The following is a 47,376-nucleotide window of genomic DNA, read 5'->3' on the forward strand; positions in this document are numbered from 1 at the left end:
GTGCGGGGACGGCGGATCAGACTGGGGGGAGTCCGACCGGACGCCGGTGCGCACGGCCTCATTGATTTTGGACAGAATCTCGTCCAAATTGCCGGGCTTCATCAGGTAGTCCAGCGCACCGAGGAGTTGGGCGGTTTGGGCGGACTCCAAAGAGGCGTGCCCGGTGAGAACGATGACCTGGGTGGCGGGGTGGCGCTGCTTGAGCATCTGGAGCGCGCGCAAGCCGTCCATGTCCGGCATGCCCAGGTCCAGAAGCACCACGTCCGCGGGGTCCTCGGCCATCATTTTCAGGGCCGTTCGGCCCCCTTGGGCCCCGCGGACGGTGAAATTGCGCTTGTGCAGCCGTTTGACCAGAGGATCTCGGAAATCGTCCTGGTCGTCCACCACCAGCACGCTGGTCCGCTTCACGCGGCTTGCGCCCCTGAAAGGGGTGCCAGGGCGCCGATCTTGTTCAGCAGTTCGTCCAGGTCACATGGCTTCATCAGATAATCCGCCGCTCCCAGGGCCAGACCTTCCCTGGCGGCCTGTTCCGAACCGTGTCCGGTCAGAATGATCACCGGCATGGCCGGGTCCAGGATCTTGAAGATCTTCAACACCTCGATGCCGTCCAAGTCCTCCATTTTCAGGTCCAGCACGGCGACGTCGAAGGATCGTCCGCGTAGGGCGCGAACGCCTTCCTTGCCGGAGAGGACGGAGGTCACGGCGACGTCGCGTCGGCGCAGACGCTTGGCCAGCACGTCGACAAAGCCCTGTTCGTCGTCCACCAGCAGGACGTGAAGGGCCGCCAGGGAGGAGGTCCGGGGCGCGGCGGGCATGGATTCAATAATCAGGCTCGTCGATGCATGACTTCCCTGGCTTCGGCCTCACGGATCCTTTCTTCCCGCTCGCGCTTGATCCGTTCGGCTTTTTTGACCTTTTCCACCAGGTCGTCGATTTCAGCCGGCTTCATCAGGTAGTCGAACGCGCCCAGCTTCATGCCGTCGATGGCCGACTCCACGGTGCCGTGACCGGTGAGCATGATCACCTCGACCAGGGGAAAGCGGCTCTTGATTTCCCTGAGCGTGGCGATCCCGTCCATGCCGGGCATTTTCACGTCCAGGACCGCGATGTCGATGTCGTGGTGCTTGTCCAGTTGATCCAGGGCCTCTTGTCCGCTGTAAGCGGTGAAGATTTCGAAATCCCGCTTGGACAACCGTTTGACCATGGTGTCCACGAATGGAACTTCATCGTCCACGAGAAGAATCTTGGCCAGTGACATGTGCAGCCTCCGGGGTTGGGTGTTCAAAGGGTGAGACGAGGGTCTCCATTTCGGATATCGGCGAGGGATTGACGCACGGTAAATTTTTCACAAATAGGTGCGGGGGTGATTACGAAGCGGCCGCGTTTTTCTGTCCGTGATCATGTCCTCGCGATTTCTGTAACTTTCTGCTTTTTTTGGTCCTTGGTCAAGGGGAGACGGATGGTGATGGTCGTGCCGACGTTGATCTGGCTGGCCACGGTGATATCGCCGCCCATGTTCTTGATGATGGTGTAGCAGATGGAAAGTCCCAGGCCGGTACCCTTGCCCACCGGTTTCGTGGTGAAGAAGGGATCGAAAATCCGGGAAAGGTTGGCTTTGGGAATACCCATGCCCGTGTCCGCCACGGCGATTTCGGCTGCGTCCCCGACCTTGCGGGTTGTGACGGTGATCGCCCCCCCCTTGCCTTCCAGGGCGTCCAGGGCGTTGTTGAACAGGTTCAGAAGAACCTGCTGTATTTCCGAGGCTGAAGCCGTGATGGACGGCAGGTCCTCAGCCAAGTTCAGTTCGATTCGGGCGTTGGCGTATCGGGCGTGATTTTCGGACAAGGCGCCGACGTCCCGGATCATGGCGGCGAGATGCACCTCCTGCATCCGCGGGTCCGACTTGCGGGCGAAGCTGAGCATCTTGTGGGTGATGTCCTTGCAGCGGGCGCCCTGGGTTCGGATCTGACCCAACGCCCGGCGCAACTCGTCGAAGTTCCGGGAGTCGGCCATTTCGGCGTCTTCCTGCAGCAGGTCCTCCATCCATCCGGCCTCTTCGACCATGATCGCCACGGGGTTGTTGATTTCGTGGGCGATGCCCGCGGCCAGTTCGCCGATGGAGGCCATTTTCCCGGCTTCGATGAACTGCTCGCTCATGGTTTCCATGGCCAAGGACTCTCGTATCGCCTCGCAAGCCAGGCAACGGCGTAGCAGACCTATCGCCGCGCCGATGCCGAACAGGCCGATGCCGAGGAGTCCGGCCAGAATGACGCGCAGGGTGTAGCTTTCAGGGGCCAGAATGGCGGGCGGTGAGGATGCTAGGCTGAGCCAGAACACCGTCATGGCGGCCAGGTAGGGCAGGGTCGCGAAGCCGATGGCCATGAGCACCGTTTTGGAGCGAAGTCGGGAAGCGTGTTCGGGCATGGGCCATTCCTTGGGATTCATCCTTGCAAGTCAGCTATGGTTGCCTTTATCCTTGGCTGATGATTTGTTCAAGTGGCTGGACGTCTTGTGATAATGGAGTCTTGAATTGTCTGAAATACATGGATTGTTTTCCCGGGCGGTTTCGTTTCAGGGATTGTTGGATGAAATCCCGCTGGGCGCGATGATTCTGGATCGGGAGCGACGGATCGTGGCCGTGAACCGGGCCATGGAAGCGTTGACCGGCTTTGATCGACGGGATGCCCGCGGAATCCGTTGCGCGCATGTTTTGCGTAACGTCGTGTGCATTGAGAACTGTCCGGTGGAGCGGGAGCGGTTTGACCAGGAGACGGCGCCCTGTTGTCTGGAAGGAAACATCATCAACCGGGATCGCAAGAAAATTCCGGTTCGAATCACCGTGACTCCGTTGACAGACGTGGGTGGCGGGTGCTGCGGGTACCTGGAAACCGTTGAGAACATGCGACATTCCGGTGAATGGTCCTGGAAAGCCGAGCATGCCGCCCGCTTCGGACACCTGATCGGCAACAGTCCCCAGATGGAGCGCATCTTTCATATCATGCCCATGGTCGGGCAGACGGATTCCTCCGTGCTGATCACCGGTGAAACCGGGACTGGTAAGGACATCATCGCCGAAGCCATACATCTGGCCTCGGACCGGGCCAAGGGCGCGTTCATCAAGATCAACTGCGGGGCACTGCCGGAAACGCTTCTGGAGTCCGAACTCTTCGGGCATCAAAAAGGAGCTTTTACCGGGGCCACGGAAAGCAAGCCCGGACGGTTCAAGCTGGCTCACAACGGAACCTTGTTTCTTACGGAAATCGGGGACCTGCCCCTGGGGCTGCAGACCAAGCTCCTGACCTTTCTGGACGACAAAACCGTTTTTCCCTTGGGCAGTGGTCAGGGAACCAAGGTCAACGTTCGAATCATCGCCGCGACCCTGCGGGATCTGGAAGCCATGGTCCGGTCCGGACAATTCCGCAGCGACCTCCTTTTTCGACTGAACGTGATCCGGATCCATCTGCCGCCGCTGCGCGAACGCGAGGGCGACGTGCGGCGGCTTCTGGACCAATTCCTGCGCACTTTGGCCATGCAGGCCAACAAGACCATCTCTGGCTTCTCCCCGGAAGCCCTGGACGTCCTGCTGGACTACGACTATCCCGGTAATGTACGGGAATTGAAGAATATCGTGGAATATGCCGCGACCTTCTGTTTCACGGAGATGGTCCAGCTCTCCCATCTGCCGGACTACCTGCTTCGGGAAGGACGTCCCGAGGCCGAATCCTCCTCCAGCCTGGTCGCCGCTAGCAAGAACCGAAGGGGTTTCCCCGACGAGGCTCGACCCGGCCCGAACGATCATTTATGGGGTGAAACGGCGCAAGGGCGAGGAAACCCCTCCGACCCGACCGATCCACCAAGCGTTCCCCTGGGCGTCCCAATGAGCGCGACCTGGAAGGACATGGAAAAGCAGATGATCCTGGAAGCGTTGCGGCTGGCCAAAGGCAAGCGCGGTCAAGCCGCGGACGCCCTGGGCTGGGGGCGGAGCACCTTGTGGCGGAAAATGAAGCTGTTGGGGTTGGATACCTGAAGCGCCGTAGCGGCCATTCTCAAGGAGAACAAGGGCATGGAAGACGTCAGAATGCTGCTGGTGGACGACGAGGCGGATTTTTTATCCACCATCATCAAGCGTTTGAAACACCGCGGTTACGACGTACACGGAGCCGCCGGCGGAGACGAGGCCCTGGAACTGCTCCAACGCCTCGAAATGGACGTGGTGGTCATGGACGTGAAGATGCCCGGCCGGGACGGCCTGAACCTGCTCCAGGAAATCAAGGATCGCTGGCCCCTGGTGGAGGTGATCATGCTCACCGGACACGCCTCCGTGGAATCCGGAATCCGAGGCATGGAACTCGGAGCCTTCGACTACCTGATGAAACCCGCCAAACTGGACGAACTGCTCCAAAAGGTCCGGCAGGCGGTGGAGCGGAAGCGGTTGCGGGAAGGGTAGGGTGCGTCGTAATGATGGCGAATCAAAGCTTGACGGCGAGTGCACTCTCGCATCCGACAAAAATCCGGGAAGCATTTTTCACATTTCCTCAAGTCAAGTCGGTGCCCGTGAAAAGCCGTGAAAACGTCAAGACATGAAAAAGAAAGGGCGCACCATCGTGCGCCCTTTTGTGTTTCGTTTTGAAACCAAAGATTCTCAGCTGTTCAAAATCTTCATGGCCTCGTCCAGGTACGCATCCATGACATAGGGGATGCCGGTGAGTTTTGCGCATTCCTCGGTCAGGGACATCAGTTCGTTGCGGGTGATGGACGGGAGGTTGAAGCAGCGGGCTCCGGCCATGAGTTGTTGCAGGCCGACCTTGATCCGGTCGCAGTAGCTGTAGATACCCACCGCGCCCAGGGGGATGTTGGGCATTTCGTCCGCACCCACCAGATCCTTGACCTTGGAATAGTCGGTGAAGATTTCCTCCGGGGTAGTCCCGTAGGCCGAAACGGTCTTGGGCAGATCCTTTTCGATCATCCATTTGGCAATGTTCTTGCCCACCATGCCCGGGATCATCAGGGCCCGGCCCATGCAGACCGCCTTGGTGTACGGCGCGCCCATGGCCAGGGCTTTGAAGATTCCGTCCTCGCTGGAAAAGGCTCCGGCAAAGGCCAGGTCGGGCACGCGCAGGCCACGTCCATCCAGATGCTTGGCGAATTTGTATGCCGCCGTGTGCAGGTACAGGCTTGGCACGCCCCATTCGGCCATCATCCGCCAGGGGCTCATGCCCGTGCCGCCGGGTGCGCCGTCGATGGTCAGCAGATCGATCTCCGCCTTGCTGCTCCAGCGCATGGCTAGAGCCAGTTCGCGCATGCCGTAGGCCCCGGTCTTCAGGGTGATCCGCTTGTAGCCCAGCTTGCGCAGCCGCTGGACCTCGGTCATGAAGGATTCCTCGGAAATGAAGCCCAACCGGCTGTGCCGTTCGAATTCCTTGATGCCGCCGGAGTTGAAGGCCGCCTGGTTGACCGGATCGGACGGATCCGGGGTGACGATGTAGCCCCGGCGTTGCAGTTCCAGGGCCCGTTCCAGGCTGTGGACCATGATTTCGCCGCCGATGGACTTGGCGCCCTGGCCCCATTTCAGTTCGATGGACTCCTGGCCGTGCTTGTCGATCAGGTATTCGGCCACGCCGAGTCGGCCGTCCTCCACGTTCATCTGGACCAGCATCTCGCCGAATCCGCGGTGATAACGGCGATAAACCGCAATGCGCCGGTCCATTTCCGGGGACTTGACGACCATGTTCCGGCTGTTCAACTCCAGGCCGGGGTCGATGCCGCAGACGTTCTCGCCGCAGACCAGGCTGATGCCGCTGATGGCCGCACCCATGGCGAAATGCTCCCAGTTGGCCCGGGCGATTTCCGTGGAACCCAGCGCTCCGGTGAAAATCGGTACCTCCATGGAGGTCTTGGAGTTCCAGCCGTATTCGGTGCGGGTGTCCACCTTGGGAAACAGGGCCGTATCGGGTCCGGGCTCCACGCCTTCGGGCATGCCCTTGGCGCCCATGGCGTAGCCCTGGATGTTCAGGTGGGAGTAGTCCAGGGGATAGTCCTTGTCCCCGCCGGCCGTGACCTTGCCGAACGGTCCGGGATAGATCACTTCGCGTCCGCGAAACGTGGACTTGAAGATTTCACAATTGCCCCGGCAACCGTCCACGCAGCGGGTACAGATCCCGCTCATGGCCACGACGCTCTTGGAGCGGTTGAAGCTCTGGGTGGCTTCGTTGGCATTGGGTTTGTTAAGATTCATGTTTTCCTCCAAAAAGAGACATTAGTGCGGACAAACCCGGATTTCCTACATTAATGTAGGGAGGAAAGGCAAGAGGGAGACGAAATCTCCTTCGGCTTGCCTTTTCAAGAAATATGGGCTTGATGACCTTTGCCGTGTACAACAACCATTCTGATCAACGAGAGGAAATCGTGCGGAACAAACCAAATATCATCGTGACGTCAGTGGATGCCAAGCGACTGGAAACGTTGCTGGACTCGCTTTCACCGAACTCGTTTCCCGGCATGAGCGAACTGGAGGCCGAACTGGAGCGGGCCAAGGTCGTCGCCCCGGAGGAGCTCCCCGGGACCGTGGTGACCATGAACTCCACCGTGAAGTTTCGGGTGGAACCCTCCGGGGAGGAGTTCGTCATGACCTTGGTCTATCCGGGTAGCGAGGATTCCCAGGGGCAAAAGATATCCATTCTAGCCCCGGTGGGTAGTGCACTGTTGGGGCTGACCCAGGGAGATGAAATCGAATGGCCGCGACCCGGCGGAGGAACGATGCGGGTTGCGATCATGGACGTGATTTATCAGCCCGAGCGTTCGGGAGACTTTTGTTCATAGCCGGAGGAAAGGGGTCGGGCTTACGCTACAGGGGCTTCGGGGATGCGTTTCAGTTCCGCGAGAAGCGCGCGCAAGGCGTCTTCCGTTTTCCGGCTATTGTCGCTCTTGGCCGCTTTTTCCACGGCCAAGGCTGCTTTTCGGGCCGGGTCGGCGCAGAGCGTGCCCAGGGCTCCCTTGATTTTGTGGGCCAGTCGGGCCGTCTCCTGGAGATCCGAGACTTGAAGAAGATTCTGGATTTGATCCAGGTATTCCGGCAATTCCTCCTTGGAAAAACGCAGGACAATTGTTCGCCATAACTTGTCGTTGCCCAGAAATCGGGTTTTGACGTCCTGAAGGTTGAAGACCGGCGGCGAGACGGGCGGGCGGGCGGTGGAGACGCGGACTGGCAGTAAACGCAGGATTTCGGTTTGCAACGTATCCCCCTGGATCGGCTTGGGCACGAATCCATCCATGCCGCTGTTCAGGAACGTCTCCTGTTCTTCGGGCATGGCATAGGCCGTGAGTGCGATGATCGGCGTACACGGTAGCCCCTGCTCCCGCTCCAAGGCCCGGATTTTCGCGGTGGCTTCCAGACCGTCCATTATCGGCATCTGGATGTCCATCAGGATGATATCGTAGGTCTGGCGTTGGAAGGCCTGGACGGCCTCCAGGCCGCTGGAAACCATGTCATGGAGGTATCCCTGCTGGTTCAGAAGAAAGGCCAGGTATTGCCGGTTCAGGTCCACGTCCTCGGCGACCAGGACGCGAACCGTTTTTTTTTCGACGGCATCCGCCGTCGTCAAGGGGCTGGGCAAGGGCGTTCCTTGTTGGTTTGGTCGGGACTGGGGCGCATTCAGCGATGCCTTCGGCAGGCATGACGCGGGTAGATAGCCGTCCGGCGCGGTGGGCTGAGAGCCAGGCTGGCCCGTCGGGCCATGAAGAGTTCCACCATCCGGTTACACAAGGCCAGACCCAGGCCAGTTCCGCCATAGGTTTTGGCGTAGGAGCTGTCAGTCTGGGAAAAGGGCTGAAACAGATGTTTCATTGTCATGGCGGCAATGCCGATTCCGGTGTCTTGGACCTGGAAGCGCAGGGCCGGGCCGAGATCGGGATCGTCGATCCGTTCCTGAAGGATGGAGCGCTTTCGGCCATGGCGTCCAGGCATTCCTGGCCGTTCTTGGCCTCGATGATCTCGTAGCAGAGTCCCTTGACCGCCTTGGTCAGGGCAAATCGCTGGAACATGGAGTCGTCGGCGATAAGCACTTTTGGCATAAAAAATCTTAAATATTTAGGGTATTGTGGTGCAACGGTTTACGGGTGCGCGGGGCGTGGCAATGATGCCGCAAGTGCCCTTCTCTTGCAGGGATTACGGCCAAGGTCAAGGATGGCCGGAATGACGGGCCAATGGGACGAGAGGGGGGAAGAGGGGCCCGGCGTGGGAGGGCGCCGGGCCATATTTTGCGGGAGGTGTTAGAAGCGGTAGCTCAGGCTCGTTCCGATCAGGTGGGTGCGTCCATCCTTGAACGTGCTGTCCAGTACGCCGTCGGCCGGTCGTGCCTTGATGGTGCGCTCGCCGAACCAGAGATAGGAATAGGAGAAGTCCAGGCTGAGGTTGTCCCAGGCCAGGCCGAGGCCGGTGGTGATGATGTTCCGGTCGTTGGTGGGGGTCATGTAGTCGGCGTATTCGTCGTCATCCGGAATCTGATCATAGACGTAGCCGAGCCGGAGTTTGATCAGGTCGGTCAGGTCGTATTCCGCGCCGAACTGAAAGCGCCAGACATCGTTCCAATTTTTTTGAGACGAGGAAACCTTGTTGTCGCCCAGGGGCGATCCCGGAGTCAGGGCGTCGCCGTAGGTGATTTCCAGTTTGTCGTAGGTGCTCCAGAGGGTGTAGATGGCGTTGGCTTCCAAACTCAGCTTTTCAAACGGCCGGAACATGATGCCGAGTCCGAAGGAGTCGGGCAGGGTGATGTCGCCCTCCGCGGAGGTGTTGTTGAAGTAGCCCAGGGCCATGGCCGTGGGGTTGCGTTTGAACGTGGCGTCGCCCTTGATGGTCTGCTTGACCCGGCTTTTGTAGGTTAGGCCCAGGGCCCACGTGTCGCTGGGTTTGTAATGTAGAGCGATGTTTCCGCCGACGCCCCAGGAGTCACCCTCGAGTTCGGCGCGCATCCCCCCCAGGGCCTGGCCGACCATACGTTTCTGGTAAAAATCGAACCACATCACCTCCGCGCCCACGGCCACGGAGACGGAATCGGTCAGCTTATAGGCCAGGTTCGGATTGAAGGAGAGTGATTTGACACGTGTAAAAAGGTTATTGTACTCACCCGGCCAGCCTTCCGGGAACTCGGTTCCCAGGCCGAATCTGTTGTAAATGCCCAGGCCCAGCCAGATTTTGTCGCTCATCTGGCGGGTGACGTAGGCATGGGGCGGGATCCAGGTATTGCTCTTGATGCTGGTGGTATTACCGGGAGTTTCAATATCTCCTTCGGGCATCACCAGGGAAAAGCCGACCATGGTCTGGGTTCCCTCAAGTTGGGTGATTCCCGCGGGGTTGTAGGCCACGGCCGAAGGATCGTCCGCCCGCCCGATCATGGTTCCCCCCATGGATGTACCCCGGGCCCCGAATTCGTACAGGGCAAAACCCGCCCCGTAGGCCGGGCCGACGCCGACCAGCCCCATAACAAGGACAAGGCCGAGGGCTATAAATTTGGATATCCCAAGGGAGCCTCCCCGGTACCCTCCACGGGCGCGGCTTCGAGTGATGCCGAAGCGTTGCGAATCATCGGTGCGTGCCATACGTCCTCCTGTTGCGGTTGCCAATTCTGGAAACGGATCATCGCCGCGACCGCGCCCAGTGCTTTTATCGCCGAGCAGTGTTCCCGTGCCGCGGGACCATTTTTTCTCCGGAGGGAAAATAAGGTATTCGGCGGGGCTGAAGGCGAAGCAGGGCACGTTTGTGATCAATCATCGAGCTTTCAGAACGCGGTGATCCCGGCCTATACATCAACAGGCCTGCCTATGTTGTCGGGTCTGGAAAAAGTCAACCAATAATTGGAGTGACAACTAAATGACTTCATGGATGGAGAAGATGTTGCAAATGGACTTGGAGGACTCTCCCGGATTTCTGGTCAACAGGGCGGCGTTACGCATCAAAAAGGAATTTCATCACTTGCTGGAAGAGCAGGGCTATTCCGTGACCCCGGAGCAGTGCGTGGTCCTGTGGCGGCTTTGGAGCCACGAGGGCGGAGTGCAGCGCGAACTGGCCTCGACCACCTTCAAGGACATGACCAACATGACCCGTATTCTCGACGGTCTGGAACGCCGTCAGTTGGTGGTGCGCCAGCGCGACGAGCACGACCGCCGATGCAGCCGGATATTCCTGACCGCCGAAGGCCGGGCCCTGCGCGAGGGTATCCTGGGCGTCGCCGGGCAGCTGGCCGAACGTGCCTATCGCGGCCTGAGCGAGAAGCAAATCGGAGAGTTCAAGGAAGTCTTGTCCCTGATCTATTCCAACCTGAACGACGCTCCGTAGGGCCACCGTGCGCGGCGCCCCTGCTATAATGCGGATGAGCGACCTGAAATCCTGCCCGGGATCATCCCTTTTCTCCAAAAGACTCTCCATTGATGAGGCGGGATACTCGTGAGTTTTGGGGCCTCTCATGGCCTGCATTGCTTTCTTTTCCGAAAGCTCATAGCCTGATTCGGTTCCCGTTTTTGCGGTTCAGATGCGACCGGGCGTGATGATTTCGCTTGGCGAGTCCACATGCGCAGTCTTCCATAAGGTCGATTCACATTGTCAAGGAGAAACAAAATGAACAGGCTTAGAGCAACTATCGGATTATCCATGGCTGGTATTGTTTTGATCGCGGCAACGATTGCCGTGTCTTTTGAATCCCATGGCCAACCCCTGGACGGCAAGGAGCTGGTAGCTGAACGATGCACCAGCTGTCATACTATTGATCGGATTGAACGTCGTTTCGGTCAGGAGTTCGCATTCTGGGAGAGCACCGTGGACCGGATGCTTGGCAAGCGCAACATGCTGAACGACGCCGAGAAAAAGGCTGTTTTGGGTTACCTGGTTGATCCCTAGAGGGCCGGAGCATGCAACCGATCATGGTCTATATGACCGCGGAATCCATGGACCAGGCCAAGACCATCGCCAAAGAGCTGATTTCCAACCGTCTGGCGGCCTGCGTGAACATTCTGGACCACATGCAATCTCTTTACTGGTGGGAAGGGAACGTGGAGGAGAGTGGCGAAGTGGTGATTCTGGCCAAGACCAGAGCCGAGCTGTTGTCCGCTCTGACCGAGCGTGTCCAGGCCGTTCACTCCTATGACTGCCCATGCATCGTTTCCTGGCCCCTCACCGACGGCCACCAGCCTTTTCTCGACTGGATCGGACGGGAAACCGCTTCCGCGGTTGGATAGATGTTCTCTCTGTGAAATCCATGCGATTATCCCCTCTGGGGCAAACCACCTTATGAGGATCACCTCGCCAGGGCGTTGGTGTTATTTCCTGTTCATTTTCCAACACGTACCATGAGGCAACCATGCAGATTCTCGTTTCCGGGTCCATCGCCTATGACCGCATCATGCCCTTTCCCGGCCGCTTTGCCGATCACATCATGCCGGACAAGATTCATATTTTGAACGTCTGTTTTCTTGTCAACGGCGTGAACGAGAAATTCGGCGGAACGGCCGGAAATATCGCCTACACCCTGGGCCTGTTGGGAGAAAAGCCCCGGATTCTGGCCTCGGCGGGCGGCAAGGATTTCGCCGGCTACGCCCAGTGGCTGGAGGAACTGGAGATGGACCAAACGGGCATCCGGATCATTCCAGGCGAACTGACCGCCTCGGCCTACATTACCACGGATCAGTCCGACAACCAGATTACCGGGTTCAATCCCGCGGCCATGAATTATTCCTCGGAGTACGACTTTTCGACGGTGGTCTCTCAGGACGCCCTGGCCGTCGTCGCTCCGGGCAATCTTCAGGACATGGCCGAGTACAGCCGGATCTACCGCGAAAAAGGCGTGCGCTACATTTTCGATCCGGGCCAGAACATTCCGGCCTTTTCCGGCGACCGGATGCTGGAGATGCTCACCGGCGCGGAAATCCTCATTTCCAACGACTACGAGTTGGAGATGATCATGAAGAACACCGGAGTGGATCGGGCCGAGCTGCTCAGCCGGGTCAAGACCATCATCACCACCCTGGGCGAGCAGGGCTGTCTGGTGCTTCGCCCCGGAGAGGAAACCCGGCTGGCCGCGGCCAAGGTTTCCAAGGTGGTCGATCCCACCGGGGCTGGTGACTGCTTCCGGGCCGGGTTGATCAAGGGCCTGGTGGAGGGCCGAGACGTGACCGAGGCCGCCAAGGTCGCCCTGACCAGCGCGGCCTACGCCGTGGAACACCACGGTACCCAGGAGCATCGCTTCACCGTGGACGAGTTCTGGGCCAGGTACGCGGAAAACTTCTGATCACCGACTCGCTCGTAAACCGACATTCCACGGGAGGTTCTCATGCCCATGCGCAATCAGAAACGCCCGGCCCTGCAGATGCATCTGGATTATTTGCGCCGGTATCTGCGGGATCAGTTCGGCCCGGACGCCCATCTACTGGAAGCTCGGGAAATGGGTGCACAGGGAACCCAGGGCATGAAGGACTTCGGGTACGGCAAGCCGGTGTACATCCGTTTCGAACAGGGTGGAGAGACCAAGGAAGCAGTGCTTTCCACCATGCGCGGGGACAAGTACGGGCACCAGTTCTACTGGGATCGGGCCGCGATCCTTATGTTCCAGTACGAGGCCGGGCGGCTGATGGACAAGCATGTCCGTCCCTTGGGGCTGGGCTATGTGAACCGTGACGGCGCGATGATTCCGGTGCGGGCTCCCCAGGAATTCTTCATGGTCAACGAGATGGTCCAGGGCTACGACTATTACCGGGACCTGGAGCGGATTCGCCAAAGCGGTTTGGAACCCGAGGACGTGGCCAAGGCCGGGGCTTTTGCCCGGTGGCTGGCCGGGGTGCATGGTCAAAAGAAGGATGACCCCGACCTGTACTGGCGGCGGATCAGGAATCTGATCGGCGCATCGGAGTGCATTTTCGGGCTGGTGGATTCTTATCCGCATCCATATGAACATTTTCTGCCGGAGCGCTTTCAGACCCTGGAACGGCGACTGGTGGACTGGCGCTGGAAGCTGCGCGGTTATGCGCACCGCCTGGCCGCGGTCCACGGCGACTTCCATCCCTGGAACGTGCTGATCCAGCCCGACGGTGACTTTCGGGTCCTGGACCGCAGCCGGGGTGAATGGGGCGACGCGGCGGACGACGTTTCAACCATGAGCTGCAATTACCTGCTCTTCGGGCTGTACGATCAGCCCAGGCTCTCCGGCGATTTCGAGCGGCTGTACCGGACTTTTTTGGACACCTATCTGGAATTGACCAATGACCTGGAAATGCTGGAAGTGATCGCTCCGTTTCACGTCTTCCGCGCCTTGGTCATTGCCTCCCCGGAATGGTACCCCGGCCACCCTCTGGAAGTGCGCCTCGGGCTGTTCCGGTTCATGGAGAACGTCCTGGCCGACGAGCGGTTCGCGTATGACCGGATCAACGACTATATGGACTGAGTCGTGCCCGGTTCCTCACTTGCGCGCCGCGGCGGCTGGGCCGTGTGGTTCACGGGGTTGCCCGGCTGTGGAAAGAGCACCCTGGCCAAGGCGGTCTGCCGCGCTTTGGAAGAGCGGGGGGCGTTGGTCGTTCACCTGGAAATGGACGCTCGGCGGAAAAACTATTTTCCCAACCCGACATATTCCCTTGAAGAACGCAACCAGGCCTACGATCGTTTTATCCAGGATGCTTCCGACCTGGTGGATCAGGGCCATGGCGTACTCATGGATGCTACGGCCCATCGCTTGGCGGTGCGGGGCGCGGCTCGGAATCGGATTCGGCGATTCGCCGAAGTTTTTATCCGCTGTCCACTGGATGTTGCCATGGCCCGGGAACGGGAGCGGCCCGAAGGGCTGGTCATGGCCGGGCTGTACGAAAAAGCCCTGGATCGGCGACGCACCGGCCGCGAGCATCCCGGTTTGGGACAGGTGATCGGGGTGGATGTGCCCTTTGAAGAGAATCCCGGCGCGGAATGCGTGGTAGACGGCGCGGCCTTGACCATCGACCAGGCCAGGGACCACGTGCTGCGTTTTTTGGAGAACTGGTGGGAATGAGTGCCAAGCAATTTCATATCACGACCTTCGGCTGTCAGATGAACGTCCATGATTCCCAGTGGCTCGGGAAGTCTCTGGAAGCTCTGGGCTGGGCCCAGGGTACGGAAATGGACGCCGATGTCCTGATTTTGAATACGTGCAGCGTGCGGGAGAAGCCGGAGCAGAAGGTCTACAGTCATCTGGGGCGATTGCGGGATCTGTGGCTGCGCAATCCCGAACTGCTCGTGGCCGTGGGTGGTTGCGTGGCCCAGCAGGTGGGGGAGACCTTTTTCGCGCGGTTCCCGTACGTCCGTTTGATTTTCGGGCCGGACGGGCTGCCCATGGTTCCGGACGCCCTGGCCCGCTTGACTCGTGAACCTGATTTGCGGATGTCTTTTCTGGATTTTACGGAATCTTTCCCCGAGCGGGATGCCGCCCTTGCGGAACCGGGAGTTCAACGCCAGGCTTACGTCACCATCATGCAGGGGTGTGATAATTTTTGCGCCTACTGCATTGTCCCTCTGACCAGGGGGCGTCAGCGCTCCAGGTCCAGCGGTTCGATTCTTGGCGAATGCCGGGGCTTGGTGGACCGAGGCGTACGGGAAATCACCCTGCTGGGCCAGAACGTGAACAGCTATGGATTGGATTCCAAAAGTGCGGGAACAGTCAAGGAGCCTGGGTTTCCAACCGTGCTGGACGCCATTGCCTCACTGCCCGGGCTGCGACGACTGCGCTTCACCACCTCCCACCCCAAGGATCTTTCTCCGGAAACCATCACCGCCTTCGGCCGTCACCAGAACCTTTGCCCCCACCTGCATCTGCCTCTCCAGTCCGGTTCGGATGCGGTATTGCGGGCCATGGGCCGAAAATATACACTGGATAACTACCTTGACTTGGTCGATGGACTGCGCCGGACTCGCCCGGAGATCGCCTTGACCACGGACCTGATCGTCGGCTTTCCCGGTGAAACGGACCGGGATTTCCAACTCACCCTGGACGCCATGCGCCGCGTGGGCTTTGCGAGCAGTTTTTCCTTTGTTTACTCGGACCGTCCCGGGACCAGGGCCGCGAACATGGACGGCAAACTGGACCGGGACGTGAAGGCCGAACGGTTGCGGGTGCTGCAGGACGTGCAGTCCGAACTGTCCGAGCAGTGGCTGGGCCGGATGGTCGGTGCTCGGGTCGAGGTACTGGTGGAGGGCGAGAGCAGGAAGACGTCGGAAGACCTGCCCAGCTGTCGCGGGCGGGATGAATTCGGGCAGACCGTGAATTTTCCCGTGCCGCCGGAAGCCCCCCGGGATATGATCGGGGAAATCGTTCCGGTGCGGATCCGGGAGGCCAAAAAGCATTCGCTGTGGGGATGCATGGAGGTGGACGGATGATTGAAATGCACATTTACGGACTGGCCCTGGACGAGGAAAGTCAGGTTCCCGTGCTGATCCTCAAGGACAAGGCGGATAAACAGGTTCTGCCCATCTGGATCGGGGCCATGGAAGCCGTGGCCATCTCCATGGTTCTTAACGACGTGCGCCTGCCCCGACCCATGACCCACGACCTGTTGCTCCAGGTCATCGAGGCCCTGGGCGGCGAGGTGCGCAACGTGGACGTGGTCCGGCTGCACGACAATACGTATTTCGCGGAAATCGAAGTGCTTCAGGGAGAATCCTTGAAGCGGATCGATTGCCGGCCCTCGGACGCCATCGCCCTGGGCTTGCGGGCCCAGGTGCCGATCCGGGTCAGCGAGGAAGTCCTGGCCCATATCGTGGAGGTGCGCGAAAATCGCTACCAGGCGGTCCTGAAGACCGAAGACGCCCAGCAGTGGAATGAAATCCTGGAAAAATACACTATTGACGACACCAAGTACAAGATGTGATCCGCTTATGATTGATCTGCACACCCACACCCTGTTCAGCGACGGGGCTCTGCTGCCTGGTGAACTGGCCCGCCGGGCCAAGGCCGCCGGATACCAGGCCTTGGCCTTCACCGACCACGTTGATGCCAGCAATCTGTTTCTGGTTCTGGAAAACGTGGGCCGTGTGGCCGTCCAGGGCGCTACGTATTTTGGGCTGGACATCCTGCTGGGCGTGGAATTGACCCACGTTCCTCCAGGATTGATCTCCCGGTTGGCGGATTCGGCCCGGATGAACGGAGCCCAACTCGTGGTCGTTCACGGCGAAACCATTGTCGAGCCCGTGGAAATTGGCACGAATCTGGCGGCCATCGAGGCCGGAGTGGACATCCTGGCCCATCCCGGGCTGATCACCCCCGAGGAGGCCCAATTGGCCGCCGAGCGGGGCGTGCACCTCGAGATCACCACCCGCAAGGGCCACAGCCTGACCAACGGCCACGTGGCGGCCCTGGCCCGTCGCTTCGGCGCGAAACTGGTGATCAACAACGACGCCCACGCTCCCGGTGACCTGATCTCCCGCGACCAACGCCGTCGCGTCGCCCTGGGCGCCGGCTTGACCCAGGACGAATATCTGCAAGCCGAGGCCAATTCGTGGGCCTTGGTGGAGAGGGGAAGGCGGAAGGGAGAGGGGTGAGGCCTGAAGGATGAGGGCTGAAATCTGAGACCTGAAGGCATAGGGGCAGCTTGCTTTATCTTCCTGAAAGGGAGAAGTCGTATTGTCGATGGTTTTAACCACCGGATTGGAGTATACGTTTTTTATTATCCTGAAAGGACGACGCCTGTGTACGCGTAATCGCCAACCGTGAACCCCTGAACCGTGAGCCGCGGAACCTCTAAAAACAAACATGTTTAATCTCATCGACCAGGCTGCCGAACTCTGGCGCTCCGCACGTAGGGTGGTGGCGTTGACCGGGGCCGGGATTTCCGTGCCCAGCGGGATTCCGGATTTTCGTAGCCCCGGCGGGTTGTGGTCCCGCTTCGACGCTAACGTGGTGGCCAGCACCTGGGGCCTGGAACGCAACCCCAAGGCGGTCTGGGAGTTTCTCCTGGATGCCTTGACCATGTTCGGCAACGCCGCGCCCAACCCGGCCCACCTGGCCTTGACCCGGCTGGAGCAGGCCGGACGGCTGGACATGGTGATCACCCAGAACATCGACGGGTTGCACCAGCAGGCAGGGACGCGCAACGTGATCGAATTCCACGGCAACTGCCGCGGTTTTTACTGCAACGCCTGTCGGCGCGATTATTCCGCCGAGACAGCTCAGGGGTTGACCTCCGCGGACCTGCCCTGGATGTGCGAGGGCTGCGGCGGGGTGATTCGCCCGTCGTTGGTCTTTTTCGGCGAGGCCATTCCCCAGGTGGCCCTGACCGAAAGCCAGCGCTGGAGTAACCGGGCCGATCTGGCGGTGATCATCGGTACCTCCGGCGACGTGGCTCCGGCCAATATTATCCCTTATCAGGTCAAGGCCGGAGGCGGTCGGGTGTTGGAGATCAACCTGGGCCCGACCAGCTACGGTGATCTGGCCGACGTCCGCCTGGACCTGCCGGCCGAGAAGTGCCTGCCTGAGCTGGCTGAACGGTTGGGGTGAAGGCGGAGAAGACAGGAGTCTGAAGTTAGAAGTTGGTAGTCAGAAGTAGGGTGTTTGAACTGGAGTTGAGCGGACGCACGAAACGGCATCAATAATCACAAATAGATACAGGAAATTCATTCATGGAGCTTCTTCCACAAACCGGCATTTGGGATCTGGTCCGCCAAGCGACCATCGTGGTGCAACTGGTGATGCTACTCTTGGTGGGCATGTCCCTGGCCAGTTGGAGCATCATTTTCTACAAGATCATAATTTTGCGCCGGGCCAAGCAGCAGGCCCTGGTGGACTTCAAGCGCTTTCAGAGCGCCCCGGACCTTGGGTCAGCGGTTCATATCCTGGCCCGCGGAGCGGATTCACCGCTCTACCCCCTGGCCTATCAGGCCGTGGCCGAGTTGAAGCGGCTGGAAGGGGCCACCATGCCCGCGGCCCAGAAGAGCAAGATCGCCATGGACAATCTGCGTCGCGTCCTGCGCCAGAACGTCAGCAGTTCCATACGAAATCTGGCTTCCTCGCTCTCGTTTCTGGCCACCTGCGCCAGCACCGCGCCGTTCATCGGACTGTTCGGCACGGTCTGGGGGATCATGCACTCCTTCTACGCTATCGGGCAGATGGGCAGCGCTTCCCTGGCCACCGTGGCCCCGGGGCTGTCCGAAGCCCTGGTAGCCACGGCCATCGGCCTGGCCGTGGCCATCCCCGCGTCCGTGGCCTACAATTTCTTTCGGGGAATGCTGGGCAGCATCGAAGTGGAGCTGATCAACTTCGCCGGGGCGTTCTTGAACCGGGTTCAACGAGAGTTGCCCTGGGTTTCCGGGCAGTTGGAGTCCGAGGAAAATGGGCTAGAGGAACACAAAATTTAGGCGCTCCCGGGCAAGGAGAAAATTGTATGGAAGGCCATACCGGTCAAGGATACATGGACCAGATGAACGTGGTCCCGTTCGTCGACGTCATGCTCGTGCTGCTGGTGATCTTCATGGTCACGGCCCCATTCATGACCGAGGGACTGGAGGTGGATCTGCCCCAGACCCGGACTGTGCAGACCCTGCCCCAGGACGAAGACACCCTGGTCTTGACCATCCGTAGCGACGGCTCCATTTTTCTGGATCAATACGAAGTGGCGCTGGGCGAATTGGGAGAGCATGTCGAACGCTTGATCCAGACCCGGGACAGGATTCTCTACCTCCGGGCGGACAAGGACGTGCCCTACGGGCTGGTGGTGCAGGTGATGGCCGAGGCCCGTGAGGCCGGCGTCGAGCGACTGGGCATCGTGGCCGAGTCCGAACCCCGGGAGCCCTGAGGCCCGTTTGTCTCGGATTCGACCAGCGAGGTAACATTTGGGCATTCCTACGCATATACTTGTCTTCGGGCTGTCCGTGCTCCTGCATATCGGGGTGGTAGGCATCGGTCTGTTCCAGCTGTCCTCCAGCAAGCAGATCCGGGTCGACCTGAGCAAGCCCGTGGTCTACCAGGTTGACCTGGTTCGCCTTGATCCGCCCGCTCCCGGTCGTCCGGCTCCGTTGGCGCCTTCCGCGCCGGCTCCCGTGACGCCGGCTCCGGCGGCCCAGGAACAACCAAAGCCCGCGCCCAAGCCGGAGGTTGCGCCTCCTGCCCCGCCGCCTCCGCAACCCAAGGCCGAAGTTCCCATCCCCGAGCCTCCCAAGCCGGCCCCAGAACCCAAACCGGCCCCTAAGCCTGAGCCAAAGCCGGAACCCAAACCTGAACCGCCCAAGCCTGCTCCGAGTCCTCCCAAGCCTCCTGAGCCGCCGCGACAGCCCGCGCGAACTGAACCAACCCGTGAGCAGATCATGGCCGAAGCCATCGGATCCGTGCAGCGGGACGTGGCGCAACGTGCCCAGCCTGATGCACGGGATCAGGCCGTGGCCAGCCTGCGGCAAAGCGGGGCCTCGGGGCCTGGCGGAGCCGATGGACAGGCCGGCAGCGGCTATGGGGGGCTCTTGGAGGTGTACGCCCAGATGGTGGAGAGCCGTGTCAAGGCCCAGTGGCGGTTTCCCAAAGGGGCGTCGCGGCAGGATCTCAATGCGGTGCTGGACATCTCCCTGGACCGGGACGGTCGTGTCTTGGGCAGCCGCGTTGTGCGTTCCTCCGGGCATTCCGGATTCGACGCTTCCATAGAGCGGGCCGTGGAGGAGACCGGGCAACTGCCGCCTCCGCCCCGTCCCGACCTGCGCACCATTCGAATTACGTTCAATCTTCAGGAGTTGTAATCAAATATGCATGTGTTTCATGGAACTACCTCACGACGCTTGGCGTTGGTTTTGCTGATTCTGTTGTGCGTGGCGTTTCCGACCCGGAACGTCGGTGCGCAACAGACCTTGAGCATCGATATCTTCGGCCCGGGGCAATCCCAACTGAACTTGGTCATGGCCAAGCCCCTGGGGCTGGCCGCTGGGCAACAGCCTCCAGCCGAAGCCGAGACCCTGGCCGGATATCTGGAGGATTATCTCGGATTCATGCCGTTTTTGCGGCTGGTTCCGGGGAGCCGTATCCTGGGTGGGGACGTGCTGCCCGGAGTCACGGCCCAGGACGTGGATTTCCGACGGTTTCGCCTGGAAAGGGTCGATCTCGTGCTCACCGCCGGATGGGGCGGTCCCAACGGGCCGGTGGAACTGCGGGTCTTCGAGACCTTTGAACAGCGCCTGATTCTGGGCAAGGCCTACACCGGCGCGACCCCGGCGGACCTGCCCGAGATCGCGGCCAGGTTTTGCGCGGACCTGATGGCGGAACTGACCGGGCAGGGGGATTTTTTCCGCTCTACCCTGGCGGTGGTCCGGACGCATGGCGAGAATAAGGAACTTTGGGCTTCTTCCCCTTTGGGCCAGGGGATGCGGCAATTGACCAGCCTGGGCGGCATCAGTATGAGCCCGGCCTGGTCCAGGGACGGCCGACGATTGGCGTTCACCCTGATCAACGACGGCCGACACTATTTGGGAGTTCTGGACAAGGAAAGCGGTGACGTTCGTCGCGTTCAACTGCCGGGGAACAGTGTGATTTCTCCGGTATTCGACCACAAAGGCAATATTTTTGTCAGTCTGAATCCGGAAGGCAGCCCGAATATTTACCAGCTTTCCGATGATCTGCGCATGGGCCCAAGGGTGGTTCAGAGCTGGGCCATCGATATTTCACCGAGTTTCGACGCCACAGGCTCCAAAATGGCCTATGTCTCCAGCAGGCTCGGAAATCCGCATATTTTCGTGGTGGACATAGCCTCCGGGGTGTCCCGCAGAGTGACCTACGAGGGTACCTACAACACGAATCCCAGCCTCAGCCCGGATGGGCGATTGGTGGTTTTTTCGCGCCAAACCAGCGAAGGGCATAGAATTTTTATGCACGATCTGCTAACTGGGAGGGAGCGGCAGTTGACTTTTGGACCAAGAAATGATGTCAGTCCTGCATGGGCACCGGATAGTTACTTTATTGCTTTCAGTTCCAATCGGAGTGGTGAGTACAAGATTTATCTGACCACCCGGAACGGCGACGAGGCCCGGATGGTGCCCCTGGGCGAGGGAGAGTTCGCGTCGCCGGCCTGGGCGCGGCAACCGTGAAGCATTTTTTCATCAACGTCTTTTAAGGAGAAAAGGTATGAGGGGAAACTGGGTTGTTGGTTTGGGGCTGATTTTGGCCATTATGCTGGCCTTTGGGGCCGGTTGCGCCAAGAAGCAGGTTGATTCGAGCCCGGTGGGCGTTAGTGCCGAACAGACCGCTGAAGAGGCGAGGCTGCGGGAAGAGGCCAGACTGCGAGAGCAGCAGTTGGCTGAAGAACGCTTGGCCAGGGAGCGTTCCGAGGCGGAAAGGGCCCGTTTGGGCCAAGTGGCCGAGATGATCACTGCGAACATGATTCACTTTGACTTTGACAGGTACGACCTGCGTCCAGATGCTCGGGAAGTCTTGCAAGCCAAGGCCGAGTTGCTGAAGCAGAATTCGGATATCCGTCTGCTGATCGAAGGGCATACCGACGAACGGGGGACCTCCGAGTACAACCTGGCCTTGGGTGAGCGCCGTGCTCGGGCCGCATATGAGTTCCTGGTCCTTTTGGGCATCAGCCCCAATCGGCTGCAGATCGTCAGCTACGGCAAGGAACGCCCCTTGAACCCGGCCAGCAACGAAACCGCCTGGGCTCAGAACCGTCGCGCTCAGTTCCGGATTCTCGACATGTAGGAATGTGAAAGGTTCTCGAACCGATCACGAAAAAAAATCGCCGTCGGGGTTACCCGGCGGCGATTTTTTATTTGGTGCAGGGGCAGCAGTGTCTGCCCTGTTTTGAGAGTGACTATGTCAGCGTGACCACGAGCCAGAGCAGTGCCGCAGCCGGGGCCGCGGCCACTACGTCGTCGAGCATTACCCCCAGTCCTCCGGGAACCCGTCGTTCCACCGCGCGAACCGGCCAGGGCTTGAGTATGTCGGCAACCCGGAAAAACACGAAGCCCGCAGCGAGTTGCAGGGGAGTCAGCACGGCAAAAGGCAGCAGGGTTAGCCATTGTCCCAACAGCTCGTCCACCACCACGCATCCGGGATCCTTGCGCCCGAACCGCCGCTCTGCCCTGGCCGCGGCCCAGGTCCCGACCACCAATACGCCCGCGAGTACCAGAACGCGCAGGGGAAAAGACAGTGGCATGAACAGCCAAGGGGCTGCGAGCACTGCGGCCAGGGAGCCCCATGTTCCCGGAGCCTTGGGAAGAAGGCCGAACGGTCCGAGAGTGGCGATGCTTGAAGCGATGCGGTCGATAATCGCGGTCATGGGGATAATCCTGGCATTAGGGCGGACCGGTGTTCAGAAGCGCGGCAGATAGGCTCACGTCGATATGTGCCCGTATCAGAACGTTGTCGGAATGGTGTCAGAACGGGTTGACGTGCTCCTGCCTAGTGTAGTGCAGGTAGCCAACGCTGGCTCCCAGGCGCAGGCCGACACCGGTACGGATAGGCGCGAGGATGATCTCATTGCTCTTTTGATAGTTCATGCTAACTCCCCCAAGGACGTAGACGCTGCCGTCCACCCCTGGAAAACGCTGGAAGATTAGATTGGGGTCGGTCAGGTTGTAAACCAGGGTGAAGACCTTCGCGGCATGCAGCCCAACGTCGAAGCCCACGGACGGCCCTTGCCAGAACACATCGACAGGATCTTGGCCCTTTAGCTGCAACTGGCCCTTGCCGTAACGCAACCCGACCACCAAGGCCCCTCCGGCCTCGTCACCCTTGATGAAACCGGTTGGACGGCCTTGCTCGGCGAATATCCTGTTCAGAATGTCGGCTAACCCTTCGGTGGTCCCTTCGAAAAAGCCTTCCACATGGTTGCTGATTTCTTCCTTGCTGTAAGTTTGCGATTCGGTTTCCATGCCGTGAGGGGCCTGGGCCATGGCCTGGGTCATGGCCAGGAAAAAGCAGAACCAGAGAGTCAGTCCCATGACGATGGTCGTGTTCCGGAAAGTGATCATAAATGTCTCCCTGTTAGCTGTTTCTTGGAATCAGAATAGTGCTTTCCGCCGGATCGAATGGATCTCAGTAAAATATTGCCATGGAGAGCATTACTTGGAATAATAGACATGATCAAGATGGCGGGAAACCGTCAAATTCGGGCGGGGATTCCAACTGTTCCCATTGCTTGTCCCGGACTGATTTTTACTCCGATTCTTTTATACAGCTTTGCAAATTATTCAGCACACACTGTACATGACCCTACTCTACGCTGATTTTTCCCGAAATGGACGTCTCGTTGTAATTGTATCGGGCAGTGGGTGTGCTGGGGCATTTGTGTGGGCATTCATGGGCCGCTCCGGCGAAGATCAAAAAAAAGGGGCAGAGAATCGCTTCTCTGCCCCTTGATATTCTGGTGGAGACGGGGGGATTCGAACCCCCGGCCTCTGCCTTGCGAAGGCAGCGCTCTCCCAACTGAGCCACGCCCCCCTGATAAAGGTATAATCTTATCAATTGACTTGGAGGCGGTCAAGTTTTTTTGAGGGACGCAGTTGTCCGGATTGGACTGGTATAGGGTTTTCTTGGACACCGAATTGGGGGTAAGACAAAACCCCCAGGAGGTGTACAATGAGCAAAGGTGGTTTTGGGCAGGCCCCCTCCCCAGCGGAGGGAGGTCGTAGGCCGAGCGAGGCTGGGGAGGGGGCGTCGAATTCGAGGCCGCAACGCTTCTGGCCGAAGCACAAGACAGAGGCTGTGCTGCGATTGCTTCGCGGTGAGGACATGGAATTTTTGAGCCGGGAACTCGGCGTTCCCGCGGCCACGCTCTCAAAGTGGAGAGACGTCTTCCTTGCTGCAGGAGCGGAGGCATTCAAAACGCGGTCAGCACAAGTTGAAGCCGAGGTGCAGCGCCTCAACGCCAAGATCGGCGAACAGACTATGGAGAACGAGCTTCTCCGAGAGAAGATCGTCCGCATGGAGCAAGGACGCCCTTTGGCGTGGAGCAGGTCGAAGAAGTGAGCCGCGCCGCTTCGCCCTCCACTGGCAGAGTATACGGCTTGGCTCGCGTCTGCGCCTTGTGGGGCATTGCACGTTCTTCTTTCTATTGGAGCCGACAACCTGGTCAACATCGGAAGCCCGGTCCCAAAGGGCTTCACAGCGACGAGGTTCTGGTGGAACAAATTCGCCGAGTGCTTCAAGAGAGTCCTTTTACTGGAGAGGGATACCGCAAGGTTTGGGCTCAACTTCGTTTTCGCGGCTTCCGGACCTCGCCGTTGCGTACGTTGAGAATAATGCGTGAATACGCCTTGTTGGCCTTTCAGCGGCCTCGAAAGCCCCACGGCCCCAAAGCCCACGACGGGACGATTAAAACCATGCGGGTCGACGAAATGTGGTGAACGGACATGACCACAACGCTGACGCTCAAAGAAGGCAACGCCTCGATATTCTTCGCCGTGGACCATTGTTCCCTGGAGTGCGTCGGCATTCATGCCGCAACCAGAGGTACGCGCTTCGAGGCGTTGGAGCCCATTCGGCAAGGGATGCGCCACAGCTTCAGCATCTTTGGCCAAGGCGTGGCCACGGGTTTGAAATTGCGTCACGATCATGGCAGCCAGTTTATATCAGAAGTGTATCAGGACGAGTTGAAATACCTGGGTATTGAAAGCTCCCCTGCCTATGTGCGCGAACCCCAAGGCAATGGTATCGCTGAACGCTTTGTTCGCATTCTCAAGGAAAACCTGCTCTTGGTGAGGCATTTCTACACCGTAGAAGACTTACGCCAGGCTCTGCTGGAGTTTAAGGATACATACAACCGACGATGGATTGTGGCCCGACATGGCTATCGAACACCTTCAGCTGTTCGCGAACAACAGGCCATGTATGCATGGGCGGCGTGAATAAGGACAAAATTGTGTCCAAAAAAACCTAGACCGCTACAGCTGCGCGGCCTGTTGCAGGATGGACAACTTGCCGAGGCCCGGCGTCTTGCTCATTCTCTCAAAGGCGTGTCCGCTACCCTGGATGTGCAAGAACTGACCAAGGCCGCTGCATCGGTGGAACTGGCCCTGGCCAACGGCCAGGCCAACAACCTGGATGATTTGCTTCAATCCCTGGAAGCAACTCTGACGCTGGCCGTCGAGGCCGCCCTGACTCTAGCGGAACATGGAGAGGCGAGAGCCACGGCCCCGGCGGATGCAGCCGAAGCCTCAACCCATCGCCCCTTGTCGCCGGAATCTTTGATCACCCTCAATGCATTCCGTAAACTGCTCTAAAACAACAACATCAAGGCCCGCAAGAGTTTCTCGGAGATTCAAGAGGAACTCCTGGGGCGGGGGATGAATGACGACGTGGCGAGCCTGGAAGCGAGCCTGGAGCGTTTGGATTTTGAGAGCGCGTTGGAGATTGTGGAACGTATTGAGGCGGGGCTTCTGAGGTCGGAGTGTGATTCAACGGCCTGAACAATGCGATGGCGGCTTGATCATCAAGTTTTCGGTTGGCTTGCCGATTAGATATGGAGTTGCTTCATATTCATCCTCCTCGTATCTTCAAAACAACTCTGATCTTCCACCGATCACCAGGGGGGACCATCATGGCTTTAAGTGATCTGCAACGACTCGTGGTTTTCGATACGGCCAATCAGCTTTGGCAGCAGGACATGCTGATGAACGCCTATTTCCATGGTTCCAGCGTGGGCGCAAATCTGCGGTCCATGATCCTGGGCCGCCAGCCCGTCCAGCCCCTGACTAATCCCTTTGACGAGGCCATCACCGGCAAGCTCCGCGCGGACAGCAGGACCATCCGGCAGAATGCCCGGAACGTGAAGGAGGCCGGGGCCATGATGGGTGTTGCCAAGGAGGCCGTGAGCACCATCAAGGGGCTGTTGGAAGAAATGGAGGCGCTGGCCAAGTCCGTTCAACAAAAAATCGATGAAGGAGGATCGATCTCTCCGGAGGACAAGGATGATTACGATGCATTGCGCAAACGCATCACCAGCACCGTCGAGTCCACCCGCTTCAACAACATCGCCCTCCTGGACGCAAGCCAATGGGATACCCAGCAGATTACCTCGGATGGGAAGGTGCATATCCAGGGTTTTCCGGATGGCGGGTTTGATCTCACTTTCCGGGCGCTGGATGAGGATAATTCGGACTTCGCCTGGAGTACGCTGACTGGCGACAATCTCGAAACCGACCTCAATGCTCAATTACAGACCCTATCCAGTTATATCGGCGACATGACCCTCATTGAGGACATCTACACCCGCCGCCAGGACGGGTTGGAGTATCAGGCCGCGTCACTGGAATCCCAGGCAAATCTGCTGGACCAGGCCGTGGAGGCCCGGCGGCATGTGCCGACGAAGTCCCTGGAGCAAATCCTGTTGGATTTGCTGTTTCGTAATTCCGGGCGGATCGTGGACGAGACGGGGTGACGGGCCGGTTTCAGCGGTCCACCGGTAGGTCGTGGCGTAGCCAGCCGCGTCCATGGCTGCTTCCGGCCATGCCTTCGGGGATAGCCTGGGCCTCGGTGAATCCGTTGGCGTGCAGGAAGGGAAGCAGCAGGCCGGTACGATTGCCCGTGCGGCAGATAATGGCGAAGGGGCTGGTCTTGTCGGATTCCAGGGCCGCTTCCAGGTCGCGAAGGAAGCCTTCCGGCCCTTCGGGATGAGTTTCGAAGGACAGCCGGATCGCGCCTTGAGGCGTTCCGGTTTGCCGCCATTCCTCCGGACGTCGGATGTCCACGATGGTCAGTCCTCCTTCCTGAACCTGCTCCCAGGCGGCTTTGGCCGTAAGGTTTTCTCCCGAAACGGTTATTGGAGACGACTGGGTCGCGTAGTGAAAAATCAGCACCGCGACCAGCAGGGCTAGAAACGCGGCGGGGATCAGGTAGCGTCTTGAGGGCTTTGATGACGAGGTAGGCATGGAAACCTCTGTAAGACCTCTCCGGGAAGGAAGCAAGGCTCTTTCTGGTTGAAACATTTGAGCGTTGGAGTGCGACATGGTTGGAGAGCCCAGCGGGTTGTTCATGAGTTTCATGTATTACGCCGCCCTGAGCATCGAGGCCCTGGGCGTGGCGGTAATCTGCGTCGGCGTGGTGGCCACTACCGGACTTTTTTTGTACCGCTCCTGGGTACATCGGAGCACGGATCGTTTCTACCACACCTATCGGCGCGGCATGGGCAAGGCCATCCTGCTGGGGTTGGAACTCCTGGTGGCCGGGGACATCATCCTCACCGCCACCCACAATTTCAACTTGCAGCATGTCGCCCTGCTGGGGCTTTTGGTGCTGATCCGGACTTTCCTCAGCTTTTCCCTGGAAATCGAGCTGAACGGCCACCTGCCCTGGCGACGGCCCCGTGAAGACCAAGAAAACGGGGATTTTGTGTGACGCAACCAGCAATTGTAAGAGAGGATGAACGAATGGACAAGCTCGCGGATATCGGGGTGATCGGTTTGGCGGTAATGGGTGAAAATCTGATTCTGAACATGGAGAGCAAGGGCTTCCGCGTGGCCTGTCACAACCGGACCGTGGACAAGGTGGACGCTTTTTTGGCCGGTCGCGGCCAAGGGAAGAACCTGATCGGATGCCGGACCCTGGAAGAGCTGGTCGCCAGCCTGGAACGACCGCGTAGGATCATGTTCATGGTCCGTGCCGGATCGGCCGTGGATCAGCTCATCAACGCCCTGGAACCGCTGCTGGAGCCAGGGGATATCCTCGTAGACGGCGGCAACAGTTCCTACCTGGACACCACCCGGCGTTGTACGGATTTGGCCGCTAAAGAGTTGCTGTATGTCGGGGCCGGGGTTTCCGGGGGAGAGGAGGGGGCCTTGCTCGGGCCGTCCATCATGCCAGGCGGCAATGCCCAGGCCTGGCCGGCGTTGAAGCCGATTTTCCAGGCCATCGCGGCCAAGGTGGCGGACGGGACCCCGTGTTGCGACTGGGTCGGACCGGACGGGTCCGGGCATTTCGTGAAGATGGTCCACAATGGGATTGAATACGGCGACATGCAGTTGATCTGCGAGGCCTATCATCTGCTATCCCAAGGCCTGGGCATGAGCGCGGACCAGATTCAACCCATTTTCGCTGCCTGGAACACCAGGGAATTAGACTCCTATCTGATAGAAATCACCGCGGACATCCTCGGGCACGTGGATCCGGAAAGCGGGACGCCCACCGTGGATTTGATCCTGGACACGGCCGGTCAGAAAGGCACGGGCAAGTGGACCTCCCAGGTCGGCCTGGACCTGGGCGTTGCCATCCCCCAGATCGCCGAGGCGGTCTTTGCCCGCTGCCTCTCCGCGATCAAAGATGAACGTGTTGCGGCCGGGCCGTATCTTTCAGGCCCTGGCAAGGCTGCCTCGCAAGGCATTGACGGCGATACGGCCGCATTCGTGGATCAATTGGAAAAAGCCGTCTACGCGGCCAAGATTTGCTCCTACGCCCAGGGCTTTCAGCTTTTGCGCGCGGCTTCGATGGAATATGGATGGAATCTGAATTTCGGGGAGATCGCCCTGCTCTGGCGGGAAGGATGCATCATCCGGGCCCGCTTTCTGGGCACAATCAAGGAAGCCTACGACGGCGACCCTGGCCTGGCCAACCTGCTGCTGGCTCCGTACTTTCGCGAAGTCCTGGCCGGGGCTCAGGCGGCGTGGCGCACGGTTTTGAAAACGGCGGTGGACCTGGGCGTTCCGGCCCCTGTAATGGCCGCATCTCTGTGCTACTACGACGGCTACCGCTGCGAACGCCTCCCGGCCAATCTGCTCCAGGCCCAGCGCGACTACTTCGGTGCGCACACCTACGAGCGCATCGACAAGCCCAGAGGGGAGTTCTTCCACACCAACTGGACCGGGACCGGGGGAGATACCGCGTCGTCGACGTACAACGTCTGATCGGACCTTCGGCCTACCGCCTGAATCGGCGATCCCAGTCGAATTCCTTGGATGTGACGACGTTTTCCAGGCGGCGGATGCGTTTGTCCAGGCGGTCGAATTTGCTTTTGATTCTGGATAGGCCTTCGTTCCTGGAGCGGGCGTAGGCCTGATAGAAATCGCTTTCCTCGTCGTTGTTCAAGGGCAGCACGGGTTCGGGCTTGAGCAGGAATCCGGCCAGCAGGTAGATGCCCACCAGGGGCCAGAAGCCGGTGAAGAACATCAGCAGCACGGCGATGACCCGGGTCCAGAACAGGGACACGTCGAAGTAACGGGCCAAACCCTTGCACACTCCGAGAATCATGCCGCTCCTGGAGCGGTAGAGCCGATCCCGGCCCGCTTGGTTGATCATTTTGGACCACCTTCGTCGTTTTGGCGCATCAGGATGGATTCCAGGTTGTCCACCCGGGCGTCCAGTTTTTCCAAGCTTTGATAGATCTCCTGGATCATGCGGGCCTCGTCGGTCTCTTCCGGCGATAATCGGCCGTCCGGGCCGGAACGGAAATGGCGAATGCCGGTGAGTACGATCACGCCCAGGAAGAAGACGATGATCAACGCCGTTCCGGCGAGAACCAAGGTGGTCAGAAAACCCATCATGTTCGTATTCCTTGATTGTGGTTGGGAAGTAGGCAAGCGGCTAGAGGCCGATTAGAGCCCCGTCTGGTCAGGCCCGGACGGAGCAGCGTTTCTGGCGCGCAAGGAGGCCAGTTCGCGTTCGATATCCTCGTCCGCGGCCAACTTGGCGAATTTTTCCTCCAGCGTAAAGGCTTTCTCACCTTTCCCCTGTCGTTGACGACCAATTGAGGATGTTGCCCAAGGACCGGCCAGATCTGCTTCGGCCTCCATCCGGTCGATGCGCTGCTCGAACTCCTCGAAGCGCAGCATGGCCGCATGGGAGTCGGCACGGCGCATATCCAGCCCGGCTCGCTTGCGGCCTTTGGCGCGCATGTGGCGCTGGATGAGAAGACGTTGTTTGTCCTTGGCCGAGAGCAGCTTTTCCTCCAGCGTGGCGATATCGGCCTTGTAGCCTTCGATAATTCCCTCGCTTTCGGCCAGTTCCCCGGCCAATCGGTCGGCCTTGACCTCCAATTCTCGCTTTTCTAACAGGGCTTCCCTGGCCATGTCTTCGTAGCCCTTGTCCACGGCCAGGGCGGCTTTGTCTCCCCAGCCCAGGACCTTGGCGTCCACCTGCTCCCATTCCCGGCGAATCCTGACCGCGGCGGCCATGGCCCCGGCGCAGGAGGCCTTGAGTTCCACCAGGGTTTCCTCCATCTCCTGGATCATCAGGCGCAGCAGTTTTTCCGGATCTTCGGCCTTCTCCAACATGGCGTTGATGTTGGAACTGATGATGTCGCGAAATCTGGTGAAAATACCCATAATATGGTCCTCCTTGCGGTTTCCGGGGCGATGTGATCGTTTCAGGAAAAAAGCATATGGCGTGCCAGAATATGATCATCTGGTATTTTAGTGTATTGCGGTGAAAAAGAAACAATGGTGCTTGACGAAGATAGACAGTATTTGGCAGATAGATGCAATCTATGGCGAATATCACCACGAGTGTCTCCGCGATCCCCGAAGCCCTGGGCCGTTCGGACGCCTTCCTGGCCTTGCAAGAGCGCATTGTTGCCGTGGCCAAGGTGAACCGGCCCGTGGTCATCATCGGCGAGCGGGGAACGGGCAAGGAACTGGCCGCGATTCGGTTGCACTACCATTCCCATCGCTGGCAGGGGCCGCTGGTGGCCGTGAATTGCTCGGCTTTGTCCGAGTCGCTTCTGGAATCCGAACTTTTCGGCCATGAGCCGGGAGCCTTCACCGGAGCGGTCCGATTGCGGCGAGGTCGGTTTGAGGCGGCGCACAAGGGCACCCTGTTTTTGGACGAAATCGGTACCATGCCCCTGAACATGCAGGAAAAGATTTTGCGCGTGGCCGAGTACCAAGTCGTGGAACGCCTTGGCGGTTCCTCACCCCTGGAGGTGGACGTCCGGATCATCGCGGCCACCAACGCCGATCTCGTCGCCCTGGTGGCCCAGGGGCGGTTCAAACCCGATCTGCTGGACCGCCTGGCCTTCGAGGTTCTTCGCATTCCACCACTCCGTGAGCGAAATGGAGACGCAGCCCTGCTGGCTGAGCACTTCGCGGCCCGGATGGCCGTGGAACTGGGCCGTTTCGAACCGCCACGCCTGTCTGCGTCCGTGGTCAAGGCCCTGGAAACATATTCCTGGCCGGGTAATGTACGGGAATTGAAAAACGTCGTGGAGCGGGCCGTGTTTCGGGCCAGTGACGCGACAGTGATCAAGGAGCTGACTATGGACCCTTTTGCCGCGACACCGTCAGCGGGAAGCGTCGTCAGCGTGGAGAATACTGAGCAGGCCAATCTTCTCCGGCGACCTTCACAATCCGGCATGACGACCACTCACCCTGGGACCACGAAAGAACCCGTCTTTGATCAAATCAGTTTGCCGGAAGCCATGGACGACCTGGAACGTCGCCGCCTGCGCCAAGCATTACGTCAAGCCAGGTTTAACCAGCGCCGGGCCGCTGAAATCCTCGGCCTGCGCTATCATCAGTTTCGCGGCCTGTACCGGAAACATCGGGGGGACCTAGAATTGGAGGGGGAAGCTGGTCCAGGAGAGTGACGAATCGGGGGGGAGCAGTGCAGCGACATGCTTTTCTTGACAAGATCTCCGTGCGCACATAGCCTGTGTAAAAGGAGTTCGCCATGAAAAACATCACCCTTTCGATGGACGAAGAATTGTTGCGGGCCGGAAGGGAGTACGCGCGGTCGCACAATATTTCTTTCAATCTTTTCGTCCGGAAGCTGGTCCAGCAAGCCGTTGCCCAGAAGCAAAGCAACTGGCTTGAAAATACGTTTTCTCTGATGGATGAAGCGGATGCGGCTTCCGGTGACCAAACCTGGTCACGAGAGGATTTGTATCGTGTCTAAGATTTTCATCGATACTAATCTTTTCGTCTATGCCCTCGACCAAAAGGAGCCTCTGAAACGAGACAAAGCTCGCACGATCCTGAAAACCCTCACCGAAACCCACCAGCCGGTCGTCTCTACGCAGGTGATCAACGAGTTCTACGTCGTGGCCACAACCAAGTTAAAGGCCGATCCATTCATCGTTAAAAACATCATCCATACCTTCCGCAACATGGAAATCGTCAACAATGACCTGGAATTGATCGAACAGGCCATCGACATCAGCATCCTGTCGCGACTTTCCTTCTGGGATTCGCTGATCATCGCCGCCGCTGAAAAAGCCAACTGCGAATATGTCTATTCCGAAGATCTCAACTCCGGCCAGATATATCGTGGGGTCATGGCGCTCAATCCGCTGCGCTGACCGACTCTATTTTGGGTAACTGCTCAGCTTTCGAAAAGACCAGGACTGACAAGCGCCATTGTGCTTTGAACGTCGACACAGCAGACGGATGATCTCCGGAACGCCGGATGTCGGTATGTACGCCCCCACAGCCCAGGCCACATCCCCTGGAAAGGGCGCGCCGGGTCGATCTGATGCCCTTTTTCACGTCCCGGTGCGTACACCCGAAAGGGAGCGCCGTGGGGATCAAGGTGAGGAATGATCGCCGATTCAATGTCGGGCTCCTGCGCGCTGGGGCAGGTTGGTCATCTTCCGCCCGTTTCATCACTCTGGGCGGCGACATCTGCGTCGCAAGCATTCTTGGGCAACGAGAAAGTGAAGACCGTCCCTTGCCCTGGTTTGCTTTTGGCCCAGATCCGGCCTCCGTGCTTTTCAATAAACTCCTTGCACAGGAGCAACCCCAGTCCCGAACCGCGTTCGCCTTCGGTCCCGCGAAGACAGGTCCTGCGGTCCAGGGCGAACAGGCCGCACAGAATGGCCTCGTCCATGCCTACTCCGGTATCCCGGATCGAGACGCGGACGGTTTCCTCGTCCTGATCCGCGGTAATCGTGATTTCCCCTTCGCGTTGGGTGAATTTGACCGCGTTGAACAGCAGGTTGCGGACCACGGTGCTGAGCATGGGGTGGTCGGCCAGGATGGAGATGTGTTCCGGGACCGAGCAGCGTACGGCGATGGCTTTCTGGCGGGCGCTGGGAGCGATGAGTTCCAGGGTGCCCCGGATCAGGGTCGAGAGGGGTTGGGGTTGGGGCTCGAAGGAGGTGATGCCGCGCTGCATTCGTGCCCATTCCAGGAGATTGTTCAGCAGGTTGTAGAGATTCTCCGCGCTGCCCTTCATATCCTCGGCCAGCTTGCGGATGTCTTCCTGGCTCATGTTCTCAATGTGTCCGACCATCAACCGGATAAAGGACAGGAAGCCGATGAACGGCGATCGCAGATCATGGGCGATGATGGCGAAGAATTTGTCCTTGTCCGCCAGGGTCCGCTCCAGGCGGGTGTTGACCTGGCGCAGTTCGTCCTTGAACCGGGCCTGCTCGGCCATGGCCCGGGCCAGCTTGACCTGGCCGAAACTGAGAGTGGCCACCAGGTCCGTCAGGCGGGCGTAGAAGTCCATGGTCTGGTGGACCGTCTCCCGGCTATACCTCGGCACCTGTTCCAATGCGGCCAGGTATTGCTGTTCGTCAAAACCGTACCTTCGGGCCTGTTCCCGAAACAGGGTCAGGTCTGGAAGGTCGTCGTCGAACAGAAACTGGCCCAGAAACATGTTCCCCAGGTGGCGGCCACCGATGATGATCGGCGTCGCCAAGTCCCAGAGGTTGTTCTTGCATTTGTAGAGCTTGAAGGTTCCGGGGGCATCCACGCTGGAGAGTAAGGTGTCGCTTTCGATGCAGTTGCGCAGGGTTTCGGGGTGGACCCGGTGGAATTTGACGCAGACGTCCTGCCATCCGGTGGCCACCAGCACCTTGCCGTGCATGTCCACGATGGCGCTGCCGATGTTGCTCAGGCGATGGAAATCCTCCATCAGCAACTGAATGGCCCGGATGTCGATGATGTCTTCCAGGGCCAGCGCGCCCACGTCTCCATCCGGGGAGAGCAGGGCATCAAGCTTGTTGCGAACCCGGGCCTCGCTTTCGCGCAGAGCTTGGTCCATGTTTTTGCGCTCGGTGATATCTTTGATCAGGCCGTCGTAGTCCGTCAATTCCCCCCGAGAGTTCAGCCTGACGACAATGGTGTTGCTCACCCAGCACCGCTGACCGTCCTTGCGGATGATCCGGTGCTCAACGGGATCGGCCCGGCCCTCCATGAGTACTTTGCGGGCCTGTTCCCGAACCAGATTCTGATCCTCGGGCAGGACCATGTTTATCCAAAGGTACGGATCCGCGGCGAATTCCTCGGCCGTGAATCCGGTCACGGCGACGCAGGCCGGGCTGTGTACGGTTTGCGTGACTCGACCATTCTCGACCTGAACGGTGTACAGATAATCGGTCAGGCACTCCGTGATCCGTCGGTAGCGTTCCTCGCTTTGCAGCAGGGTCTCCTCGGCTCGTTTGCGCTCGGCGATGTCCCAGGCCAGATCGGCCAAAGCGGTCAGGACGTCCAGATCCACGGGCATGTAATCAGTGGGTTTGTTGCCCACGCCGAGAATGGCCACGATCCGTCCGTCCCGTTGCACCGGAACCACTATTTCCCGGAGAATCGGGGCATGCCCTTCGGGCAGCCCTCGGCGGTGGGGCAGGGCGGCATAATCGTTGTGGATTACCGGGGCGCGGGTGCGGACGCAGTCGGCCCAGACCCCGGCCTGGCTCACCGGATAGTGGGTACCGGCGGAGGGGTCGGCGGAGCAGCTTTCCTTGACGGTCCGGTCGGACCAGGTTTGAAGGACAATGGTGGATTGATCATCCTCAAAAAAATGAAAGAAACCGATCCGGCTTGCGGTGAGTTGTTCGGCCTCGGCCAGAGTGGCCCGGAGCAGTTCGGCCAAACTCCCTGAACGAACCAGGCGTTGGAGCCGGTCCCGGGCGGCCATGATCGACTCGGTGCGCTTGCGTTGCGAAATGTCGGAAAGAAAGCCCTGATGGAGCAATACCCGTCCGGCGGCGTCCCGGGCAACCCGCACCGTGGCCGAGGCCCAGAACGGCTTGCCGTCGCGGCGGACCATCCGGCACTCGTAATCCACAAGTTCGTCGTTCTGGTCCAGAAGGCGGACCAATGTCTTTCGGTCCTCCGGATTGGCGAACACCTGGACGGCAATGTTCGTCACCGAGGAAACCAACTCTGTTTCGGAGTCGTATCCCAGCAAGCGGACCATGGCCGGATTGGCGCTGAGAAATCGGCCCTCCGGGGTGGTTGTGAAAACGCCCATGGGCGTGTTGGCCACGAGGGCTTTGAAGTCATGCGCGACGGATTTGGTCGAGGTGGGATTGTCGCTTTGCGTTTCGCCGGAAGACGCGAAGGTCATGAAAGCTCCACATTTTGTACAATTTCAATTCAGAAAAGCGGATGGTTCGGCATTGATCCGCAAATGTAGGGGCACGGCGCGCCGTGCCCCTACGGTGTGGACGGCGCCTTCCGCACGAAGCGCTTCACAATTCATACATATTCAAAATCACGGCCGCCCTGGTGATCTCTCCGACCAGGCGGCCGTCCTCGACCACGGGCAGGAAACCCAGGTCGGAATGCGTCATCAGATGCAGGGCCTCACGCAGACTCTGGTCCGGATGCACGGTGGGGGCGTTTTGACGGAGCATGGAGGTCACGGATTTATCCCATTGCCGATCTTGTTTGATTTTGCGGAATTGGGCCTTATGCAGGACGCCCAGCAGCCTGCCTTGTTCATCCACCACCGGCAAGGCCTGGCGCTCCGTCCCGGAAGCGTTCGGGGCCGTCGGTCCTTCCAGGATGGCCACGGCTTCTCGGAGGCTGTGCGCGGGTGCCAGCCGGATCGAGACCGGGGTGGCCAGGTCGCGGACATTGGTCCGCCTGGTTCCGGTTTGGCGGATCAACTCGACGACCTGACTTCGTGTCGTATCCAGCGGAGCCTGGACAACGGCGGAACCGGCGCCGGGATGGCCGCCTCCGCCCAGACGGCGGACCACGGCGCCTACGTCGAACAGCTTGGGGTTGCCGCGTCCGATGACCGCGGTCTTGTGGGAGCCCATGGGAAAGATCCCAAACGCGGCGTCGAGGCCTTGAATCTCCATGAATTTTGAGACCACCGTGGGCAGCATGTTCAGTTCCTTGCGGGCATCCTGAACGCAGACCCCCAGGCGCAGGTCATCGAGGCGGATGATTTCCGGTTCGGCCAGCATCCGGGAGAACAGGTCCAGGTGACGCTCGTCCAGAGAGCTGTCCAGGTACGCGGAGACCACGTTCAGGTCCGCCCCGTTTTCGAGCAGGAAGGCGGCCATGCGCGCGTCCCGTGCCGTGGTGCTGGGAAAGGACAAGGAGCCGGTGTCGTCGTAAATACCCAGCAGAAATAGAGTGGCGTGGATTGGGGAAAAGGCCGTATCTTGAGCCTGAAAGCGTTCCAGAAGCAGGGTGACCGTCGCTCCGACCTCCTCCCGATGTTCCTTGGAGGCGGCGATGGACCCGCCAGCCATGTGGTGGTCCCAGACGGTTACCGGAAGATCGTCGCGCTTGGCCAGTTCCCGCATGCCGTCGAGACGCTCCCAACTTGACGTGTCCGTGACCACCAGATCATCCACCTCGGCCACGTCCACGGAGTCTCTGTGGTTGAGCCGGAGCAAGTCCCAATGCACGGCCATGAAGTCGCGCACCGCGGGCTGGACGTGGGTCGGGACGAGACGCGTCGCGCCGGGATACAGGAAGGCGGCCGCGACCATGGATGCCAGGGCGTCGAAGTCGGTGTTGACATGGGTGGTCACGAGAAGCATCGGCGTGTCTCCTGTCGGGGCGCCTCGTCGAGGACAGGTCTTTCACGATGACCCGATTGCTTCTTTCTGTAGCTGATTTCGGACGCGCCTACAATCGCTATCCGTTTGCAACAATCCCTAATCTTCGCTAGGCTTCCGAGCACGTTCTCGGATTATCGTAGGACGGTTGGGCGCTGACTGGGAAGGTACATGACTCTTGAGGCGTTGTGATCGTCAATGAATTGAAGCAACTCACAAAATAAGGACTATATCATGGCCAAAAAACGTAAGGGCAAGACGGAAGAAGGGGGTTCTCAGGGCCAAACAGGCCACCTCGTCCACTGGGACGGCGATTTGCATGGCGCTGACAGCGTGGAAGGACTCAAACGCGACATCGTGCGGCATGTGGTGACCAGCCTGGGCAACGATTATGCCCGACCTAACGATTTTACATATTACAACGGCTTGGCCCTGGCTATCCGCGACCGGATGATCGCGCAATGGATCAAAACCCAACGTTCGTACTACAACGAACAGGCCAAGCGGGTGTATTACCTGTCCATGGAATATCTGCACGGCAAGTCGTTGTTAAACAGCTTGCACTGCCTGGGGCTGCACGACCTGGCCAAGGAGGCCCTGGCCGATTTCGGCCTGGACCTGGAAGACGTGGCCGAGGTGGAATGGGACGCCGGATTGGGCAACGGAGGTCTGGGCCGTCTGGCCTCTTGCTACCTGGACTCCATGGCCACCCAGTGCATCTCCGGCTACGGCTACGGCATCCGCTACGATTACGGCATGTTTCACCAGACCATCGAAAACGGGGCTCAGGTGGAGCAGCCGGACAATTGGACCAAGCGGGGTACCCCCTGGGAGTTCGACCGGGCCCGGTTCATGACCCCGATCAACTTCTTCGGCCGGGTCCGGACCTGGGTGGACGACCAGGGCCGGTTGCGTCACGACTGGGTGGACACGGAAAAGGTTCTGGCCATGGCCTGCGACCTGCTCGTTCCAGGGTACCGCAACGGTCGGGCCATCAACATGCGGCTGTGGGCCGCCAAGTCGGACACGGAATTCAATCTGGAGTTCTTCAACACCGGGGACTACATCGGCGCGCTGGAGGCCAAGATCCGGGACGAGACCATCTCCAAGGTGCTCTATCCCAGCGACGACAAGCTCCAGGGCCGGGTACTCCGGCTCTGCCAGCAATACTTCTTCGTCGCGGCTTCACTGGACGACATTCTGCGACGCTACAAAAAGAAGTTCGCCTCTTTTGACCAGCTTCCTGAAATGGCGGTCATCCAGCTCAACGACACGCACCCGACCATCGCCATTCCTGAACTGATGCGCGTTTTGGTGGACGAGGAATTGTTGGACTGGGACACGGCCTGGGATCTGTGCACCCGAGTCTTCGCCTACACCAACCACACCATCCTGCCCGAAGCACTTGAAAGTTGGCCTTGTTCCCTGATCCAGCGAGTCCTACCTCGGCACATGGAAATCATCTACGAGATCAATCACCGCTTCATGGAGTGGTTGGACGAGCTGGACGACGGCCATCCCGACCCGGCTGGCCGCAAATCCCGGCTATCCATCATCCAGGAACACCCGGAAAAAGCCGTGCGCATGGCTAATCTGGCCATCGTGGGCAGCTTTTCGGTCAACGGCGTGGCGGCCATGCACACGGAGATTATCAAGGCCGAGGTGTTTCCGGAGTTCCACGCTGTGTTTCCGGGTCGATTCCGCAACGTGACCAACGGTGTCACCCCGAGGCGCTGGCTGAACCAGTGCAACCCTGGCCTATCCGAGCTAATTTCACAAAAGATTTCAGGCAATTGGTTGTACAATCTGGACCGGCTCCGCGATCTGATCCCCCATGCCGAGGACCAGGCTTTCCGGACGGCGTGGCGGGAGGTCAAGCGGGCCAACAAAGAACGCCTGGCGGCGTACGTGACCCGCAAGCTAGGATTTGAATGCAACCTGGACGCCATGTTCGACGTTCAGGTCAAGCGCATCCATGAATACAAGCGCCAACTGCTCAACGTGCTGCATGTGATCACCCTCTACAACCGGATCAAAGCCGACCCTAAAATGGATGTCGTCCCCCGAACCGTGTTTTTCGGCGGCAAGGCCGCGCCGGCCTATTTCATGGCCAAGCTGTTCATCCGGCTGATCAACGGCGTGGCCGACGTGGTCAACCCCGACCCGGACGTGGCCGGTCGGCTGCAAGTGGTTTTTTTGCCTAACTATTGCGTGTCCCAGGCTGAGCGGATTATTCCGGCTACGGAATTGTCCGAGCAGATATCCACGGCTGGCTACGAGGCCTCGGGAACCGGAAACATGAAGTTCGCCATCAACGGGGCTCTGACCATCGGCACCCTGGACGGAGCCAACGTGGAAATGCTGGAGGAGATCGGGGCGGAGAACATGTTCATCTTCGGGCGCACAGCCGGCGAGATTAAGGCCCTGCGTCGCGGCGGATACAATCCCTGGCAATTCTGCGAAAACGATTCGGAACTGAAGCAGGTGCTGTCCATGATTTCCGGCAACGTCTTCTCCGCCCACAATCACGGTCTGTTCGCGCCGATCATCGACAACCTGCTGCACCAAGGCGACTACTTTTGCGTCCTGGCGGACTACCGGGCCTATGTAGACTGCCAGGAACAGGTCAGCACACTTTACCGAGACCAGGACGAGTGGACCCGACGCTCCATCCTGAACTCCGCCAACATGGGCAAGTTCTCCAGTGACCGCTCGGTCATGGACTACGCCCAGAACATTTGGGGCGTAGCCCCTCAGGCCTGCCTGCTTTGATCATGTTCTTCCGCTATCCAGGGGTCTTCAATGCATTAATCGGATTTTCCCGTCCGGCAAAAGCATTGCCCTGAACGCATGAAGTCGTTACTAGCTCTGGAACTTGAAGCTATGGGACTTCCCGAGAGGGAAGTCCGCTTTCTTTCAGAGCGGTCGCGCGACACGCGGCTATCGAATCCAGCCATTCCGAGGTGATCATGATCGACGTTCCGAGCCCTTGGCGAAAATTCTACGACCCCGAAGTTCCCACTCCGTTTGAGCCGGAGGCCGTGGCCATCCATGAATTGCTGGCCCGGTCGGCCCGAGAGCATCCCCAGCGCAAGGCTATCGTCTTTCAAAACTGGTCCACAACCTACGCCGAATTTGATCGTCTGACCGGGGTTATGGCCGCGAATCTGCGACGGCTGGGGCTGACTGCGGGAACCCGGGTCGCTGTGCTCCTGCCGAACCTGCCCCAGACTCTGATCACATACTTCGCTATCCTTAAGGCCGGGGGCGTGGTGGTGATGATGAACCCCCTGTACATGGAGAACGAGCTGCACGACCAGATTTCAGACAGCTCTGCGGAGTTTTTAGTCACCCTGGATCTGCTTTGGTCCAAGGTCGCGGGGTTTCGTCGGCGCGTGCATCTGAAAAAAATCATCGTCGCCAGCATTGCCGACGCCCTGGGCTTTCCCCTGCGCCAGCTCTACAAGCTCAAGGCCTGGAAGCAGGGCATGGGTAAGGACGTCCCGTATGATGACGGCGCGATCATCCCTTGGAAGGAGATCGTGAAAGGGCAGGATGTCTATAGTCAGGTTGTCGACGATCCGCGCAACCATTTGGCCATGCTCCAGTACACCGGCGGGACCACAGGCGTACCCAAAGGGGTGATGTTGTCCCATGCCAACCTGACCGCCAATGTGCAGCAGTGCCTGGCCATGCTGCCCAAGCTTAAGAAGTCCCAGCACACCCTGCTGGCCGTGCTGCCGTTTTTTCATATTTTCGGTCTGACGGTCTGCATGAACTTCGCCGTGGGACTGGGCGCGACCATCATCCCCTTCCCGAGGCTGGTGGTGGCCGATTTGCTGAAGGCAATTCAGAAGTACAAGCCCACGATTTTTCCGGCCGTCCCGGCTATTTTCGTGGCCATGGTCCAGCACAAGAATCTCGGCCAGTTCAAGCTGTCCTCCATTGACTACTGTATTTCCGGCTCAGCGCCGCTGCCCGTGGAAGTCATGCAGAAATTCCAGAAACTGACCGGCGCCGAGATCATAGAAGGCTACGGCCTGACCGAAGCCTCGCCGGTGACCCACCTCAACCCTCTGGACGGCAAGCACAAGCCCGGCTCCATCGGTATCCCCCTGCCCGGCACCGAAGCGGGCATCGTGGACATGGAGGGTGGGGCCGTGCCCGTGCCCATGGGCAAGCTGGGCGAGCTGGTTGTCCGAGGGCATCAGGTCATGCAAGGCTACTGGAACCGAGCCGACGAGACCGCCTCCACCATCCGCAATACCTGGCTGTACACCGGGGATATCGCCTACATGGACGAGGACGGATTCTGCTTTATCGTGGACCGCAAGAAGGATCTGATCATCACCGGTGGGTACAACGTTTACCCCCGGGACGTGGACGAGGTGCTCTACGAGCATCCCAAGGTCAAGGAGGCCGTGGCCGTGGGCATCCCGCATCCCACCAGGGGCGAAATCGTCAAGGCCTTCATCGTGCCCAAGGATGGCGAAGTGATCGAACAATCGGAAATCATCGAATTCTGCTCTCAGAAACTGGCCAAGTACAAAGTCCCCCGCCGGGTGGAGTTCCGCACCGAACTGCCGAAGACTTTGGTGGGCAAGGTGTTGCGGCGGGCTTTACGTCAGGAGGAAGAGGAAAAGGTGAAAGAGCGAAGAAATAGACGGATGGGGGACTGAGGCTGGTCTGGATATTGAGGTTAGCTTTTTCACAACCACAATCGCAAGTTGTAAACGTATATTCGTCCATTGATTTTGTCTTTATAAAAAATCACGAACTTTCTTAAAAATTGCTACATCATTTTTTTATATATTATGAGTAAATATGACATTCCAATTGTAGTCGACTTAGATGGAACACTTATTCAGTCAGATATTCTATTTGAATCTTTTTTCAATTCTTTGCCAAAATCAATATTTCAACCACATAGATTATTGAAATCATTATGTGATGGAAAGTCTCACCTTAAAAGTTATTTATCAGATTTGTCAAAAATCGATATCTGTCATATCCCATACAACAAAGATGTACTTGAGTTATTGAAAAAATATAAATCACAAGGCACTTCAATTGTTCTTGCGACAGCGACACACCGTGTTTACGCCGATGCCGTAGCAAAACATTTAGGTATATTTGATCTTGTTATTGCCACAGAAGGGTCGGTAAATCTGTCTGCTCGCAATAAACGCGATGCCTTGGTTACAAGGTTTGGCGATAAGGGCTTTGACTATATGGGCAACTCCCATGATGACCTCTGCGTTTGGGCATCATCGCGAAAAGCTATCCTGGTCAACCCTGACCTTGGTGTTGAGCGCAAGGCCCGCGCCTTGGTCAACGTTGATCAAGTGTTGCGTACCAAGTCGCCTGTCTGGAAGGTTTGGCCAAGGGCTTTGCGTTTTCATCAATGGGTCAAGAATCTGCTCTTGTTCGTGCCCTTGCTGGCAGCCCACAGAATATGGGAAATAGACCTTTTGTTTTTGGGCCTTATGGCTTTTGTCAGTTTTAGTCTTTGCGCTTCCAGCGTATATCTGCTCAATGATCTCCTTGATCTGGAAGATGACCGCCATCACCCCACCAAAAGTAATCGCCCTTTTGCATCCGGAGCTTTGCCCCTGCATCATGGGGTCATGGCCATTCCGGCTCTTCTTTGTCTCGGATTTTCCTTGTCTTTGTTGTTTTTACCTGCTGGATTTACCTTGGCCCTGGCCGCTTATTACGGATTGACCCTAGCATATTCTTTAACTTTGAAACGCCTGATGATGGTGGACGTGATCACCCTGGCTTCCCTGTATACCCTGCGAATTATTGCCGGCTCACTAGCCTTTGGCGTTGAGCTCACGTTTTGGATGCTGGCTTTTTCCATGTTTCTTTTTTTAAGCTTGGCCCTGGTCAAGCGCTATGCTGAGTTACATCAGGCTCGCAAAAAAGGTGGAACGGCCAAGGCTCACGGACGAGACTACTACCCAGGTGACCTGCAGATGGTTTCATCGCTTGGCGCTGCCGCAGGATATCTTGCCGTGCTGGTATTGGCCCTGTACATTCAGGATGAAAGCACTTTGACTCTGTATTCCAGACCAGAAATGATCTGGCTGGCCTGTCCTGTGCTGCTGTTTTGGATCAGCCGGGTCTGGATGATTACCCATCGCGGTGGCATGCAAGACGATCCAGTGCTGTTCGCGGTCAAGGATACTGTTAGCCTCCTGACTGGAGTTCTGTTCGGATTGGCATTCTGGATGGCGATATGAAGCAAAATTTTGTAGAATCCTGGGGCCGATTTCCCCGCGACCCGCAGCAGGCACATCCGGTCAACTGGCTGGGCGACGTCTCCCGTGTGCTGACGCAACTGGCTCGTGACAACAAACATACCCTGCCCTTTGGCAGCGGCTTGAGCTATGGAGACAGCTGCCTAGCAGTCAGCGACCATGTCCTCCATCTACGCCCCCTGGATCGTTTTCTGGTCGCTGACTGGGACTAGGGAGTGATTCGGGCTGAGGCCGGGGTCACCCTGGAGGAACTGCTGGCTCTGGCCGTTCCCCGTGGCTGGTTTTTGCCCGTTACTCCGGGGACGCGCTACGTGACCCTGGCTGGAGCCGTGGCCAACGACGTACATGGCAAGAATCATCACGTTCGCGGAACCTTCGGCCGACACGTGCGACGTTTCGAGCTGGTTCGCTCGGATGGTTCGACCCTGGAATGTACTCCGCAAGACAACCCTGATTTTTTCGCGGCTACTATCGGCGGACTCGGGCTGACCGGGGTCATCACTTGGGTGGAGCTGGCCCTGATGCCCATTCGTTCCAGCCGGATCGTGACCACTCATGTCCGCTTCGGCTGCTTGGATGATTTCCTGGACCTATCCACGGAACTGGACCCTGTCCACGAGTACACCGTGGCCTGGATCGATTGCCTGGCCCGGGGCCGCAGCGCAGGACGGGGGGTGTACATGGTGGGCAATCATGCCCAGGACGGCCATCTGGAAGCTGATGCCGGACGGCGATTGGGTGTGCCGGTGGTGCTGCCTTTTTCAGCTGTGAACCGGCTTTCCTTGCGCCTGTTCAACACCGTTTACTACCGGGCACGGAAATCTGGTCGACATTCCCTGGTGGTACCTTATTCTCCGTTCTTCTACCCGCTGGACAAAATCTTGCATTGGAACCGGCTATACGGTTCCAAAGGCTTCCAGCAATACCAGTGCGTGGTCCCGGAGAACAATGCAAGAAACGCCATGCATGAAATCCTGCAGGTCATTGCCAGCGTCGGCAGTGGTTCTTTTCTTGCCGTTCTCAAACGCTGCGGCGATGTGCCATCGCCGGGCCTGCTTTCCTTCCCTCTACCAGGGGCTACCCTGGCCTTGGACTTTCCGCGTAGCGGAGGGACTAACGACACACTTTTTCCCCGACTGGACGCCATTGTCCGTTCCGCCGGGGGCCGGCTCTACCCGGCCAAGGACGCGGCCATGTCTGGCGAGGATTTCCGGACATTCTACCCCAACTGGGAACGCCTGGAGGCCCTGCGTGACCCGGCCCTTTGTTCCCGTTTTTGGAAGCGAGTCACCTCATGCTAAACATCCTGGTTATCGGTGCCACGTCAGCCATTGCCACGGCCTGCGCCCGGCAGTGGGCTGGCCAGCAGGCTACATTCTTCCTTGTGGGCAGGGATCAGGCCAAGCTGCAAGCCGTGGCCGACGACCTTCTGGTCCGCGGCGCGACTGCCGTCACATCTCACACCCTGGACATGAATCACTTTGCTGACCATCCGGTCCTGCTCGATGCTGCCTTTGCCGCAATGTCCTCGGTGGACGTGGCCCTTGTTGCCCATGGCACTCTGCCGGACCAGCAGGCTTGCGAGCAGGACGTGAACTTGACCCTGGAGGAAGTCTCCACCAACGGCCTGAGTGTAATCGCCCTGTTGACCCTGCTGGCCAACCGGATGCAGCCTCAGGGCAGTGGCACTATTGCCGTCATCTCTTCCGTGGCTGGCGACCGGGGCCGACCGACCAATTATGTCTACGGCACGGCCAAGGCAGCGGTGACCACCTTTTGCGAAGGCCTACGAGCTAGGTTGTCAAAGTTCGGAGTCCACGTTCTGACCATCAAGCCCGGCTTTGTGGACACTCCCATGACCGAATCGCTCGATCTGCCCCGGATCCTGGTCGCGACGCCGGAGAGGGTCGCGCGCCGGATCGTCCGTGGTGTGGCCCGGCGGCGCAACGTGCTCTACGTCCCCGCCTTCTGGGCACTGATCCTGTGGATCATTCGCAGCATTCCTCAGCCGATTTTCAAGCGCCTAAATCTATGAGCCTCAAAAGGCTCGCCGAGTCACTCCCGGTCGATCCGGTATTCTCGGGCTGGCGGTTCCGCGCGGTGGTGATCTCCGCCCTTTTAGCAGCCCTCGGATATCTGGCGTTCGCGGTCTACAGTGGTTGGCGTGAGGTGGGAACCGCCATCGCCCAGGTGGGTGTCGTCGGCTTGGTTATCGTACTGTCGCTGTCCTTGCTGAATTATGGCCTGCGCTTCTTACGCTGGCAGCTCTACCTGCAGACGCTGGGTCACTGTATACCCTGGTGTCGGAGCTTGCAGATCTACCTAGCGGGCTTTGCCTTGACCACGACTCCGGGCAAGGCGGGCGAAGCCTTCCGCGGCGTACTCTTGAAGAGGCTGAGGGTGCCTTATCCAGACAGCTTCGCCGCATTCCTCAGCGAGCGTCTGTCTGACCTGATCGCCATCGTACTTCTGACTCTGTTCGGGGCAGCCCTGTACCCCAAGGCGGCACCGCTGATCCTTGTCGGAGCGACCCTTGCGATCGTGTTGCTCGTTCTGCTCTCGCAACCGCAATGGGTAGCGCATTTGCAGCGCCGTATGCCGACGCATCATCGATTCCAAAGATGGATCGGCCACGGCTTCGAAATCATCTGCCAGGCGAGCCGTTGTCATCGGGCCAAAACCCTCGGGCTGGCCACCATCCTGAGCCTGATCGGTTGGGCCGCGGAAGCCTTCGCTTTTTTCCTAATCCTGTATTGGATGAACCTCGACGTAGCCTTTGTCTTCGCTGTTTTCGTATTTGCTATCAGCATGCTCGCGGGAGCGATCAGCTTCACGCCCGGTGGGCTTGGAAGCACCGAGGGGGTGATGGTGGGGCTCCTCGCATGGCACGGAGTCGGGCTCCCCGAAGCGGCTGCAACGACCATGCTGATAAGAGCGACAACGTTGTGGTTCGCCGTCATACTTGGCATTTCAGCCATTACGCGTTCGAAGGACCAATAAGGTATTTGGCCACATATGCACAATCAGCGAAGGTTTGGTCATCAAGTCTTGGCCTATAGCCATCCGTGCTCATTTTTGATGGCGTAGTGTTTTAATATTCCTCAATCATGATAAAAGTCACAATATCCACCATCGGCACGCTGCTCATTGTTAACAGGAATGCTATTGTCCTCACAGCGATCTATTCTTTGGCGCTGGCTATGATACTCGACGGCTTGTTCCAGGACATTAGTAGTGGTGGCAATGCCTGGAAACAAGGAGATTGGCTTATCAACAATCATGATGTTGTTGTAAGAAGAGGGCTATTTGGATCAGTTTTATTGCTGATTTCTTCTGTGTTTGATTTTCCCGTTCTTGTTCTTCTGGGAGTGATCCAGGGAACAATAATATCTCTCATTTTTGCATTATTCTGGTATGCTGGCGTACGGAACAAGAATAGCGATATCTTAACTTTTCTTTTGCTATCTCCGATTTTTTTAATATTCTCAGCTAATGATCTTCAAGGTAGCTTGCGTAAGGAGATATTGGCCTATTTATCATTTTTGCCGCTTCTTTTTAGTCTTTTGCAGCACGGCATTGTTCATTTGAAGTATGTTTTTATCTCATTGTTTCTGTGGACTATAGCAGTGTCAACGCATGAAGCAAATGTCTTTTTTTCTCCATTCATTGTTGCATTGACGTATATTGGTTTTCGCTCACAAGGTCTAAAATTTCATATAGCTCTATCCTCTCTCGCTTACATTGTAATATCTGGAGTAGCTTTTTTTTATTCCATGTCCTTCTCAAGTGTTGAAAGTCATACTGCTGTATGCGCTCCGCTATTGAAATCCGGACTCAATCAAGATATTTGTAGTGGGGCAATCAGGTGGCTAGAATATGACGTTTGGTATGGAATGTATCGATCGCGAAGCGTGTTTATTTCATGGGGTTTGTATTATTTTGTGCTAACATTGGTTTTTATGTGCACGTTTATTTTCTATCTTTTTCAATCCTTTTATCCGTTTCGTGTCCTGTGTTTGTTTTTACTTGTGAATTTGTTTTTCTTGCCTCTTTATTTCATTGCTATCGACTGGGGGCGCTGGATTAACTTTGGAATGTTCTCTTTTGTGGTATTGTTCATCGCTATATATATTCAAGATGGTAGACTCCATAAAATTCCAAGGATGAACACCTTTTCTTGGATCTCTACACTTTTGTTTTGCATTGCCTGGGGTGTACACCATGGTGGGAGGGCTATGTTTGAATTTGGATTTGCGAAAAATAGCCTAGCGTTTTTTTCCGTTTTTGGTGGCTAGATGCTCGGGTTTAAGAGTATGCAGAAGCATTTATGTTGTTCAAATGTGACAGGACTTTAACCGCATCGCGCCAAATCCAGCCTTTTCCGCAATAATTTCTGCATGTTAACCTGGCCCTTTGCGTAAGACCCTACTGATATCTCTGCTTTTTTGTCAAAAAAACGTTTAATTTTATA

Annotated in this window: 53 protein-coding genes and 1 tRNA gene; 36 read left to right on the top strand and 18 right to left on the bottom strand. The window is 58.3% G+C overall.

Annotated elements, in window-relative coordinates; all coding sequences use genetic code 11:
- From C6366_RS14890 to C6366_RS14905, 4 genes are all read right to left on the bottom strand, one after another.
- On the bottom strand, positions 1-408 hold a 408-nt coding region (locus C6366_RS14890; protein WP_107739294.1), incomplete at its 3' end, for a response regulator.
- Positions 405-815 (bottom strand): response regulator, encoded by a 411-nt coding sequence (locus C6366_RS14895; RefSeq protein WP_107739296.1) that lies wholly within the window; start codon positions 813-815, stop codon positions 405-407. The genes C6366_RS14895 and C6366_RS14890, both read right to left, overlap by 4 nt.
- Positions 816-826: 11 nt before the next feature.
- Positions 827-1,258, bottom strand: coding sequence for a response regulator (locus C6366_RS14900; protein WP_107739299.1), 432 nt, complete (start codon positions 1,256-1,258; stop codon positions 827-829).
- A gap of 140 nt (positions 1,259-1,398) precedes the next feature.
- Positions 1,399-2,424, bottom strand: coding sequence for a sensor histidine kinase (locus C6366_RS14905; RefSeq protein ID WP_233248521.1), 1,026 nt, complete (start codon positions 2,422-2,424; stop codon positions 1,399-1,401).
- A gap of 106 nt (positions 2,425-2,530) precedes the next feature.
- On the opposite strand from C6366_RS14905, the gene C6366_RS14910 reads away from it, so the two are divergent.
- Both C6366_RS14910 and C6366_RS14915 read left to right on the top strand, forming a co-directional pair.
- Positions 2,531-4,027: a sigma-54-dependent Fis family transcriptional regulator gene (locus C6366_RS14910; protein WP_233248522.1), complete on the top strand. Its 1,497-nt coding sequence runs from the start codon at positions 2,531-2,533 to the stop codon at positions 4,025-4,027.
- A 36-nt stretch (positions 4,028-4,063) separates the two neighbouring features.
- Positions 4,064-4,447, top strand: a complete 384-nt coding sequence (locus C6366_RS14915) for a response regulator (RefSeq protein WP_107739303.1) — start codon at positions 4,064-4,066, stop codon at positions 4,445-4,447.
- A 195-nt stretch (positions 4,448-4,642) separates the two neighbouring features.
- On the opposite strand, the gene C6366_RS14920 is transcribed toward C6366_RS14915, so the two are convergent.
- On the bottom strand, positions 4,643-6,235 hold the full coding sequence (locus tag C6366_RS14920; protein WP_107739391.1) for an FMN-binding glutamate synthase family protein: 1,593 nt from the start codon (positions 6,233-6,235) through the stop codon (positions 4,643-4,645).
- Positions 6,236-6,405: 170 nt separating this feature from the next.
- Between C6366_RS14920 and rnk the strand changes: the two genes are divergently transcribed.
- Complete coding sequence (rnk, locus tag C6366_RS14925; protein ID WP_107739393.1) at positions 6,406-6,819, top strand: nucleoside diphosphate kinase regulator; 414 nt, start codon at positions 6,406-6,408, stop codon at positions 6,817-6,819.
- Positions 6,820-6,839: 20 nt separating this feature from the next.
- Here the strand turns inward: rnk and C6366_RS14930 are convergent, their stop codons facing one another.
- The 4 genes from C6366_RS14930 to C6366_RS14940 form a co-directional block, all read right to left on the bottom strand.
- A complete protein-coding gene (locus tag C6366_RS14930; protein ID WP_107739305.1) occupies positions 6,840-7,613 on the bottom strand; it encodes a response regulator in 774 nt (257 codons plus the stop codon).
- Between the two features lie 38 nt (positions 7,614-7,651).
- Positions 7,652-7,849, bottom strand: coding sequence for an ATP-binding protein (locus C6366_RS20330; protein ID WP_233248523.1), 198 nt, complete (start codon positions 7,847-7,849; stop codon positions 7,652-7,654).
- Entirely contained in the window at positions 7,846-8,070 is a 225-nt protein-coding gene (locus C6366_RS20335) for a hypothetical protein (RefSeq protein ID WP_233248524.1), read from the bottom strand. The genes C6366_RS20330 and C6366_RS20335 overlap by 4 nt, the downstream gene beginning before the upstream one ends.
- 198 nt (positions 8,071-8,268) lie before the next feature.
- Entirely contained in the window at positions 8,269-9,594 is a 1,326-nt protein-coding gene (locus C6366_RS14940; RefSeq protein WP_107739309.1) for an OmpP1/FadL family transporter, read from the bottom strand.
- A gap of 271 nt (positions 9,595-9,865) precedes the next feature.
- Here C6366_RS14940 and C6366_RS14945 point away from each other — a divergent pair, with 271 nt between their 5' ends.
- The 15 genes from C6366_RS14945 (at position 9,866) to pal (ending at position 21,668) form a co-directional block, all read left to right on the top strand.
- Positions 9,866-10,330, top strand: coding sequence for a MarR family winged helix-turn-helix transcriptional regulator (locus tag C6366_RS14945; RefSeq protein ID WP_107739312.1), 465 nt, complete (start codon positions 9,866-9,868; stop codon positions 10,328-10,330).
- Between the two features lie 279 nt (positions 10,331-10,609).
- Positions 10,610-10,888, top strand: a complete 279-nt coding sequence (locus C6366_RS14950) for a hypothetical protein (protein ID WP_107739314.1) — start codon at positions 10,610-10,612, stop codon at positions 10,886-10,888.
- Between the two features lie 11 nt (positions 10,889-10,899).
- Positions 10,900-11,226: a divalent-cation tolerance protein CutA gene (gene cutA, locus C6366_RS14955; RefSeq protein ID WP_107739316.1), complete on the top strand. Its 327-nt coding sequence runs from the start codon at positions 10,900-10,902 to the stop codon at positions 11,224-11,226.
- 122 nt (positions 11,227-11,348) lie between these two features.
- Positions 11,349-12,275 carry a carbohydrate kinase family protein gene (locus C6366_RS14960; RefSeq protein ID WP_107739318.1) on the top strand — a complete coding sequence of 309 codons (927 nt, stop codon included), beginning with the start codon at positions 11,349-11,351 and terminating at the stop codon, positions 12,273-12,275.
- A gap of 42 nt (positions 12,276-12,317) precedes the next feature.
- Complete coding sequence (locus C6366_RS14965; RefSeq protein ID WP_107739320.1) at positions 12,318-13,424, top strand: phosphotransferase family protein; 1,107 nt, start codon at positions 12,318-12,320, stop codon at positions 13,422-13,424.
- Positions 13,425-13,427: 3 nt separating this feature from the next.
- Positions 13,428-14,018 (top strand): adenylyl-sulfate kinase, encoded by a 591-nt coding sequence (locus C6366_RS14970; protein WP_107739322.1) that lies wholly within the window; start codon positions 13,428-13,430, stop codon positions 14,016-14,018.
- Positions 14,015-15,379: a tRNA (N6-isopentenyl adenosine(37)-C2)-methylthiotransferase MiaB gene (miaB, locus tag C6366_RS14975; protein ID WP_107739324.1), complete on the top strand. Its 1,365-nt coding sequence runs from the start codon at positions 14,015-14,017 to the stop codon at positions 15,377-15,379. The genes C6366_RS14970 and miaB overlap by 4 nt, the downstream gene beginning before the upstream one ends.
- On the top strand, positions 15,376-15,870 hold the full coding sequence (locus C6366_RS14980; protein WP_107739326.1) for a bifunctional nuclease family protein: 495 nt from the start codon (positions 15,376-15,378) through the stop codon (positions 15,868-15,870). The genes miaB and C6366_RS14980 overlap by 4 nt, the downstream gene beginning before the upstream one ends.
- A 7-nt stretch (positions 15,871-15,877) precedes the next feature.
- On the top strand, positions 15,878-16,540 hold the full coding sequence (locus C6366_RS14985; RefSeq protein ID WP_107739328.1) for a histidinol phosphate phosphatase domain-containing protein: 663 nt from the start codon (positions 15,878-15,880) through the stop codon (positions 16,538-16,540).
- Positions 16,541-16,751: 211 nt separating this feature from the next.
- Positions 16,752-17,495 carry an NAD-dependent deacylase gene (locus C6366_RS14990; protein ID WP_107739330.1) on the top strand — a complete coding sequence of 248 codons (744 nt, stop codon included), beginning with the start codon at positions 16,752-16,754 and terminating at the stop codon, positions 17,493-17,495.
- 122 nt (positions 17,496-17,617) lie between these two features.
- Positions 17,618-18,352 carry a MotA/TolQ/ExbB proton channel family protein gene (locus C6366_RS14995; RefSeq protein ID WP_107739332.1) on the top strand — a complete coding sequence of 245 codons (735 nt, stop codon included), beginning with the start codon at positions 17,618-17,620 and terminating at the stop codon, positions 18,350-18,352.
- A 26-nt stretch (positions 18,353-18,378) separates the two neighbouring features.
- The gene (locus C6366_RS15000) at positions 18,379-18,789 is read left to right on the top strand and encodes an ExbD/TolR family protein (RefSeq protein ID WP_107739334.1); all 411 of its coding nucleotides are present in this window, start codon (positions 18,379-18,381) and stop codon (positions 18,787-18,789) included.
- A 37-nt stretch (positions 18,790-18,826) separates the two neighbouring features.
- Entirely contained in the window at positions 18,827-19,717 is an 891-nt protein-coding gene (locus tag C6366_RS15005) for an energy transducer TonB (protein WP_107739336.1), read from the top strand.
- Positions 19,718-19,723: 6 nt separating this feature from the next.
- On the top strand, positions 19,724-21,055 hold the full coding sequence (locus C6366_RS15010; RefSeq protein WP_107739338.1) for a TolB family protein: 1,332 nt from the start codon (positions 19,724-19,726) through the stop codon (positions 21,053-21,055).
- Positions 21,056-21,092: 37 nt separating this feature from the next.
- Positions 21,093-21,668, top strand: a complete 576-nt coding sequence (gene pal / locus C6366_RS15015; RefSeq protein WP_107739340.1) for a peptidoglycan-associated lipoprotein Pal — start codon at positions 21,093-21,095, stop codon at positions 21,666-21,668.
- A gap of 112 nt (positions 21,669-21,780) precedes the next feature.
- Here the strand turns inward: pal and C6366_RS15020 are convergent, their stop codons facing one another.
- The 3 genes from C6366_RS15020 to C6366_RS15030 all read right to left on the bottom strand — a co-directional run bounded on the left by C6366_RS15020 (position 21,781) and on the right by C6366_RS15030 (position 23,411).
- On the bottom strand, positions 21,781-22,248 hold the full coding sequence (locus tag C6366_RS15020; RefSeq protein ID WP_199221525.1) for a phosphatidylglycerophosphatase A: 468 nt from the start codon (positions 22,246-22,248) through the stop codon (positions 21,781-21,783).
- A 97-nt stretch (positions 22,249-22,345) separates the two neighbouring features.
- Positions 22,346-22,942 carry a DUF1134 domain-containing protein gene (locus tag C6366_RS15025; protein WP_107739344.1) on the bottom strand — a complete coding sequence of 199 codons (597 nt, stop codon included), beginning with the start codon at positions 22,940-22,942 and terminating at the stop codon, positions 22,346-22,348.
- A gap of 393 nt (positions 22,943-23,335) precedes the next feature.
- A tRNA-Ala gene (locus C6366_RS15030) sits at positions 23,336-23,411 on the bottom strand.
- Positions 23,412-23,549: 138 nt separating this feature from the next.
- Between C6366_RS15030 and C6366_RS15035 the strand changes: the two genes are divergently transcribed.
- The 5 genes from C6366_RS15035 to C6366_RS15055 all read left to right on the top strand — a co-directional run bounded on the left by C6366_RS15035 (position 23,550) and on the right by C6366_RS15055 (position 26,349).
- Positions 23,550-23,939 carry a transposase gene (locus tag C6366_RS15035; RefSeq protein WP_107739346.1) on the top strand — a complete coding sequence of 130 codons (390 nt, stop codon included), beginning with the start codon at positions 23,550-23,552 and terminating at the stop codon, positions 23,937-23,939.
- A gap of 152 nt (positions 23,940-24,091) precedes the next feature.
- Positions 24,092-24,316 (top strand): IS3 family transposase, encoded by a 225-nt coding sequence (locus tag C6366_RS19690; protein ID WP_158269810.1) that lies wholly within the window; start codon positions 24,092-24,094, stop codon positions 24,314-24,316.
- 6 nt (positions 24,317-24,322) lie between these two features.
- Positions 24,323-24,817 carry an integrase core domain-containing protein gene (locus tag C6366_RS15045; protein WP_107739350.1) on the top strand — a complete coding sequence of 165 codons (495 nt, stop codon included), beginning with the start codon at positions 24,323-24,325 and terminating at the stop codon, positions 24,815-24,817.
- 12 nt (positions 24,818-24,829) lie between these two features.
- Positions 24,830-25,192, top strand: coding sequence for an Hpt domain-containing protein (locus C6366_RS15050; protein WP_255412105.1), 363 nt, complete (start codon positions 24,830-24,832; stop codon positions 25,190-25,192).
- Between the two features lie 317 nt (positions 25,193-25,509).
- On the top strand, positions 25,510-26,349 hold the full coding sequence (locus C6366_RS15055; protein ID WP_107739354.1) for a hypothetical protein: 840 nt from the start codon (positions 25,510-25,512) through the stop codon (positions 26,347-26,349).
- A gap of 10 nt (positions 26,350-26,359) precedes the next feature.
- Here C6366_RS15055 and C6366_RS15060 read toward each other — a convergent pair whose 3' ends face one another.
- Complete coding sequence (locus C6366_RS15060; protein WP_158269812.1) at positions 26,360-26,839, bottom strand: rhodanese-like domain-containing protein; 480 nt, start codon at positions 26,837-26,839, stop codon at positions 26,360-26,362.
- A gap of 76 nt (positions 26,840-26,915) precedes the next feature.
- On the opposite strand from C6366_RS15060, the gene C6366_RS15065 reads away from it, so the two are divergent.
- On the top strand, positions 26,916-27,305 hold the full coding sequence (locus tag C6366_RS15065) for a DUF1622 domain-containing protein (protein ID WP_199221526.1): 390 nt from the start codon (positions 26,916-26,918) through the stop codon (positions 27,303-27,305).
- Positions 27,306-27,337: 32 nt separating this feature from the next.
- Positions 27,338-28,807 (top strand): decarboxylating NADP(+)-dependent phosphogluconate dehydrogenase, encoded by a 1,470-nt coding sequence (gene gnd, locus C6366_RS15070; RefSeq protein WP_107739358.1) that lies wholly within the window; start codon positions 27,338-27,340, stop codon positions 28,805-28,807.
- A 13-nt stretch (positions 28,808-28,820) separates the two neighbouring features.
- Here the strand turns inward: gnd and pspC are convergent, their stop codons facing one another.
- Genes pspC through C6366_RS15085 form a run of 3 tightly spaced genes read right to left on the bottom strand, consistent with a single transcriptional unit; the run spans position 28,821 to position 30,223 of the window.
- The gene (gene pspC, locus C6366_RS15075; RefSeq protein ID WP_107739360.1) at positions 28,821-29,198 is read right to left on the bottom strand and encodes an envelope stress response membrane protein PspC; all 378 of its coding nucleotides are present in this window, start codon (positions 29,196-29,198) and stop codon (positions 28,821-28,823) included.
- Positions 29,195-29,443 carry a hypothetical protein gene (locus tag C6366_RS15080; protein ID WP_107739362.1) on the bottom strand — a complete coding sequence of 83 codons (249 nt, stop codon included), beginning with the start codon at positions 29,441-29,443 and terminating at the stop codon, positions 29,195-29,197. Before C6366_RS15080 ends, pspC begins: the two co-directional genes overlap by 4 nt.
- A 51-nt stretch (positions 29,444-29,494) precedes the next feature.
- Complete coding sequence (locus tag C6366_RS15085) at positions 29,495-30,223, bottom strand: PspA/IM30 family protein (RefSeq protein WP_107739364.1); 729 nt, start codon at positions 30,221-30,223, stop codon at positions 29,495-29,497.
- A 161-nt stretch (positions 30,224-30,384) separates the two neighbouring features.
- Here C6366_RS15085 and pspF point away from each other — a divergent pair, with 161 nt between their 5' ends.
- The 3 genes from pspF (at position 30,385) to C6366_RS15100 (ending at position 32,193) form a co-directional block, all read left to right on the top strand.
- Positions 30,385-31,482 (top strand): phage shock protein operon transcriptional activator, encoded by a 1,098-nt coding sequence (gene pspF / locus C6366_RS15090; protein ID WP_107739366.1) that lies wholly within the window; start codon positions 30,385-30,387, stop codon positions 31,480-31,482.
- An 83-nt stretch (positions 31,483-31,565) separates the two neighbouring features.
- Positions 31,566-31,790 carry a hypothetical protein gene (locus C6366_RS15095; RefSeq protein ID WP_107739368.1) on the top strand — a complete coding sequence of 75 codons (225 nt, stop codon included), beginning with the start codon at positions 31,566-31,568 and terminating at the stop codon, positions 31,788-31,790.
- Positions 31,738-32,193: a PIN domain-containing protein gene (locus C6366_RS15100; protein WP_107739370.1), complete on the top strand. Its 456-nt coding sequence runs from the start codon at positions 31,738-31,740 to the stop codon at positions 32,191-32,193. The genes C6366_RS15095 and C6366_RS15100 overlap by 53 nt, the downstream gene beginning before the upstream one ends.
- Before the next feature lie 284 nt (positions 32,194-32,477).
- On the opposite strand, the gene C6366_RS15105 is transcribed toward C6366_RS15100, so the two are convergent.
- Positions 32,478-35,189, bottom strand: a complete 2,712-nt coding sequence (locus C6366_RS15105; protein WP_107739372.1) for a PocR ligand-binding domain-containing protein — start codon at positions 35,187-35,189, stop codon at positions 32,478-32,480.
- A gap of 124 nt (positions 35,190-35,313) precedes the next feature.
- Complete coding sequence (locus C6366_RS15110; RefSeq protein ID WP_107739374.1) at positions 35,314-36,624, bottom strand: CBS domain-containing protein; 1,311 nt, start codon at positions 36,622-36,624, stop codon at positions 35,314-35,316.
- A 252-nt stretch (positions 36,625-36,876) separates the two neighbouring features.
- Between C6366_RS15110 and C6366_RS15115 the strand changes: the two genes are divergently transcribed.
- The 8 genes from C6366_RS15115 to C6366_RS15145 all read left to right on the top strand — a co-directional run bounded on the left by C6366_RS15115 (position 36,877) and on the right by C6366_RS15145 (position 47,200).
- A complete protein-coding gene (locus C6366_RS15115; RefSeq protein WP_107739376.1) occupies positions 36,877-39,414 on the top strand; it encodes a glycogen/starch/alpha-glucan phosphorylase in 2,538 nt (845 codons plus the stop codon).
- 197 nt (positions 39,415-39,611) lie between these two features.
- Positions 39,612-41,321: a long-chain fatty acid--CoA ligase gene (locus C6366_RS15120; protein ID WP_107739378.1), complete on the top strand. Its 1,710-nt coding sequence runs from the start codon at positions 39,612-39,614 to the stop codon at positions 41,319-41,321.
- Positions 41,322-41,456: 135 nt separating this feature from the next.
- A complete protein-coding gene (locus C6366_RS15125; RefSeq protein WP_107739380.1) occupies positions 41,457-42,887 on the top strand; it encodes a UbiA family prenyltransferase in 1,431 nt (476 codons plus the stop codon).
- Positions 42,884-43,117 carry an FAD-binding oxidoreductase gene (locus C6366_RS20120; protein ID WP_199221527.1) on the top strand — a complete coding sequence of 78 codons (234 nt, stop codon included), beginning with the start codon at positions 42,884-42,886 and terminating at the stop codon, positions 43,115-43,117. The genes C6366_RS15125 and C6366_RS20120 overlap by 4 nt, the downstream gene beginning before the upstream one ends.
- Before the next feature lie 3 nt (positions 43,118-43,120).
- On the top strand, positions 43,121-44,206 hold the full coding sequence (locus tag C6366_RS15130; protein ID WP_199221528.1) for an FAD-binding oxidoreductase: 1,086 nt from the start codon (positions 43,121-43,123) through the stop codon (positions 44,204-44,206).
- Positions 44,200-44,940: an SDR family oxidoreductase gene (locus tag C6366_RS15135; protein ID WP_107739383.1), complete on the top strand. Its 741-nt coding sequence runs from the start codon at positions 44,200-44,202 to the stop codon at positions 44,938-44,940. The genes C6366_RS15130 and C6366_RS15135 overlap by 7 nt, the downstream gene beginning before the upstream one ends.
- Positions 44,937-45,905, top strand: coding sequence for a lysylphosphatidylglycerol synthase transmembrane domain-containing protein (locus C6366_RS15140; RefSeq protein WP_107739385.1), 969 nt, complete (start codon positions 44,937-44,939; stop codon positions 45,903-45,905). Before C6366_RS15135 ends, C6366_RS15140 begins: the two co-directional genes overlap by 4 nt.
- 107 nt (positions 45,906-46,012) lie before the next feature.
- Positions 46,013-47,200 carry a hypothetical protein gene (locus C6366_RS15145; RefSeq protein WP_107739387.1) on the top strand — a complete coding sequence of 396 codons (1,188 nt, stop codon included), beginning with the start codon at positions 46,013-46,015 and terminating at the stop codon, positions 47,198-47,200.
- The last annotated feature ends 176 nt before the right edge of the window (positions 47,201-47,376 follow it).

Origin of the sequence: Desulfonatronum sp. SC1, from assembly GCF_003046795.1 — a bacterium.
Classification (GTDB): Bacteria; Desulfobacterota; Desulfovibrionia; order Desulfovibrionales; family Desulfonatronaceae; genus Desulfonatronum.

Excerpts from the sequence above, each read along its gene's own strand:
- C6366_RS14895 (WP_107739296.1), bottom strand. The coding sequence starts at position 815 with ATGCCCGCCGCGCCCCGGACCTCCTCCCTGGCGGCCCTTCACGTCCTG.
- C6366_RS14900 (WP_107739299.1), bottom strand. The coding sequence starts at position 1,258 with ATGTCACTGGCCAAGATTCTTCTCGTGGACGATGAAGTTCCATTCGTG.
- C6366_RS14905 (WP_233248521.1), bottom strand. The coding sequence starts at position 2,424 with ATGCCCGAACACGCTTCCCGACTTCGCTCCAAAACGGTGCTCATGGCC.
- C6366_RS14915 (WP_107739303.1), top strand. The coding sequence starts at position 4,064 with ATGGAAGACGTCAGAATGCTGCTGGTGGACGACGAGGCGGATTTTTTA.
- C6366_RS14920 (WP_107739391.1), bottom strand. The coding sequence starts at position 6,235 with ATGAATCTTAACAAACCCAATGCCAACGAAGCCACCCAGAGCTTCAAC.
- C6366_RS20330 (WP_233248523.1), bottom strand. The coding sequence starts at position 7,849 with ATGACAATGAAACATCTGTTTCAGCCCTTTTCCCAGACTGACAGCTCC.
- C6366_RS20335 (WP_233248524.1), bottom strand. The coding sequence starts at position 8,070 with ATGCCAAAAGTGCTTATCGCCGACGACTCCATGTTCCAGCGATTTGCC.
- C6366_RS14940 (WP_107739309.1), bottom strand. The coding sequence starts at position 9,594 with ATGGCACGCACCGATGATTCGCAACGCTTCGGCATCACTCGAAGCCGC.
- C6366_RS14945 (WP_107739312.1), top strand. The coding sequence starts at position 9,866 with ATGACTTCATGGATGGAGAAGATGTTGCAAATGGACTTGGAGGACTCT.
- C6366_RS14950 (WP_107739314.1), top strand. The coding sequence starts at position 10,610 with ATGAACAGGCTTAGAGCAACTATCGGATTATCCATGGCTGGTATTGTT.
- cutA (WP_107739316.1), top strand. The coding sequence starts at position 10,900 with ATGCAACCGATCATGGTCTATATGACCGCGGAATCCATGGACCAGGCC.
- C6366_RS14960 (WP_107739318.1), top strand. The coding sequence starts at position 11,349 with ATGCAGATTCTCGTTTCCGGGTCCATCGCCTATGACCGCATCATGCCC.
- C6366_RS14965 (WP_107739320.1), top strand. The coding sequence starts at position 12,318 with ATGCCCATGCGCAATCAGAAACGCCCGGCCCTGCAGATGCATCTGGAT.
- miaB (WP_107739324.1), top strand. The coding sequence starts at position 14,015 with ATGAGTGCCAAGCAATTTCATATCACGACCTTCGGCTGTCAGATGAAC.
- C6366_RS14980 (WP_107739326.1), top strand. The coding sequence starts at position 15,376 with ATGATTGAAATGCACATTTACGGACTGGCCCTGGACGAGGAAAGTCAG.
- C6366_RS14985 (WP_107739328.1), top strand. The coding sequence starts at position 15,878 with ATGATTGATCTGCACACCCACACCCTGTTCAGCGACGGGGCTCTGCTG.
- C6366_RS14990 (WP_107739330.1), top strand. The coding sequence starts at position 16,752 with ATGTTTAATCTCATCGACCAGGCTGCCGAACTCTGGCGCTCCGCACGT.
- C6366_RS14995 (WP_107739332.1), top strand. The coding sequence starts at position 17,618 with ATGGAGCTTCTTCCACAAACCGGCATTTGGGATCTGGTCCGCCAAGCG.
- C6366_RS15000 (WP_107739334.1), top strand. The coding sequence starts at position 18,379 with ATGGAAGGCCATACCGGTCAAGGATACATGGACCAGATGAACGTGGTC.
- C6366_RS15010 (WP_107739338.1), top strand. The coding sequence starts at position 19,724 with ATGCATGTGTTTCATGGAACTACCTCACGACGCTTGGCGTTGGTTTTG.
- pal (WP_107739340.1), top strand. The coding sequence starts at position 21,093 with ATGAGGGGAAACTGGGTTGTTGGTTTGGGGCTGATTTTGGCCATTATG.
- C6366_RS15020 (WP_199221525.1), bottom strand. The coding sequence starts at position 22,248 with ATGACCGCGATTATCGACCGCATCGCTTCAAGCATCGCCACTCTCGGA.
- C6366_RS15025 (WP_107739344.1), bottom strand. The coding sequence starts at position 22,942 with ATGATCACTTTCCGGAACACGACCATCGTCATGGGACTGACTCTCTGG.
- C6366_RS15035 (WP_107739346.1), top strand. The coding sequence starts at position 23,550 with ATGAGCAAAGGTGGTTTTGGGCAGGCCCCCTCCCCAGCGGAGGGAGGT.
- C6366_RS15045 (WP_107739350.1), top strand. The coding sequence starts at position 24,323 with ATGACCACAACGCTGACGCTCAAAGAAGGCAACGCCTCGATATTCTTC.
- C6366_RS15055 (WP_107739354.1), top strand. The coding sequence starts at position 25,510 with ATGGCTTTAAGTGATCTGCAACGACTCGTGGTTTTCGATACGGCCAAT.
- C6366_RS15060 (WP_158269812.1), bottom strand. The coding sequence starts at position 26,839 with ATGCCTACCTCGTCATCAAAGCCCTCAAGACGCTACCTGATCCCCGCC.
- C6366_RS15065 (WP_199221526.1), top strand. The coding sequence starts at position 26,916 with ATGGTTGGAGAGCCCAGCGGGTTGTTCATGAGTTTCATGTATTACGCC.
- gnd (WP_107739358.1), top strand. The coding sequence starts at position 27,338 with ATGGACAAGCTCGCGGATATCGGGGTGATCGGTTTGGCGGTAATGGGT.
- pspC (WP_107739360.1), bottom strand. The coding sequence starts at position 29,198 with ATGATCAACCAAGCGGGCCGGGATCGGCTCTACCGCTCCAGGAGCGGC.
- C6366_RS15080 (WP_107739362.1), bottom strand. The coding sequence starts at position 29,443 with ATGATGGGTTTTCTGACCACCTTGGTTCTCGCCGGAACGGCGTTGATC.
- C6366_RS15085 (WP_107739364.1), bottom strand. The coding sequence starts at position 30,223 with ATGGGTATTTTCACCAGATTTCGCGACATCATCAGTTCCAACATCAAC.
- pspF (WP_107739366.1), top strand. The coding sequence starts at position 30,385 with ATGGCGAATATCACCACGAGTGTCTCCGCGATCCCCGAAGCCCTGGGC.
- C6366_RS15095 (WP_107739368.1), top strand. The coding sequence starts at position 31,566 with ATGAAAAACATCACCCTTTCGATGGACGAAGAATTGTTGCGGGCCGGA.
- C6366_RS15100 (WP_107739370.1), top strand. The coding sequence starts at position 31,738 with ATGCGGCTTCCGGTGACCAAACCTGGTCACGAGAGGATTTGTATCGTG.
- C6366_RS15105 (WP_107739372.1), bottom strand. The coding sequence starts at position 35,189 with ATGACCTTCGCGTCTTCCGGCGAAACGCAAAGCGACAATCCCACCTCG.
- C6366_RS15110 (WP_107739374.1), bottom strand. The coding sequence starts at position 36,624 with ATGCTTCTCGTGACCACCCATGTCAACACCGACTTCGACGCCCTGGCA.
- C6366_RS15115 (WP_107739376.1), top strand. The coding sequence starts at position 36,877 with ATGGCCAAAAAACGTAAGGGCAAGACGGAAGAAGGGGGTTCTCAGGGC.
- C6366_RS15120 (WP_107739378.1), top strand. The coding sequence starts at position 39,612 with ATGATCGACGTTCCGAGCCCTTGGCGAAAATTCTACGACCCCGAAGTT.
- C6366_RS15125 (WP_107739380.1), top strand. The coding sequence starts at position 41,457 with ATGAGTAAATATGACATTCCAATTGTAGTCGACTTAGATGGAACACTT.
- C6366_RS20120 (WP_199221527.1), top strand. The coding sequence starts at position 42,884 with ATGAAGCAAAATTTTGTAGAATCCTGGGGCCGATTTCCCCGCGACCCG.
- C6366_RS15135 (WP_107739383.1), top strand. The coding sequence starts at position 44,200 with ATGCTAAACATCCTGGTTATCGGTGCCACGTCAGCCATTGCCACGGCC.
- C6366_RS15140 (WP_107739385.1), top strand. The coding sequence starts at position 44,937 with ATGAGCCTCAAAAGGCTCGCCGAGTCACTCCCGGTCGATCCGGTATTC.
- C6366_RS15145 (WP_107739387.1), top strand. The coding sequence starts at position 46,013 with ATGATAAAAGTCACAATATCCACCATCGGCACGCTGCTCATTGTTAAC.